We start from the raw sequence: 57,671 nt of genomic DNA, 5'->3' as shown, positions 1-57,671 counted from the left end.
TCGCCAAACAGGCGCAAAGCTTGGAAAACCGCTCAACAAGACCGCAGACGGCCTTGTCTGCCCGCTTAAAGAGTGAAGAACCAAGCCTCTTCGAAAAAAAACGCCTCTAGGGCGTTTTTTGTTGGGCTCGCCTTGCTTAGGCGTACAGAGCCTGGCTCAGACAGCGGGCACACCACTGTGAAAGCGAAACTCAGTGTCAGGAGCTTCGATCAACTCTTGCTCAACCGCCCTCACCTTCTCAATCACACGGTTTACGTCCTTCTCATCACCGTACTGGTACGCGAGCTTGAGGTAGCCTTGGAAATGACGCGCTTCACTTTTCAGTAACCCGAAATAGAACCTGCCCAACTCATCGTCTAGATGGGGTACCAGAGCCTCGAAACGCTCACAGGAACGCGCCTCGATGAAAGCTCCAACAACCAGTGTATCAACCAGCTTTACCGGCTCATGGTTACGGACAACAGCTCTCAGGCCAGACGCATAGCGACCAGCCGAAACAGCTCTTAGCTCAATCTTCCGCCGTTTCATCAGCCGCAGTACTTGCTCATGGTGAACAAGCTCTTCACGAGCCAATCGGGACATGAGGTTGATCAAATCTACGTGAGTGTTGTATTTGGCTATCAGGCTAAGGGCAGTGCTTGCAGCCTTGAACTCACAGTTTTTGTGGTCAATCAGCATGGTTTCCTGATCAACCAATGCAGCTTCAACCCAGCTAGTAGGTGTATGGCAGCCTAGGAACTCGTGGATTTCTGGAAAATTCATACCAGATCGCCCCGTCGTAGCAACGCCGACTGTTTCTCGCAGTTGACGTGATCGATCAGCAGCACATCCTGATTATGCAAAGCCTGGGCAACCCAGGTGTCAGGCGTAGGGCAAAGCAGGAACGAGTCAATTTCGGGGAGCGATTGCATGATCTCACAGGGCGTCATTTCGACGCTGGCAGGCAGGCCTAGGGCGGGCCATTATACGAATGCAGCCGAAGACGACCAGTCGAGTGCTTGATATGAGTCATGAACATCGACCGCAGCCGACAACTATAGTGATGTAAGACCTTAGCAATCACTCGCAGGGAGACGACCATGCAAGCCATTCGCAGCATTCTGGTGATAATCGAGCCCGAGCTACCGGAAGGTCTCGCGCTGAAACGAGCCAAGCTGATCGCTGGAGTGACTCAGTCGCATCTGCACCTGCTGATCTGCGGCAAAAAACATGATCACTCGGCCCTCCTCTCTGACCTCAGCAGCACATTGCAGCAGGAGGGTTACAGCGTTTCCAGCCAACAGGACTGGCACGACAACCTGCATCAGACCATCATCACCGCGCAGCAGGCCGAAGGCTGCGGGCTGGTGATCAAGCAACACCGCCCGGACAATCCACTGAAAAAAGCTCTACTTACCCCGGATGACTGGAAGCTGCTGCGTTACTGCCCGGGACCAGTCTTGATGGTAAAGACCGACACCCCCTGGGCCGGCGGCATCATCCTCGCCGCCGTCGATGTCGGCAACGCTGATGGCGAGCACCGCACGCTACACGCCAGCATCATCAATCACGCCTATGAGATCGCCGGCTTGGCCAAAGCGAGCCTGCACGTGATCAGCGCCCACCCCTCGCCCATGCTCTCAGCCGCCGACCCGGTGTTCCAGCTCAAGGAAACCATTGAGGCGCAATACCGTGAGCAGTGCAAAGCCTTCCAGGCCGAGTACGACTTCAGCGACGAGCAATTGCACATAGAAGAAGGCCCGGCCGATGTGCTGATCCCGTACATGGCCCACAAGCTCAACGCCGCGGTCACGGTGATCGGCACCGTGGCGCGCAGTGGTCTTTCCGGCGCGCTGATCGGCAACACCGCCGAGGTGGTGCTGGACACCCTGGAAAGCGATGTCTTGGTACTCAAACCCGATGCGATCATCGCCCATCTGGAAGAGCTGGTAGCCCAGCGCTGAGCCCGTCAGCGGGTGCCTAGGCGCCCGCCGTGCCATATAACCATTTCCCATACGCTTAGACATAAATCGACTGACTCAGGCGACCAACTGCCTAAGCGTGAAACAGAATAGCCACCATACTCATCCGTTGAGTTGAGTGAGCAAGATCTGTTGCCCCTTGAGCAGAAACGCTCACCGGAGAGCACCTCGATAGATACCCCCAGGATCGGGGCATCCACTTGGGTGTGTCGCTTGAGCGGGCGGATAGGCACATGCAGGCGCGGCATTGAGGGCGGTAGACGCTAGCGCGCTTCCCTTGCCAGCAGCGCAACCCGCACGAAGTGGCGCAGCTCCTCCGGCACCAGGCGCGACGGGGCGTGTTACAGATCGGCCTTCTCGATGTAAATGCAATGGACAACAGCGTCAGCGCTGTTGAGGCAGCTTTCGCAGTTGCATGAGCGATCAGCCGCAGTTCCGTGGTTATTAATGCCAGCTCGATTCAAGCGTCAACAATCGGACTGAGCAGGTAGGATTCGATTTCAGCTGTCGCGTGCATGATGTCGGTGGGTGAGCTTCCGGCTGACGGAAGGGCAAGGGTTGGCCATTAACGCGCACAACCCGCCCGAAGGGACATGAGCCAAGATCGTCCGTGGCCATGAAAGCCGTACTCACGCACAGGGAGACACTCATGCACACCATCCGTAACACCTTGGTGGTGGTGGATTCGCAGCAACCTGAGGATCTGATTCTCAACAGGGCCAAAATGATTGCCAGCGCCACTCAGTCGCACCTGCATCTGCTGGCCTGCGACAAGCGACTCAACCATTCCTCCTACCTGAACGACATGCAAAGCGCCCTGGCACAGGAGGGCTATAGCGTCAGCGCCCAGCAGGCCTGGCATGGGAGTTCGCACAAGACCATCATCGCCGCCCAACAGGCGGAGGGCTGTGGCCTGGTGATCAAGCAGCACCTGCCCGACCACCCGCTGGCGAAGTCCCTCCTCACCCCCGAGGACTGGAAGCTGCTGCGCTATTGCCCCAGCCCGGTGCTGATAGTGAAAACCGCCACGCCCTGGACCGGCGGCACCATTCTCGCGGCCGTCGATGCCGGCAACAGCGACATCGAACACCGCGTCCTGCATTCCGGCATCGTCAGCCACGGCTACGACATCGCCGAACTGGCCGGCGGCACTCTACACATGATGAGCGCCCATCCCTACCCCATGCTCTCGGCGGCCGACCCCGTGCTCCAGCTCAAGGAGAGCATCCAGGCTTTCTATCGCGAACAGTGCAAGACGTTCCAGGCCGAATTCGACATCAGCGACGAACGCCTGCATATCGAGGAAGGTTCCGCCGATGTGCTGATCCCGTACATCGCGCACAAGCTCAAGGCCGCGCTCACGGTGATCGGGAGCGTGGCCCGTACCGGTCTGTCAGGCGCACTGATCGGTAACACCGCCGAGATGATTCTGGACACCCTGGAGAGTGATGTACTAGTGCTCAAACCAGACGACATCATCAACCACCTGGAAGAACTGGCCGCCCCACCACCGAGTCCATCGGCCGACGCCGCGGCATCCTCCTGGCCCTATAACCATCACAACCATCGACCACACACTTAGGCACAAATCGAACGCCCCAGCCAACCAACTGCCTTGGCCAATCGCCACAGGCCTAGCATGCAGATTCACTCAGCGAGCAAGACCTGCTGTCCTTTAAATCAGCCCCAAGAAGTAGGAGAGGTCAGCCCGTAATCACGCTTCCCTGAGTTGGAGGAGATTGCCATGCAACGCATCCGCCGCATTCTGGTAGTGCTCAACCCCGAGCAATCCGATGGCCTGGCGCTTAGACGAGCAAAACACATCGCCAATGCCATCCACGCCGATCTTCACCTGCTGTTCTGCGACCATAGGCATGACCACACCCCCTTCATCCGCAGATTAAGCGAAGCACTCAAGGGAGAAGGCTTCAGGGTTACGACCCAACAGGCCAACTGCGATCACCTCCATCCCACCGACGCCATACTAACCGCCCAGCAGACCAACGCATGCGATCTGGTGATCAAGCAGCATTACCCGGACAACCCGCTGACCAAGAACCTGCTTACCCCCGAGGACTGGAAGCTGCTGCGACACTGTCCGGTCCCGGTATTGATGGCCAAAACCAATCGCCCCTGGAATGGCGGCCTGGTCTTGGCGGCCATGGACGTCGACAACCATGAGGGCGAACACCGTGATCTGCAGGGCAGCATCATCGTCCATGCCGTCGATCTTGCCGCCTTGATCCACGGCTCAGTGCATGTGGTCTGCGCCTACCCGCAAGTGTTTTTTTCCTCTGCCGATCCAAGCCGTCTCATGCCCGCCGGCAACGCCGCCCATTACCTGGAGGCGTGTAGCTGGTTCCAGAATGAGTATGAGCTCCACGACCACCAATTGCATGTTGCCGAGGGTCCAGCCAAAGCCGTGATTCCGCAGATGGCCCATGAACTCGCGGCGGTTATCTGCGTAATTGGCACAGTCGCGCGCAAAGGCCTTCCCAGCATGCTCATCGGCAATACCGCCGAAGCCCTGCTCGATCGAGTGGAGAGCGACGTGCTGGTGTTGAAACCCCACGACAGTGACGTCCACTTGCTAGAACCCTATGAGGAGCACCTGCCCGCGATGGAGAAACCTCAGCGCAACCCCTAACCGACAGCCACGAAAAAGCCGCCAACGCAGGCCGTGTGAAAACGAAGCGAGCGAAAGTTAGACAAGGCGCAGCGGTGCGGAGCGGAGTAACAGCCGCAGGCTGGCCCGAAGGGCGAGCGCCAGCGAGTCAAAACAGGCGAAAAAGCGCAGTTTACGCGGTGTAAATGAGCATTTTGAGCCTGTTTTTAACGCCGTATAACCGAGCGCAGTAGTTTTCACACAGCCTGAACGGGCGGCTTTTTCGTGCTTAGCTCAGCGATCAGACGCGAATATCTCCAGGCCTTCGCGGAGGAATTTCGGCGCGATATAGCGCTCGTAATGCGCCTCGGACAGCAGAAAGAACTCACGATCGATGGCGTCGCGCAGCTCCGGCAACGCCCAACCGCGAAACTCAGGCAACAATGTCATGCCATAAGCGTCCAGCTGGCTGATGACGCGGGCGCCACGGGCAATCAGTTGATATGCCCAGCAATAGGCCGACTGCTCGGGGACGAAGCGAATTTTGCGCCGCTCCAACTGGGTGCGTAGACGAACGGCATCGAAAACATCCAGCTTCGCCGTCATGACCTGTACCAGCAGGATTTCCAGACGTCGCCAAACCGCACGCTTCTCCTCTTCGTTATAGAGATTCCAGTTCACGACCTCGTGATGGAAGCGCTTGCAGCCGCGGCACACCAGATCACCGTAAACAGTGGAACAGAGGCCGACGCAAGGCGTCTTGATACGTTGATTAGACATGGCGTGGAGGTACAAGCAGAGGGGAAACAGTTGGGCATCTTAGCCCTTTGTCTAAGTAGGGTCACCCCAGCGCAGCAGGCTGTGTGAAAACTACTGCGCTCGGTTATACGGCGTTAAAAACAGACTCAAAATGCTCATTTACAACACGTAAACTGCGCATTTTCGCCTGTTTTTGCCTTGTCTAATCTTCGCTCGCTACGTTTTCACACAGCCTGGCATGTGGGGCTTTTGTCTTAACTTCGCGAGTCTTTTCCAGTAGAATCGGCCCGCCATTCTTAGGCGTCATGTCCGTTAGAAGCTGTTTTCAAAGCGTCACGAGCACAGTTAATCCAGCAGGAACGCCGTTGGCTGGGGTACCACGCCCCCTCAGGTGCCCCAGCCAGCCCTCATCTAGTTCGTCCTGCCGGCGTAAAACTTTGAAAGCAGCTTCTGGATGCGTCCCGGACAACCCTATGGGACCACTGATGAGGGTAATAACTGTGCTTGAAGCCTATCGCAAACACATCGCAGAGCGTGCCGCTCAGGGCATCGTGCCCCAGCCGCTAAACGCCGAACAAACCGCAGGCCTGGTTGAGCTGCTGAAGAACCCGCCTGCTGGCGAGGAAGCATTACTCGTTGATCTGATCACCAACCGTGTTCCGCCCGGTGTGGACGAAGCGGCCTACGTCAAGGCCGCCTTCCTCTCGGCGCTGGCCAAAGGCGAAGTCAGCTCGCCACTGCTGGACAAAAAGCGCGCCGTCGAGCTGCTCGGCACCATGCAGGGCGGCTACAACATCGTCACCCTGGTCGATCTGCTGGATAACGCCGAGCTGGCTCCGGTTGCTGCCGACGAGCTCAAACACACCCTGCTGATGTTCGACGCCTTCCACGACGTCGCGGAAAAAGCCAAGAACGGTAACGTTCACGCCAAAGCCGTACTGCAGTCCTGGGCCGATGGCGAGTGGTTCAAGAACCGCCCGACCCTAGCCGACAAGATCAGCCTGACCGTCTTCAAGGTCACCGGCGAAACCAACACCGACGACCTGTCCCCGGCGCCCGACGCCTGGTCCCGTCCGGATATCCCGCTGCACGCCCTGGCCATGCTGAAAATGGCCCGTGACGGCATCGAACCTGATCAGCAAGGCGCCATCGGCCCGCTAAAGCAGATCGAAACCATCCGCGCCAAAGGCTTCCCGATTGCCTACGTCGGTGACGTAGTCGGCACCGGCTCTTCGCGTAAATCCGCGACCAACTCGGTGCTGTGGTTCTTCGGTGACGACGTTCCTTATGTCCCGAACAAGCGCGCTGGCGGCTTCTGCTTCGGCAGCAAAATCGCCCCGATCTTCTACAACACCATGGAAGATGCCGGCGCCCTGCCGATCGAGTTCGACGTCTCCAAGCTGAACATGGGCGACGTGATCGACGTTTACCCCTACGCCGGTAAAGTTACCAAGCACGACAGTGAAGAAGTGCTGGCCACCTTCGAAATGAAGACCCCAGTTCTGCTCGACGAAGTCCGCGCTGGCGGCCGTATCCCGCTGATCATCGGCCGTGGTCTGACTGAAAAAGCGCGTGCCGAGCTGGGTCTGCCGGCGTCCAACCTGTTCAAGCTGCCGGAGCAACCGGCCGCCAGCACCAAGGGTTACACCCTGGCGCAGAAAATGGTTGGCAAGGCATGCGGCGTGACTGGCGTTCGTCCAGGCACCTACTGCGAACCGAAAATGACCACCGTCGGCTCCCAGGACACCACTGGCCCGATGACTCGTGACGAGCTGAAAGACCTGGCTTGCCTGGGCTTCTCCACTGACCTGGTGATGCAGTCGTTCTGCCACACCGCGGCCTATCCGAAGCCGATCGACGTCACCACCCACCACACCCTGCCGGACTTCATCATGACCCGCGGCGGTGTTTCCCTGCGTCCGGGCGACGGCATCATCCACAGCTGGCTGAACCGCATGCTGCTGCCGGATACCGTCGGTACCGGTGGTGACTCGCACACCCGTTTCCCGATCGGCATCTCCTTCCCGGCTGGTTCCGGTCTGGTCGCGTTCGCCGCCGCCACCGGCGTGATGCCGCTGGACATGCCGGAATCGGTGCTGGTGCGCTTCAAAGGCAAACTGCAACCGGGCGTCACCCTGCGCGATCTGGTCCACGCCATTCCTTACTATGCGATCCAGGCTGGCCTGCTGACCGTAGAGAAGAAAGGCAAGAAGAACGCTTTCTCCGGTCGCATCCTCGAGATCGAAGGTCTGGAAGAGCTGACCGTCGAACAAGCCTTCGAGCTGTCCGACGCCTCGGCTGAACGTTCGGCTGCCGGTTGCACCATCAAGCTGTCGAAAGAGTCCATCGCCGAGTACCTGAACTCCAACATCACCCTGCTGCGCTGGATGATCGGTGAAGGTTACGGTGACCCGCGTACTCTGGAACGCCGCGCACAAGCGATGGAAGCCTGGCTGGCCAATCCGGAACTGATGGAAGCGGACAAAGATGCCGAATACGCCGAGATCATCGAGATCGACCTGGCCGACGTGAAAGAGCCGGTGCTCTGCGCGCCGAACGACCCGGACGACGCTCGCCTGCTCTCCAGCGTGGCTGGCGAGAAGATCGACGAAGTGTTCATCGGCTCCTGCATGACCAACATCGGTCACTTCCGCGCCGCCGGCAAGTTGCTGGAAAAAGTCAAAGGCAGCATTCCGACCCGTCTGTGGCTGGCTCCGCCGACCAAGATGGACGCGCACCAGCTGACCGAAGAAGGCTACTACGGTATCTACGGCAAAGCTGGCGCCCGTATGGAAATGCCGGGTTGCTCGCTGTGCATGGGTAACCAGGCGCGTGTAGAAGCCAAATCCACCGTGGTTTCGACCTCTACCCGTAACTTCCCGAACCGCCTGGGCGATGGTGCCAACGTGTACCTGGCTTCGGCTGAGCTGGCGGCTGTTGCCTCCATCCTCGGCAAGCTGCCAACCGTCGAGGAGTACATGGTGTACGCGGCCGACATCGACAGCATGGCTGCCGACGTTTATCGCTACCTGAGCTTCGACCAGATCGCCGAGTTCCGTGAAGCGGCTGCGAACGCCAATATCCCGGTCGTTCAAGCCTAACGAAGCAACGCATCAAAAAGAGCCCCGCCTAGTGCGGGGCTTTTTCTTTTCCGGAACACCTTGCAGCTCCGCCTGCAACAGCTATTTTCTGATTAGGGACCGCCGAATGCGGACCTTTTCAAGTATCAGGAGGGCCCCATGAAGCATTGGATTCTTGCCGTACTCTGCGTACTTGGCCTGACTGGCTGCGCCAACGAATACATCATCGCCACCGTCGATGGCCAGTTGCTCACCACCGACAACAAGCCGGAACTGGACGACGACACCGGGATGCTCGAATTCGAGGACAGCGAAGGCCGCAAGCAGCATATCCCGCAGGCCCAGGTGAAACAGATCATCGAACGTTGAGGTACGCCCCTTCCTCAACCTTTACCCTGCTTCGGCGGGGTTTTCTTTCTGGGGCCAGGTATTGGACTGGGAACGCAGCACAGTCACGCATCTTTTGCTTCTGCCACCCCGGCCACAGAGACATGATCTATCTGCGCTCCTGGATCACCGCCGGGGAAAGCTTCGCTCCCCGACTGGCATATCGCTTGCTTGAGCCTTAGCCACAGCGCTGACGCCTACGTCGAAGTCAGCCATAGACAATCGCTTCGCTACCGGCCACTGCTCTGGCCGTACCTAGAGCGGTGCGCATGATTCAGGGACAGCACAGCAATGACCGATGATAGCCAAGACAACACCCGCACGACTGCCCAGGCCTGGGTCGCCGGCTCGGATGCGCCTGAAAAGAGTGCGCTCAACCTCGGTTTTATGGCCCTGACCGACTCGGCTTCGCTGATCGTCGCAGCCACCCAGGGCTTCGCCCAGCCTTATGGCCTGACGCTAAACCTGCAACGCCAAGCATCCTGGGCCAGCCTGCGCGATAAGCTGCTGACCCGCGAACTGGACGCCGCCCAGGCGCTCTACGGCCAGGTTTATGGCATTCACCTCGGGCTGGGTGGGCCTGCCTGCGAGATGGCCATCCTCATGGGCCTGTGCCAGAACGGCCAGGCGATCAACCTGTCCGAACCGCTCAAACGTGCCGGCATGACCACTCCTGAAGCGCTCGCCAGCTGCGTGCGCCAAAGCGGTGCAAAACTCACCTTCGCCCAGACCTTCCCGACCGGCACCCATGCCATGTGGCTCAACTACTGGCTGGCCAGCCACGGCATTCATCCGCTGCATGATGTGAACACGGTGGTCGTACCGCCCGCGCAAATGCTCGCTCACCTCAAAGCGGCACGGATCGATGGCTTTTGCGCAGGCGGCCCGTGGGGCGCGCTCGCGGTAGAGCAAGGCCAAGGCTTCACCATCGCCACCAGCCAGATGATCTGGGCCGATCACCCGGAGAAAGTGCTCGGCGTCACCCATGAATTCGTCGAGCGCTACCCCAACACCGCGCGCGCTCTGACCATGGCAGTTCTCGAAGCAAGTCGCTTTATCGACGCGAGCACAGAAAACCAACGCAGCACTGCGCAACTGATCAGCGGCAGCGAGTACATCGATGCCCCGCTCTCAGCAATCCTGCCGCGCTTCCTCGGCCAATACCAAGACGGGCTCGGCAACGCCTGGCACGACCGGCATCCGCTGCGCTTCCACGCCGAGGGGGCGGCAAACATGCCCTATCTGTCCGACGGCCTGTGGTTCATGACCCAATTCCGCCGCTGGGGCCTGCTGCGGGATGATCCGGACTACCTCGGCATCGCCCAACAGGTGCAGCAACTCGAGCTCTACCGTGAGGCCGCCAGCGCCCTGGGCATCGCCGTGCCAGCCACGCCCATGCGCAGCGCCACCTTGCTCGATGGCAAAGTCTGGGACGGCTCCGACCCGGCCGGCTATGCGCGCAGCTTTGCCCTGCATGCCCTGGCCGATGCGCCACAGTCGCTAGCCCTTTAAGCCAGAGGATGACCTCCCCAATGCTGCGCATCCTCCTGATCAACGACACCGCGAAGAAGTTCGGCCGCCTCAAGGCTGCACTGACCGAAGCGGGTTTCGAGGTTATCGACGAATCCGGGCTGACCATCGACCTGCCTGCCCGAGTCGAAGCCGTGCGGCCCGACGTGATCCTGATCGACACCGAGTCCCCCGGCCGTGACGTGATGGAGCAAGTGGTGTTGGTCAGCCGCGATCAGCCGCGGCCCATCGTCATGTTCACCGATGAGCACGACCCTGACGTGATGCGCCAAGCCATCCAGTCAGGGGTCAGCGCCTATATCGTCGAGGGCATCCAGGCCCAGCGTCTGCAGCCGATTCTCGACGTTGCCATGGCCCGCTTCGAGAGCGACCAGGCGCTGCGTGCGCAACTGCAGGCACGCGATGCCCAACTGGCCGAGCGCAAGCGCATTGAGCTAGCCAAAGGCATGCTGATGAAAATGAAAAATTGCAACGAGGAAGAGGCCTATACCCTGATGCGCCGCCAGGCCATGAGCCGCCAGCAGAAGTTGATTCAGGTGGCCGAACAGATCATCGCCATGAACGAACTGCTCGGCCCTTGAACCCCAACAGAGTGGAAATTGGCTGGCAATGTAGGGTGGATGGATAGTGCGTCATCCACCCTACAATCCCTTCGAAAGCTCAGAAAACTCGACAACGGCCCCGCCCCCCGCTTATCTTCGCCTCCGGTCACCACAGTGGCCAACGTCGCTCGGACGGTTCCGGGCGCTTACGTCTCCGAGGAAAGCATGGCTGACCAAGCTTCGCGCCGCTTTGCGCGCATCGATCGTCTCCCCCCCTACGTTTTCAACATCACTGCCGAGCTGAAGATGGCTGCCCGCCGCCGCGGCGAGGACATTATCGACCTGAGCATGGGCAACCCCGACGGCGCCACCCCGCCGCACATCGTCGAAAAGCTGGTGCAAGTCGCCCAGCGCGAAGACACCCACGGCTACTCCACCTCCAAAGGCATCCCACGCCTGCGCCGAGCGATCTCGCGCTGGTACGCCGACCGCTATGCCGTGGACATCGACCCTGAGCACGAGGCCATCGTCACCATCGGCTCCAAGGAAGGCCTGGCGCATCTAATGCTCGCCACCCTCGACCACGGTGACACGGTGTTGGTGCCCAACCCGAGCTACCCGATCCATATCTACGGCGCAGTTATCGCCGGCGCCCAGGTGCGCTCCGTACCGCTGGTACCCGGCGTGGACTTCTTCGCCGAGGTGGAACGGGCAATCCGCGAGAGCATCCCAAAGCCAAAGATGCTGATTATCGGCTTCCCCTCCAACCCCACCGCTCAGTGCGTGGAGCTGGATTTCTTCGAGCGGATTGTCGCCCTGGCCAAGCAGTACGACGTACTGGTGGTGCACGACCTGGCCTACGCCGACATCGTCTACGACGGCTGGAAAGCACCGTCGATCATGCAGGTGCCCGGCGCCAAGGACATCGCGGTGGAGTTTTTCACCCTGTCCAAGAGCTACAACATGGCCGGCTGGCGGATCGGTTTCATGGTCGGTAATCCCGAGCTGGTGAATGCCCTGGCGCGAATCAAGAGTTACCACGACTACGGCACCTTCACCCCGCTGCAAGTTGCCGCGATTGCCGCGCTGGAAGGCGATCAACAATGCGTACGCGAGATCACCGCGAACTACCAGCAGCGTCGGGATGTGCTGGTGCGTGGCCTGCACGAGGCCGGCTGGATGGTCGATAACCCGAAAGCCTCGATGTATGTCTGGGCGAAAATCCCCGAGCCGTACGCCCAACTCGGCTCGTTGGAGTTCGCCAAGAAGTTGCTGGCCGAGGCCAAGGTCTGCGTGTCGCCCGGCATCGGTTTCGGTGACTACGGCAACGACCATGTGCGCTTCGCCCTGATCGAGAACCAGGATCGTATCCGTCAGGCCGTACGGGGTATCAAGGCGATGTTCCGTGCCGATGGCTTGCTGCCGTCGACGTCTTCGCCAAAGGCCAAGCCTGAGTCCGTCTAAGCGAGTCAAAAGGCGGCGGAGTGATGGATGGCGGAACAGGCATGCATCACTCCAACGCCTTCACTGCGCATGCCGCCAGCGGATAATCGAGCAGCGGCATACCCGCGAACAGGCCATTGGCCTTGAAAATAGCGGGCTAGTGGCCACTGACGGCTGCAGCTGATTGAAAAGCAGCGCCCCACTCGTCACTTGGTCTGAACTTGTACGGTCCTTGGCTACCGAAAAGGGGCTTCTTTCCCCTCAGCCACAAAAGGACTTAGCAATGCTCGACCTCACGACATGGAACCTCACCATCCCCGCCTACGATTCCGCCACCCTCATCGATACCCAGCGCCTCAACAACGGCTACGAGAGCCAGTACTTCCGCCGTAATGACGACGACAGCATCAGCTTCTGGGTGCCGGTCAACGGCTCGCACACCAAAGACAGTGTCTATCCACGCACCGAACTGCGCGAAACCCAAGCCGATGGCACGCTCAGCTACTGGCCTTACCAAAATGCCGACAACTACCTGAGCGCCGTGCTGACGGTGAATCAGGTACCGAGCAAGAACAAAATCATCATCGGCCAAATCCATAGCAAGGACGAACCCGGCAGCCAGAACGATCCGCTGCTCAAGCTGCAGTACCACTACCTGAACGGCGTCGGCCGATTGGAATTGCTGTTGCGCAAGCGACCAGGCGACACCGAGGTGCAAAACATTTTGCTGGCGGAGAACGTGCAGTTGAATGAACGCTTTAGCTACGACCTGCGCGTGACGCCCAGCGGCAAGCTCGGCGTGAGCGTGCGTAGCAGTGGTGGCGATGCTGGCTCGTACTATCAGCAGTTGAGCGGCTACTGGGGCGATCAGCAGCTGTACTTCAAGGCTGGCGCCTATATTCAGGACAATTACGGCCCAACCAATGAAGGCGGTCGGGTGACCTTCTACTGGTTGAACAGCCTGCATCGGTAGGAAGAACCTGCACGGTTTCGGCCAGCAGGAAGCGCGAAAGCCAGGGAATTCCTCGCACCTGGATTCCGGGGGCCGTACCTCGCTCCGGGCGGAATGACGAGAAAATCACATCGCACTCAGGTCCGGCGAATCACGCAGCGCTGAGCTGGTCATTCGCCTGACAAATAAGCCCAAAGGCCGGAAAAGCCCACGTAAAATCGCCCCTATACGCCCCCTGGGCTCAAATACTCAGCCGAGATCCACCATGGCCCGCTTGAAACTTGCATTCCCCGAAGACCAGTTTTGCTACAGCACCCAGCTCACCGTACGAGTCACTGACATCAACGCGGCCAACCACCTGGGCAACGACTCGATGATCTCGATGATCTCCGAAGCGCGGGCACGCTTTTTGTTCGATTTCGGCATCACTGATGCTCCCACGGACGGTCTAGGCATCATCGTCACCGACCTTGCCACCACCTACAAAGCCGAAGCCCACGCCCGCGACCAACTGCTGTTCGAAGTGGGCGTGATGGACTTCAACAAATACGGCGGCGACATCACCTTCCGAATCAGTCGCCCGGCGGACAACAGCCTGGTGGCGATGGCCAAGTCGGGCTTTGTCTTCTTCGATTACAGCTGCTCCCTGGTCGTCCCGATGCCTGAGAATTTCTCCAGCAAGTTTGCCAAGGTCAATTGGCTGGACTGAAGCCGGCGCAAGCCGCAGCTTTGCGCTATACCTCTCAACGATCTTATGGCTCATAGAGGGGATTAACCATGTCTGCCTTGCGTCACGCTTACGGACGAGCCGCCCTGCTCGCCGGCCTGTTCACCCTCCCAGGGTTTGCCCAGGCCGATGATCCCATCGAACGCGGGCGCTATCTGGTGCAGATCTCCGGCTGTAACGACTGCCACACGGCCGGCTACCTGATGGCTCCGGACAAAGTGCCGGAAAGCGCCTGGCTACAGGGCGACCAACTTGGCTGGAGCGGCCCCTGGGGCACCACCTACCCAAGCAACCTGCGCCTGGTGCTGAACAAACTCAGCGAGGAGCAGTGGCTGCAGTTGGCACGCAACGCCAACTACCGCCCGCCGATGCCCAGCCATGTGCTGCGCATGATGCGCGAAGAGGATCTGCGCGGCATCTACCGCTTCGTCCAGCACCTAGGCCCGGGCGGGCAACCGGCGCCGGCCTATCTGCCGCCAGAGCAAAAACCGCAGGGGCCGGCCGTGGTATTTCCAGCGCCGCCACAGTAGCCCTCCCCTTGAGAGTGAGGTGCCACTTCCAGACCGCCCACGCCTGGAGAGCGCGCCCCGGCGCCTCATCGCAGTGCACGGCCAACCATAACGCCCCGTTACGACTCACGGAGACGCCCCAAGAAAAACGCTCCTCCCTCGATAAATCCAGCCTCCGGCAACCTTGGCTCGGCTCTTGCTAATGCCTAGGCACAGGTAGCCAACGGCGGCTGCCCCTACTAACGACAACGACGTCGCGTCCATCCCCGCTCTCGAGCGCTCAGGTGGCGCGACGTTTTTTCGTTTGGCTCCAGCAGGACGAGCCGCGATCCGGACGTTCCGCTTGCAACTCTCTCAACCCAGCTGTGGCTTCGGCCGCAGGGCGCTGCGCCACAAGCGCAACGTCACTCCCCGGCGGGTCGGTTGGCAGTGCCCACGATCACTGCTCGCCGATCCGCCGGGATCCTTTTTGCAGATGAGGTGTTAGATGAATACAAGCTTCTGGAAAGCCGGCCACGCGCCGACCTTGTTCGCCGCCTTCCTCTACTTCGACCTGAGCTTCATGGTCTGGTACGTCCTCGGTCCATTGGGCGTGCAGATCGCTGCCGACCTCGGCCTGACCACTCAGCAACGCGCCATGATGGTCGCCACGCCTATTCTCGCCGGCGCGGTACTGCGCTTTCTGATGGGCCTGCTGGCCGACCGTACATCGCCCAAAACCGCCGGCCTGCTGGGCCAGGTAATCGTCATCGGCGCACTATTCGTCGCCTGGCAGCTGGGAATTCACAGTTACGAACAGGCGCTGCTGCTAGGCCTGTTCCTCGGCGTTGCCGGTGCCTCCTTCGCCGTGGCACTGCCTTTGGCCTCGCAATGGTATCCACCGCAACACCAAGGCAAGGCCCTCGGCATCGCCGGCGCCGGTAACTCGGGCACAGTTCTGGCTGCGCTGTTTGCACCGGTTCTGGCCAGCGCATTCGGCTGGAGTAATGTGTTCGGTCTGGCGTTGATTCCCTTGGTGCTGACCTTGGCGATTTTCGCCATGGTCGCCCGTAATGCCCCGGAACGTCCGGCGCCCAAGTCCATGGCCGACTATTTAAAGGCTCTGGGTGACCGCGACAGCTGGTGGTTCATGTTCTTCTACAGCGTCACCTTCGGTGGCTTCCTCGGCCTGGCCAGCACCCTGCCCGGCTACTTCCATGACCAGTACGGGTTCGACCCGGTGAAGGCCGGCTACTACACCGCCGCCTGCGTGTTCGCCGGCAGCCTGATGCGCCCGCTCGGTGGAGCCTTGGCCGACCGTTTCGGCGGTATCCGCACCTTGCTGGCGGTTTATACCGCTGCGTCGATTTGCATCGCTGCCGTCGGCTTTAATCTATCCAGTTCGACCGCCGCACTAACCTTGTTCGTGCTCGCCATGCTCAGCCTCGGTGCCGGCAACGGTGCGGTCTTCCAGCTGGTGCCGCAGCGCTTTCGCAAGGAGATCGGCGTGATGACCGGGCTGATCGGCATGGCCGGCGGCATCGGTGGATTCCTGCTGACGGCCGGGCTTGGCGCGATTAAACAATCGACCGGCGAATACCAACTGGGTCTCTGGCTGTTCGCCAGCCTCGGTATGCTTGCCTGGTTCGGTTTGTATGGCGTGAAACTGCGCTGGAGAACCACTTGGGGCTCGGCAGCGCTGACGGCGGCGCGGGTTTGAACCTGCACAAATGAAGAGCACTCCATGAGCCTGCAACTCAACTTCGGCCAAGCCAGCGCTACCGGCCCTCGGGCGGAGAATCAGGACGCCCTGCGGGTGGTCACGCCTGCACCGGTGCTGGCGGCGAGCAAGGGGTATCTGTTCGCCCTCGCCGATGGCGTCAGCCAGTGTGCCGACGGCGGTTTGGCGGCGCGTGCGACCTTGCAGGCGCTGGCCCTCGATTACTACGCCACGCCCGAGACCTGGGCCGTGGCGCAATCGCTGGAACGCTTGCTGCTGGCACACAACCGCTGGCTGCAAGCCAACGGCGGCGGGCAACCGCTGCTCACCACCCTGACCGCGCTGGTACTGCGTGGCCGGCGCTTTACCTTGGCCCATGTCGGCGATTGCCGTGCCTATCGCTGGCTGGATGGCACGCTGGAGCGGTTGACCGAGGATCACGTCTGGGAACAGCCGGGCATGCAGCATGTACTCAAGCGCGCGCTGGGGCTGGATCAACATCTGGTGGTCGACTACCTCGACGGCGAACTGCGCGAAGGCGAGCACTTTCTGCTGGTCAGCGATGGTGTCTGGGCGGTACTGGGCGACAGCCACATTCAACACATTTTGCAGGATGCCCACGACCCCACGGCCGCCGCGCAAGCGCTGGTCAGCGCCGCGCATCTGGCTGGCAGCCAGGACAACGCCAGCGCCCTGCTGGTGCAAGTCGGCACGCTGCCGCAAGGCGACCTCGCTGACACCTTGGCGCAACTGGAACACTGGCCGCTGCCACCGAAGCTACGCGAGGGGCAGAACTTCGAAGGCTGGCAGATCGAGCGACTGATCGCAGAGTCGCGTCAGTCGCTGGTTTACCGCGTGCGCGATGCCCAAGGGCGGCGCTGGCTGCTGAAAACCTTGCCTCCGAGCCGCCACGACGAAGCCCAGGCCGGCCCGGCGCTGCTGCTGGAAGAGTGGTTTCTACGGCGTGTGGCCGGGCGCAACTTCCCGGAAGTACACGCCGTGCCCGAGCGTCAGCATTTGTATTACGTGCAGCGTGAGCACTGCGGACAAACCCTGGCCGAGCACTTGCGCCTGTCCGGCCCGCTGGGCCTGCCCGAATGGTTGGATATCGCGCCACGCCTGCTTCGCGCCCTGGGCATGCTGCACCGGCGCAACATTCTGCATCGCGACCTGAAACCGGAAAACCTCCTATGGGGCGATGACGGTGAGTTGCGCGTACTCGACTTCGGCCTGGCCTATTGCCCAGGCCTGTCCCAGGATGAAGTCCACAGCTTGCCCGGGACCCCCAGCTATATCGCCCCGGAGGCTTTTGCCGGCGTGGCGCCGAGCGCGCAACAGGACCTCTACGCTGCCGGCGTTACCCTCTATCACTTGCTGACCGGGCATTACCCCTATGGCGAGATCGAGGCCTTCCAGCATCCGCGTTTCGGCACCCCAACTCCGGCCAGCCGCTACCGCCCGGACCTGCCCAACTGGCTTGACGAATGCCTCAATCGTGCGCTGAGCGCCGACCCGGCACAGCGTCTCGAAACCGCCGAGCAGTGGCTGCTACTACTGGAACACGGCGAACGCCAGGCTCTCAGCGTGCGCCCACGCCCGCTGCTGGAGCGCGAACCGTTGAAGGTCTGGCGAGGCTTGGCGCTGTTTTCGCTGGTGTTGAATTTACTGTTGATTGTGTTGGCGTTGCAGGGCTAGCCCAGCGCTACCGCCGGCACTGAAAGTGTTCGCGCAATCTCGGCGTGCACAGCCCACTTACCTGGCCTGCAAGCCACCATCGAGTGCACCATAACAGCGCAACTTGCTTTAAACGGGTGCGCAACGACTGCCAAGTCAGAGCGCAAATACCAGGCAAACCCTCGGGAACCCCAGGCTCCAGCAAAGTTGGCACAGCTACTGCAGTATCAACTTCGACAATTTATAAAAAGCGCAGCCCTCAATGGCGAGGGAGGCACTTCCCGCTAGATCGGGACTTGGACAAAGGCGTCCTTGCTGGGTAACCGGCAAGGCGCCTTTTTTGTTTGTGCGGATTTTGTAGAGCCACTTGGAAGCCCCTGCACGGCAGGCTGCCCAAGCTCACGGAGAACAGCATGAAAAAGCTCAAATTAGTCATGATCGGCAATGGCATGGCCGGGGTACGTACACTGGAAGAGCTGCTCAAGCTCGCCCCGGACCTCTATGAGATCACCGTGTTCGGCGCCGAACCGCACCCGAACTACAACCGCATCCTGCTCTCGCCCGTACTGGCCGGTGAGCAGAAGTTCGAAGAGATCGTGCTCAACGACCTGAACTGGTACAGCGAAAACGGCATCCAACTGATGCTCAACCGCAAGGTGGTGCAGATCGACCGGATCAAGCGCCGGGTGATCGCCGATGACGGCAGCGAAGCCGAATACGACCGTCTGTTGATCGCCACCGGCTCCAACCCGTTCGTGCTGCCAATCCCCGGCAACAAGCTCAAGGGCGTGATCGGCTACCGCGACATCGCAGACACCCAGGCAATGATGGACACCGCGCAAACCCACAGCCATGCAGTGGTGATCGGCGGTGGCCTGCTCGGCCTGGAGGCCGCCAACGGCCTCAAACTGCGCGGCATGGATGTGACCGTGGTGCATATCGGCGACTGGCTGATGGAGCGCCAGCTCGACCCCACCGCCGGCAAGTTGCTGCAAACCGCACTGGAAGCCCGCGGCCTGAAGTTCAAGCTGCCTAAACACACCGCAGAACTGATCGGCAATGAAGAAGGTCGCGTCTGCGCCGTGCGCTTCGCCGACGATGAAGTGATACCGGCGGATCTGGTGGTGATGGCGGCCGGGATCCGGCCAAACAGCGAGTTGGCGGAAAAATCCGGCATCCCCTGCAACCGCGGGATTCTGGTCAACGACACGATGCAGACCTTTGACCCGCGCATCTACTCGGTCGGCGAATGCGCCAATCACCGCGGCATCGCTTACGGCCTGGTCGCGCCGCTATTCGAGCAAGCCAAGGTCTGCGCCAACCATCTGGCGCAACTGGGTTTTGCCCGCTATCAGGGCTCGGTGACCTCGACCAAGCTGAAAGTCACCGGCATCGACCTGTTCTCCGCCGGCGAATTCATGGGTGCCGAGGGTACCGAGACGATCACCCTCTCCGACCCCATCGGCGGCGTGTACAAGAAACTGGTGATCAAAGACGACATCCTGGTCGGCGCCTGCCTCTATGGCGATACCGCCGACGGCGGCTGGTACTTCCGCCAAGTGCGCGAGAACCACAACGTCGCGCAAATCCGCGACCACCTGATGTTCGGCGAAAACGCCATTGGCGACGTCGGCCACCAGGGCCAGGACAAAACCGCGAGCATGCCGGACAGCGCGGAAATCTGCGGCTGCAACGGCGTGTGCAAGGGCACCATCGTCAAGGCCATCCAGGAAAACGGCCTGTTCAGCGTCGATGAGGTGAAGAAGCACACCAAGGCCGCCAGCTCCTGCGGCTCCTGTGCCGGACTGGTCGAACAGATTCTGATCAGCACCGTCGGTGGCGCGGCGGACGTGAAGCCGAAAAGCGAGAAAGCCATCTGCGGATGCAGCGACCTCAACCACGGGCAGATCCGCCAGGCGATCCGCGAGCAGCATCTGATCAGCATCGCCGACACTCAGCGCGCGCTGCACTGGAACACCCCGAACGGCTGCGCCACCTGCCGCCCGGCGCTGAACTACTACCTGCTCTCGACCTGGCCAGGCGAAGCTAAGGACGACCCGCAGTCGCGCCTGATCAACGAACGCGCTCACGCCAATATTCAAAAGGACGGCACCTACTCGGTGGTGCCGCGGATGTGGGGCGGCGTGACCAACCCGTCCGAGCTGCGGCGGATCGCTGACGTGGCGGACAAGTACAAGGTGCCCATGGTCAAGGTCACCGGCGGCCAGCGCATTGACCTGCTGGGGATCAAGAAGGAAGACCTGCCGGCAGTCTGGAAGGAACTGGATATGCCCTCCGGTCACGCCTATGGCAAATCCATCCGCACCGTGAAGACCTGCGTCGGCAGCGAGTTCTGCCGCTTCGGTACACAGAACTCGACTCAGCTGGGCATCGATCTGGAGCACGACCTGTTCAACATGTGGTCGCCGCACAAGGTCAAGCTCGCGGTCTCCGGCTGCCCACGTAATTGCGCCGAAGCAGGGATCAAGGACGTCGGCGTGATCGGCGTCGATTCCGGTTGGGAGATGTATATCGGCGGTAACGGCGGGATCAAAACCGAAGTCGCGGAGTTCTTCGTCAAGCTCAAAACCGCCGATGAGGTGCGCGAATACAACGGCGCCTTCCTGCAGCTGTACCGCGAAGAAGCCTTCTACCTGGAACGCACCGTGCATTACCTGCAAAGGGTCGGCATGGACTACATCAAGCGAGCCGTGGTCGAGGACGCCGCGAATCGCCAGGCGCTGAATGCACGCCTGCAGTTCTCGCTGTCCTTCGAGCAGGACCCGTGGAAAGAGCGGATCGAGCAGCCGCAATTGAAGAAAGAGTTCGACCGCATTGCAGTAGTTCAAGTTGAGGAGGCGACCGTATGAACTGGCTAGATATCTGCGCCCTGGAAGAGATCAACGTACTCGGCTCACGCATCGTCGCCGGCCCCAAAGGCGATATCGCCATCTTCCGAGCCGCCGACGATGAAGTCTTCGCCCTCGACGACCGCTGCCCGCACAAGGGCGGCCCGCTGTCCCAAGGCTTGATCTACGGCAAACGCGTGGCCTGCCCGCTGCATAACTGGCAGATCGATCTGGAAAACGGCGAAGCCCTGGCCCCGGATGTCGGTTGCGCCCACAAACATTCGGCCAAGGTCGAGAACGGTCGTGTACTACTCGCGCTGAGGGAAGCCGCTCTGTGTGTCTGAGCTGCTCCATGGGGATAAACAAGGGCACCGCTGCGCGGTGCTTGTTGGGCATCGCTTCGCTCAGCACCAACCTACAGGAGTCAGCACCATGCACCTGACAACCGCCACAACCTGCTGTTACTGCGGCGTCGGCTGCGGTGTACTGATTGAGCACGACGGCGAAAAGGTGCTGGGGGTCAAAGGTGACCCAGCCCACCCCGCCAACTTCGGCAAACTCTGCAGTAAAGGCGCAACTCTGCATCTGACCGGGGACCTGGCTGCACGCGCGCTGCACCCGGAACTGCGCCTTGGCAAAGCCCTGCCGCGTGCACGCACCAACTGGGATTCGGCACTGGATCACGCGGCCAGCGTCTTTGCCGAGACCATCCGCGAACACGGCCCGGACAGTGTGGCCTTCTACATCTCCGGTCAGTTGCTGACCGAGGACTACTACGCCTTCAACAAGCTCGCCCGCGCCTTGGTGGGCACCAACAACATCGATAGCAACTCGCGGCTGTGCATGTCGTCCGCCGTGGTTGGCTACAAACGCAGCCTCGGCGCCGATGCACCACCGTGCAACTACGAAGACCTCGAGCACAGCGATTGCGTGCTGATCGTCGGCAGCAACATGGCCTTCGCGCATCCCGTTCTCTTTCGGCGACTGGAAGAAGCCAAGGCCAAGCGCCCGGACATGAAGATCATAGTGGTCGACCCACGGCGCACCGATACCTGCGAGCTGGCCGACCTGCACCTGGCGATCCAGCCGGGCACCGATGTCGCGCTGTTTCACGGCATCCTGCATATCCTGATGTGGGAAGGCTGGCTCGACCGGCGCTTTATCGAGGCGCACACCGAAGGCTTCGACGCATTGAAAACCCTGGTGCGCGACTACACCCCGCAAATGGTCGCCGAGCTGTGCGGCATTCCGGTCGAGCAGTTGTACAGCTGCGCCCAGTGGATCGGCCAGGCGCCGAGCTTTCTCTCCCTGTGGTGCATGGGCCTGAATCAGTCGACCGCCGGCAGCGCGAAAAACAGCGCACTGATCAACCTGCACCTGGCCACCGGGCAGATTGGCCGAGTGGGGGCCGGCCCCTTCTCGCTCACCGGCCAGCCAAATGCCATGGGCGGCCGCGAAACCGGCAGCCTGTGCAACCTACTGCCGGGCCACCGCGAGGCGGCGAATGCCGAGCACCGAGCCGAAGTGGCCCATTACTGGGGCGTCGACAGCCTGCCGGAGAGCCCCGGATTGACTGCCATCGAACTGTTCGATGCAGTGCATGCCGGCAAGATCAAAGCCCTGTGGATCGCCTGCACCAACCCGGCGCAATCGCTGCCGGATCAGAACAAGATTCATGAAGCGCTGAGCGCCTGCCCGTTCGTGGTGGTGCAGGAAGCCTTCTTCACCACAGAGACGTGCCGCTTCGCCGATCTACTGCTGCCCGCCGCCAGTTGGGGTGAGAAGGAAGGCACGGTGACCAACTCCGAACGGCGTATTTCCCACGTTCGCCGCGCAGTACCCGCGCCCGCAGAGGCACGGCCGGATTGGGCGATCACCGTGGATTTCGCCCGCCGCTTGGAACAACTGCTACGCCCCGGCCTGCCCAGCCTGTTTGACTTCGACCAGCCGCAAGCTTTGTTCGATGAATACAAACAACTGACTGCCCAGCGCGACCTGGACCTTTCCGGTCTCAGCTACGCGATTCTGGATACCCAAGGTCCACAGCAATGGCCCTTCCCCGCTGGCGCCCGTGAAGGCACCGCGCGGCTGTATGGCAATGGCGTGTTCCCCAGTGCATCCGGGCGGGCGAGCTTTATCGCCGAACCCTATCGCGCGCCAAAAGAAAAACGTGATGTGCGCTTCCCGCTGACCCTCAATACCGGCCGCCTGCGCGACCACTGGCACGGCATGAGCCGCACCGGTACGGCAGCGCAACTGTTCGGTCATGTCGAGGAAGCCGTGCTCAGCCTGCACCCAGAGGAACTGCGTCGTCGGCGCCTGCAAGCCGGCGATCTGGTGAAACTGAAAAGCCGGCGCGGCAGCCTGGTTCTGCCGGTGCAAAGCGATGAAGGCGTGCGCTCCGGCCAGGTGTTTTTACCAATGCACTGGGGCAATCGCTTTCTCAAGGGCTTGGGCTGCAACGTGTTGACTCTACCGGCATTCGATCCGCTTTCGAAACAGCCGGAACTCAAGCACGCCGGCGTTGAGGTGCAAAAGGTCGAATTGCCCTGGCAACTGTTCGCCCTGGTCGAAGGCGAGGTTCAAACGCGCTTTGAGGCTTTGCGCCCCCTGTGTGAAAGCTTCGACTACGCCAGCCTCGGCCTGGTCGGCCGCGAGCGCCCAGCCCTGCTGATTCGTGCGGCGGCCACTGAGGCACCCGCCCCCGAACTGCTGGCCCAGATCGATCGCCTACTCGGACTGCATGAAGGCCCTGTGCTCGCCTATGACGATCCGCGTCGGGCAGTCGGCAAGCGCGTACGTATCGAGCAAGGTCGCATCACGGCGATCCGTCTGGCCGGCGAAACTGCGGCGCGCGACTGGCTCAAGGGCCTCTGGCTGAGCGGTGAAACCGACGCCGACCTGCGCCGCTGGCTGCTGGCACCGATCACCACGCCGCCCGGCAGTGCTGGCGCCAGTACACCCGGCAACAAAACCCTGTGCAACTGCATGAATGTCAGCGAAGGCGCGGTCTGCGCCGGAATCGCTCGCGGGCTGGGCTTGCAAGACCTGAAACAAACCCTAGGTTGCGGCACTCAGTGCGGCTCCTGCGTTCCGGAAATCAAACGGCTACTGGCCCAACTGCCGGCGGTGGCAAACGCATAACCGTAGGGTGGGTTAGGCCGCAGGCCGTAACCCACCACCCGGTCCACTGGGCCGGCCAACGCGATGCCCGACGGCATCGATGGTGGGTTACGCCGCTACGCGGCTAACCCACCCTACGACAGAGGAGAGGCATATGAGTGGAAAAGTCTGGCTGGTGGGCGCAGGCCCTGGTGACCCGGAACTACTGACCCTGAAGGCCGTACGGGCGCTACACGAAGCGCACATCGTGATGATCGACGACCTAGTCAATCCCGCCGTGCTTGAACATTGCCCAGGTGCGCGGATAGTCCCAGTGGGTAAACGCGGTGGCTGCCGCTCGACGCCCCAGGAATTCATTCATCGACTGATGCTGCGATATGCCCGTCAGGGCAAATGCGTGGTGCGCCTCAAAGGTGGCGACCCGTGCATCTTCGGCCGTGGCGGCGAAGAGGCCGAGTGGTTGAGCGCCCGTGGCGTAGAGGTTGAGTTGGTGAATGGCATTACCGCGGGCTTGGCCGGTGCGACCAACTGCGGCATTCCGCTGACATTGCGTGGCATCAGCCGCGGCGTGACCCTGATCACCGCTCACACACAGGACGACAGCAGCCTCAACTGGCAGGCGCTGGCCCAAAGCGGCACCACTTTGGTGGTCTACATGGGCGTGGCCAAACTGGGTGAGATCCGTGACAGCCTGCTGGCCAGCGGCATGTCAGCGAACATGCCGATCGCCATGATCGAAAACGCCTCTCTGCCGCAGCAACGCGAATGCCGCAGCTCCCTCGGCGATATGCAGCAGGACGCGCAGGCGTTCCAGCTGAAAAGCCCGGCGATTCTGGTGATCGGTGAGGTGGCCGCCAGCGCCCAGGCTTTGCCTTTGGCTGTCAGCGCCTAGCCCCGGAGCCCGGCGGAGTGACCCTGCTCCGTCTTGATACTGTTTATGCTGTTTTTCAGGCAAAGAAAAACCCGGCCGGAGCCGGGCTTTTCGGTAGAGCCAAACCAATTACTTGGCTTGAGCTTCCACTTCAGCTTCTACGCGACGGTTAACCGCGCGGCCGTCAGCGGTAGCGTTATCCGCAACCGGCTTGGACTCGCCGTAACCAACAGCGTTAACCCGCTCGCCGCCTACACCGTACTGGTTAACCAGAACTTCACGAACAGCGTTTGCACGACGCTCGGACAGCTTCTGGTTGTAAGCGTCAGGACCGACGGAGTCAGAGTGACCTTCAACAGTGGTGGAAGTGGCTGGGTATTGATTCATGAAGTCAGCCAGGTTTTTGATGTCGCCGTAGCTTTCTTCTTTGACTTTCGACTTGTCGAAGTCGAACTTCACGTCCAGCTCAACGCGGACCACTTCGGCAACAGCCGGGCAGCCATCGGCGTCAACGGTAACGTTGGCCGGAGTATCCGGGCATTTGTCGACGTTGTCGCACACGCCATCGTTGTCGCTGTCGGCGCACACTTCAGCAACTGGAGCCGGAGCAGCAGCAGCAGGTTTGGAGCCGCCACCAAAGTTCATGCCGATACCGACGCTTGGAGCCCACTCGGTGTCGCCCTGGTCGATGTTGTACTGAGCTTCAACGCCAGCACGAGCATAGAAGTTTTCGGTGAAGTAGAGCTTGGCACCGCCGCCAACGTTGGCGAAAGTGGAGCCGTTACGACCACTGCGGCCGGTTTGACCGATGCTCTGGTCCGAGAAACCTGCGGAGACGTACGGACGCAGCATGTCGCCTGGGTTGTTGAAGTGGTACAGAGCATCCAGGGCAGTGTTCGAGCCCTTGATGTCACGACCGTCTTCGCCACGAGCGTTGTGCACTTCGTCGTAGCCCAGACGCAATTCAACGTCGTCGGTCAGGAAGTAGCCAATCGAGCCGCCGAACAGATTGCCGTTGTTTTTGAAGTCACGAGCGCTGTCGAACATTTCCTTCTTGGCGAAGCCCTCCACCTCTACCGCGCCTTGGCCTTGAGCCAACGCCTGAAGAGAGGAGGAAGCGATCAGCGAGCCAATGACAACGCCTAAGGTGTTTTTGAATTTCATCCGTAAATCCCTATCTTGGTGGTCAGTAAGTTGTCTGACAAACTCAAGACAACTCAGGCGGGGATTCTAACAGAAGTCACCCGCACGGTTAGAGGTATTTCACCCAACTAAGTTTCGGTAACGCCAGAAAATTTTTCACGCAAGCGGTCAAGAGCACGTTTATAACGCATTTTCGTCGCACTAAGTCCCATGTGCATGATGTCGGCTATCTCTTGGAACTCTAGCTCTGCAACGAATCGCAGCACTAAAATTTCGCGATCAATCGGGTTCACATGCACTAGCCAACGATCCAGTCCCCCCTGTTCAGGGATAGCCGGAGCCTTTTCCTCTGACGCTTCCTCTAATGGATCCAAACTAAGTGCATCCATTAAGCGGCGCTTTCTGCGCTCTTTGCGGTACTGCGTGATGCACTCGTTGTAAGTGATGCTATATAGCCATGTTTTGAACTTTGACTTGCCTTCAAAGTTCTTCAAGCCATATAGAACCTTGAGCATGACCTCTTGACATACATCATCTGCATCGCGTTCGTTACCCAAATAACGAGCACAAACGTTAAACAGGGTGCGCTGATAGCGACGCATGAGTTCTTCATAAGCACGGGTGATATGAAATAACTCGACGTGCGCACGCGCCACCAGCTCTTCGTCAGAGAGCTCGCGGGGGTCGTAACGCGAAGATAGCGATTGGGCTTTGTTCAAAACGAGTCGGGCCAACAGTCCAGGTGAATAGCCGCCACCGCCCAGAACCTCAGGCGTCTTAATATGGCGGCATACATTAGCAGGGATTGGCGCGTTAGCGACTGCTCACCCGTTGTTCGAGAAGAATACGATTGGCCACCGAGACCAGCTCACCCTCGTCTGTCAGCAGCGTAGTCTTGACCGTGCCAATTTCCTCGATCTGCCCTTCGACATCACCAACCTGAACGTGTTGCCCAACCTGATACAACTCGCGCACATAAATACCGGCAAGGATCTGCCCTGCGATATCGCGACTGCCCAGGCCCAAGGCCAAGGCCACAGCCAGGCCAACGGAAATCAGCACGATGGCGATCACATTGTTCAGCAGGTCGGTCTTCACTTCCAGTTGGCCGATGGCTACCGAGATGCTGATGATGATGACCAAGCCTTGGGCGATACGCCCCAGGCCGCTGGCATAGTCCAGCCCCACACCTTCGGCAGCACCGCGCACCAGGCCACTGACCAACTGCGCCAAGAGCACGCCGGCGAGCAGCACTAGAGCGGCGCCAAAGACTTTTGGCAGATATAAGGCGAGCACATCGAGGGTTGCAGAGACCCGTTCCAGGCCCAGCGACTCAGCCGCCGAAACCAGGAAGATCAGCAAGACAAACCAATAGACGATCTTGCCGATCAAGGTCGAGACCGGCACTTGAATGCCTGCCCGGCTTAATAGCTTGGTCAAACCTGTACCAGCCATCAGTCGGTCCAGACCGACCTTACCCAGCAGTTTGGAGAGCAAGGTATCGAGCAATTTGGCTACGACGAAACCCAGCAACACCAAAATCAGCGCGACGAACAGGTTTGGAATGAAGCCAGCGACCTTAGTCCACAGGGCAGTCATCGCACTCACCAGGCTTTGGGTCCAGGGGTCGAGTTCCATTTCAATCAGCCTTATCAAGAGGGCGAGCGGAAGATGTACGGCGAGATACCGGCGCGACATGAGCCGAACCGTTACTCAGGGCGATCATCAGCGCCTCGAGCCAATGGCCCATCAGGCTGAACATATCGCCGGCACCGACTTGGCGGTTGGCAGTCTTCAGTACGCGTCCCAGGCAAGCATCATCGTCATGGTTGGTCGATGAAGACTTGAGCAGGTCACGCAGGGATTCTTCGAATGGATCGTGCATGCGCACCTCACGGGATGTGTGGGCTAGACGAGGTAAAAACACGACAAGTCACATCAAACCCAGCGCAGTCGGCGAAAAAGCAGCCACTGAGCGAGGGCCACGCCAGCCGACATCAGGCAGGCGACCAGAAAGCCATAAGGGCTCTCCGAGCCAGGAATACCGCCAACGTTGATCCCCAGCAAACCGGTCAAGAAAGTCATCGGCAGAAAGACCCCAGTGATAATCCCGAAGCGGTACATGATGCGGTTCATCCGCTCGCTCATCCGCCGATGCTCGGACTCGAGCACCAGGCCTACCCGTTCGCGAATCAACTCCAGCTCCTCCAGATAGCGCGTCAAACGGTTGTTCAACTCGTTCCAGTAGTCACTCTCGTCATCGGCAAACCAGGGCAATTTGTTGCGTGTCAACTGACCGTAGATATCGCGCTGCGGGGCCAGAAAGCGCCGCAAGCCAGCTGCACGACGCCGGACGTGCAACATCTGGCCATGCTCCGGCGTATAACGCTCATCGGCATCCACCTGCTCTTCCTGGGCATCGACTTGCTCGGAGAGTTCGCTGACCAGACCATCGACCTTGCCGGTCAGGTGCTGCGCCAAGTACAGAATCAGCTCGGACGAGGTCTTCGGGCCGCCACCCTCCTCCAGCTCGGCAATCAATTCCTCGGTCGCGCGCAGCGGTCGCAAGCGCAGTGAAATGACTCGCTGAGGAGCGGCGAAAATGCGTACCGAAACCATGTCCTCCGGCTCAGCACCCGGATTGAGATTGACGCCGCGCAGAAACAGTAAGAGCTCGTCATTCGGCAACGGCAATAACCGCGGCCGGGTGTTCTCTTCCAGCAATAGGTCACAACTGAACGCGTTCAGCCCACTGGAGTTGCGCAACCAGGCATGAGTCTGTGGATGGCTGCGATCCCAATGCAGCCAGAGGCTTTGCTCTGGCGTGAGTTCAAGCTCATCCAACTGCTTACGCGCAATCGGCCGCGCGCCACCTTTACCGTCCAGAACGAAGGCATGCACCAGCCCCCACTGCGCGTTGTCTTCCTCGTGCATCCTTACTCCTTCACTGACCGCAGATTGCTGGCGCATATTAGAAAAAATCCGACTTACCAGGTCGTGTGAAAACGTAGCGAGCGAAGGTTAGACAAGACGCAACGCAGCGGAGCGGAGTAACAGCCGCAGGCTGGACCGAAGGGGGAGCGCCAGCGAGTCAAAACAGGCGCAAAAGCGCAGTTTACGTGTTGTAAATGAGCATTTTGAGCCTGTTTTTAACGCCGTATAACCGAGCGCAGTAGTTTTCACACGGCCTGTTATGCCGGGTTTTAAGACCTCAGGCCGGCATCTGCAGCGGCTTGGGCGAGAGGATGATGCCGTTGTTGTCGGCATACACATACTCACCTGGACGGAAAGTCACGCCGCCGAAAGTCACCGGCACGTTCAGATCGCCGATGCCGCGCTTGTCGGTCTTCATCGGATGGCTGGCCAGCGCCTGCACCCCAAGCTCGGTCTGCGCAATGACATCGACGTCACGGATGCAACCATAGACCACCAGACCTTCCCAGCCGTTCTTCGCGGCCTTCTCAGCCAGCATGTCGCCGAGCAATGCGCGACGCAGCGAACCACCACCATCGACGACCAGCACCTTGCCTTTACCATTGAGCTCGACCTGATCCTTGACCAGGGAATTGTCCTCGAAGCACTTGATGGTGACGATCTCGCCGCCAAAGGAGTCGCGCCCGCCGAAATTGCTGAACATCGGCTCAACCACCTGCACCAGTTCCGGGTAGGCATCGCACAGATCGGGAGTGATGTATTGCATGGGAAAACTCCTATGAGTGAGGAAAGCAGAGTCAGAGATCGACGCCAATGCGGTCGCCATCATAGACCAGCGTCAGCCGGGTCAGTCCCGCGCAATGCGCATTCAGCGCCTGCCCGGTAAACAGATCGAATTCGGAGCCATGCCGCGCACAGCGCAGCACCCTACCGAGCACTGTGGCGTTGTGCAAGGGTGCCCCCTGGTGCGGGCAACGATTCTCCAGTAGCACCGGCTGCTGCTCTACCACCATCAATAAAAGACTGCGCCCGGCGACCTGAAAGGTCCGTCGGTAGCCTTCTTCTAGATTCAACAGTCGTTCGAGAGCAACGAACATGGCACCTCCCACGGCACCAAAAATGACCATATACCATCTTAAAGTTTAATTTTAGCTTCCTCCCGGCAACGACGGAACGCCCCATCCGCCGCGGGCCTGCACTCTTTTGAAAATAACAGCCGAGGCTTAGCGGCCTATAACCGTTATCCCGCGCGCCCCTCGCAGACAAACCGTTGATCATTAGCTAATGCGCCGAGCTGAACTGAGCTCGGCAAGAGCCTGTGACAGACATCCTGGTCAACAACTTGGGGCGTTCGAGACCAAAGGCTTTTCGAGACTCCAGCCGACTGGCTGCATTTCTTCGAAGTCAATGTGTTGAGCGGCGTGCGCCTAGCCCGAAACTAGGCCACCCAATCTACTTGTTAGCTCTGCTTTAGCCCTACAGGCAGCTGCAACTGTCGCAGCCAATGCCCGACCAGCGGCCAAACTTCGCGCTGGGCGTGCTTGCTGACCAGCATCTCGACATGCCCGTAATCGTCGGCAAAACCGTTTTTCTTGCCAAGGCAGACGAACTCGCGGGTTTGCGAGCCGAACTGCTCCAGCAATTTGCGGCAGGCCCAAGCGGGATCCTGTTGATCCCCCACGGCGCCGACGGCCAACAACGGTACCCCCACCTCCACCAGCCCGGCCCACCAATCGCGCTCGCTATCGCCAAAACGACCGAAAAGGCCATGCCAGCGCAGACTTTCCAGCGCCAACCCAATGGGTTCGTCTTCCGGGCCACGTTTTAGTCTTGACCCCGAGAGCGCGGCAAACCGCTTGAGCAACAAGCGCCCGCCCCACTCTACTGGCGGCACTTTCAACGGCCAGTAGACGCGACTGATCTGGCTACCGAACAAGGCTGCCGAGGCGACCTCATTTTCACCCAGATAATGCCCACCGAGCGCTGCTGCCAAGGTGATGCCGCCGAGGGAGTGACCAAGCCAGTGCGGGATCTGCGCTGTCTGCTCGCAGACGAACGCCGCGATAGCCGGCAGGTCATAGCGCCCATAATCCGCCACACGATTCTGCCGATAGTTCAGGTTACGCGGCGACAAACCGTGGCCACGCATCTCTGCAATCCACACATCAAAACCGGCCCGCGCAAGATATGGGCCAAGGCCAATGCCCTTCGGCGAGTACCAGAAACGTCGATTGGAGAAACTGCCATGCAGCAGAATCACCGGCACACCACGCTTCGCCTCCTGCCCCGACCGACCCAGGCGGGTGAGCGCTAATTCGACGCTGGGATCCGTGCTGTTGCCCGGCTTCAGGCGATAAACGTCTTCGCTCAGATCGCCACGCAGCTCTGCGCTCATCAGCGCGACGGGGAAAAGTTCACTGCTACTTTGCATGCGACTACTTGCACAAAAAAAGGGCGGGATTATGTCCGCCCTTTTTATAGGTGGTTGAAGAAGCGCTGGTTTAGACAGCACCGGTGCGGAGCAGCTCAGAACGAGCTGTTCCGCCCTAAACTAAAGTCATCAGCCCCGTTGGCCTTCCGCCAGGAAGAACCAGGTCTCCAGCACGGAGTCGGGGTTCAACGACACGCTCTCGATGCCCTGCTCCATCAGCCACCTGGCCAGATCCGGATGATCCGACGGGCCCTGACCACAGATGCCAATGTATTTCCCAGCTTTGTTACAGGCTTGGATGGCATTGGAGAGAAGCTTCTTGACCGCCGGATTACGCTCATCAAACAGGTGAGCAACGATCCCCGAGTCACGATCCAGGCCCAAGGTCAGCTGGGTCAGGTCGTTAGAACCGATGGAGAAGCCATCGAAGAACTCGAGGAACTCTTCGGCCAGAATCGCGTTGGACGGCAGCTCGCACATCATGATGACCTTCAGGCCATTCTGCCCACGTGCCAGGCCGTTTTGGGCCAGCAGATCAACGACCTGGCTCGCTTCGCCGAGTGTCCGCACGAACGGCACCATGATCTCGACGTTGGTCAGGCCCATCTCGTTGCGGACTTTCTTCAGCGCGCGACACTCTAGCTCGAAGCAATCGCGGAAGGATTCGCTGATGTAACGCGAAGCGCCGCGAAAGCCCAGCATCGGATTCTCTTCTTCCGGCTCGTAGAGCTTGCCGCCGATCAAGTTGGCATATTCGTTGGACTTGAAGTCCGACAGACGCACGATGACTTTCTTCGGCCAGAAGGCCGCGGCCAAGGTGCTGATACCCTCAACCAGCTTCTCGACGTAAAAGCCAACCGGATCGTCGTAACCAGCAATGCGCTTCTCGACGCTGTCCTTGATCTCCGCCGGCAGACTGGCGAAGTTCAACAGCGCTTTCGGATGCACGCCAATCATGCGGTTGATGATGAACTCCAAGCGCGCCAGGCCCACGCCGGCGTTCGGCAGCTGGGCGAAGTCGAAAGCGCGATCCGGGTTGCCGACGTTCATCATGATCTTGAACGGCAGTTCGGGCATCGCATCCACGGAGTTCTTGCGGATATCGAAGCCCAACTCGCCTTCGAAGATAAAGCCGGTGTCACCTTCGGCGCAGGAAACGGTAACGCCCTGGCCATCTTTCAGGACTTGGGTCGCATTACCGCAACCGACTACGGCCGGAATCCCCAATTCACGGGCGATGATCGCCGCGTGACAGGTACGCCCGCCACGGTTGGTGACGATAGCGCTGGCGCGTTTCATGATCGGCTCCCAATCAGGGTCGGTCATGTCGGAAACCAGTACGTCGCCCGGTTGGACCTTGTCCATCTCGGCGATATCGTTGATCACCCGCACCTTGCCGGCGCCGATTTTCTGGCCGATGGCACGCCCTTCAACCAACACAGTGCCGGTTTCTTTAAGCAGATAACGCTCCATCACATTGGCGCTGGTGCGACTCTTCACGGTCTCAGGGCGGGCCTGGACGATGTACAGCTTGCCGTCGTCACCGTCCTTAGCCCACTCGATGTCCATCGGCCGCTGGTAGTGCTTCTCGATGATCAGCGCCTGCTTGGCCAGCTCTGTAACCTCGGCATCGCTCAAGCAGAAGCGCGAGCGCTCGGCACGATCGACATCCACCACTTTGACCGACTTGCCGGCTTTGGCTTCGTCGCCGTAGATCATCTTGATCGCTTTGCTGCCCAGGTTGCGGCGCAGGATCGCAGGGCGGCCAGCCTCCAAGGTTTGCTTGTGGACGTAGAACTCGTCCGGGTTGACCGCGCCTTGCACCACGGTTTCACCCAGACCATAGGCACCGGTGATGAACACCACGTCGCGAAAACCCGATTCGGTGTCCAGGGTGAACAGCACGCCAGCGGTACCAGTCTCAGAACGAACCATGCGCTGCACGCCCGCGGAAAGAGCGACCAGCTTGTGATCGAAACCCTGATGCACGCGGTAAGCAATGGCGCGGTCGTTAAATAGAGAAGCGAACACTTCCTTCGCCGCACGGATTACGTTGTCCACTCCGCGGATGTTCAGGAAAGTTTCTTGCTGGCCGGCGAAAGAAGCATCCGGCAAATCTTCTGCGGTCGCCGAAGAGCGTACGGCCACGGCCATATTCGGGTTGCCGGCCGACATCTCGGCGAAAGCCGCACGGATTTCGGCATTCAAGCGCTCGGGGAACTCGGCCTCCATCACCCACTGACGAATTTGCGCGCCGGTTTTCACCAGGGCGTTGACGTCATCCACATCCAGTGCGTCGAGGGCGGCATGGATACGCTCGTTCAGACCGCTCTGCTCGAGGAAGTCACGGTAGGCCTGAGCGGTAGTAGCGAAACCACCGGGAACCGATACACCGGCGCCCGCGAGGTTGCTGATCATCTCGCCCAGGGATGCGTTCTTGCCCCCCACATGCTCCACATCATGGACGCCGAGCTTATCGAGGGAAACTACGTACTCTACCAAGGTGATCTCTCCACTAACGGTGTTGGATAAGCTCAGGCGCTGGAAAGCTCAGGCGGAGTAGCTCCGCGTGATTGTGGCCTGGCCCTGGAAAATAAGTAACAATGCCAACCGGCATGGGCCCAATCAAAGGGGGCCTATGATAGCCAAGAATCGTCCTCAGCTTAAGGCCTTCGGTGCAAATGAAACGAACCGCTTTTTTCATCTCCGATGGTACCGGCATTACAGCGGAAACCCTCGGCCAAAGCCTGTTGGCGCAGTTCGAAAACATCACCTTCCACAAGCTCACGCGCCCCTACATCGACAACGTTGAAAAAGCGCGCGCCATGGTACAACAAATCAATGTTGCTGCCGAGGCAGATGGGGCTCGCCCGATCATCTTCGACACCATCGTAAACCAGGAAATTCGCGACATTTTGGCGAAGTCAGATGGTTTTATGATCGATATCTTCTCCACTTTCCTTGCCCCGCTGGAGCAGGAACTGACCTCGCATTCGTCCTACTCGGTCGGTAAATCACACTCCATCAATTCCAACTCCCACTACATGGAGCGGATCGAGGCGGTGAACTTCGCCCTGGACAATGACGACGGCGCCCGCACCCACTACTACGACAAGGCCGACCTGATCCTCGTCGGCGTCTCGCGCTGCGGGAAAACCCCGACCTGCCTGTACATGGCCTTGCAGTACGGCATCCGCGCGGCCAACTACCCGCTGACCGAAGAAGATATGGAGCGCCTGCAGCTACCTGCCGCACTCAAATCCTACAAGGACAAGCTGTTCGGCCTGACCATCGACCCCGATCGCCTGACGGCAATCCGTAACGAACGCAAACCGAATAGCCGTTACGCTAGCTACGCGCAGTGCGAGTTCGAAGTTCGCGAGGTCGAGCAACTGCTACGCCGCGAAAACATCCCTTTTATCAATTCCACGCACTTTTCGGTGGAAGAGATTTCCGCCAAGATTCTGGTGGAAAAAGGCGTGGAACGTCGCCTCAAGTAAACCGGCCGCATGACGGCTGCCATGCGTTGCATGGAGCCGTCGACGCTCGCGCAATTACAGACAAAAACGCCCCTCCCCTTTACCCAGCGCCGTGGCCAGGGCATCAAAACCTTCGCGCAGGAGCTGATCATCACCCGATGTATTGCAGATACTCGCCCGAATGAACTGCGGCACCGCGGCATGCCCCACCGCGAAGGCTTCGGCCGTCGCGACCAGGTAATTGCTTTGCTTGAGTTCAGCTTCAATTTCCGAAGCCCGCCATGGCTCTGGGACTTCGATCCAGAAGTGCGGACTGTTCAGATGAGTCTTGTATGCAAGCCCCGCCAGCAGATCCTCCACCAACGCCTTGCGACGACCCACTTCGTAGATTTGCTGCTGCAACAGGTAGGCTGCCGTTCCGTTTTCGATCCAGGTCGTTGCCAGCTCAAGCGTCAGAGGCGTCGCCATCCAACAGGTGGATCTCAAGGCAGCAGCCAGCCGACTCATCAGCGCCTGCGGTGCATGCAGGTAACCCACGCGCAAGCCTGCCGATACTGCCTTGCTCAAGCTACTGATGAGGATCGTCCGTTCTGGCGCGAAGTAACTGAGGGGCGGTAAGCGATCCTCAACAAGCACGCCGTGGGCCTCGTCCTCCAGGATCAGCAGGTTGTGCTCGCGGCAGACCTTGGCCACCGCCTCTCGACGCGCAATGGAAAGCACCGCGGTCGTTGGGTTCTGAATCGTTGGCGTGCAGTAGAGCGCTGAAACCCGGTGGGTGCGGCACACCTCTTCCAGTGCCGAGGGCAGCACCCCTTCGTCATCCATATCCAGACCAATCAATCTGATACCCAGCATGCGGGCAGCAGTGATCAACCCCGGATAGGTCAATTGTTCAGTGACCACCGTATCCCCTGGCCGCAGCAATCCCATCAACGCACACAGCAAGCCGTGCTGGCCACCGTTGACGCAGATCACCTGATCGGGGCTCGGAGCAAATTCGCGCTGCTTCAACCAGCGGGCGCCAGCGGCGCGATAACGCGGCAATCCCGCGTCTGGGGTATAGAGACTGATGTCTTGAAGCACCTTGGGGTTATTGGCCAGGGTTTGAAAACTCTGCGCCAAAAAGGCGGTTTCCTGCCCAGGAATGTGCGTATTGCGGCTCATATCGAAATACTGCCGAGGCTCATCGCTGAAGTTGCGAAAACCCTCATCGCGCTTGCGCTCCAATCCGCGTTTGCGAACAAAGGTGCCATCACCCACCCGCGCCACCACCAGCCCCAGCTTCTCCAGCTCTCCGTAGGCACGACTGATGGTGCCAATGGTCACGCCGAGATTGTCCGCCAGCATCCTGTGCGGCGGCAGCTTGCAGCCGGGCTCGATCACGCCGTCAAGGATCCCCGCTTCTATCGCGTCGGAGAGGCGTTTGTACTTCACGCCCTGACCGCTCGAAAGCCCCTCTCGCACAATTGACACCATGTCAATATTTGTTTTGACAGCCATCATTCGCCCTAATAGTGTGATTTGACAGGTTCAATTATCGGATGAAGCCTTTCAATATAGAGGTCAATTCCACCTCATGGAAGAAATGTCGCCATGCCAATGTCTGCCGTCATCGAAAATAATGAAAAGACTCAAAAACAGTGGCTGGCGGGTGCCATCACCAGCGTCATGTTCCTGATCGTGTGCCTCAGCTGGGGAACGACCTGGCTGGGCATCAAGATCGCCGTCGAAAGCGTGCCTCCACTGACATCCGCGGGGCTGCGCTTTCTGATCGCCTTTCCATTGTTTCTTTGCTTCGCCAAGGTGCGCCGTGAACCCGTGCTATTCCCCAGGGAAAGCGGCTGGTTCTTTGTCTTTGTCACGCTGACCTACTTCAGCGCTCCCTACTACTTGCTCAACTACGGCGAGATGCATGTTTCTTCGGGGCTGACGGCGCTGCTGTTCAGTTGCATGCCAGTGTTCATCCTTATTTTTTCCGCCTTGTTTCTGCGCGAGAAAATTTACTTTTCGCAAGTCGTTGGCATCGCAATCGGTTTTGGCAGCCTGTACATGATTATCCGCAGCCAGGGGTTACACCTGGACCACGCGGAATTTTTCGGGGTCGTTGCGATCCTAGCCGCCGCTGTAATGCACGCCCTCTGCTACGTCATCACCAAGCAGAAAGGCAGCGCGATCGGCGTGATCACCTACAACACCCTGCCCATCGGCATCGCCGGCCTGATGCTGTTCGTTGCCGGGTTGTGCTTCGAAACTCCGTCCTTCAGTGACATTACGCTGCGCTCCTGGAGCGCCTTGCTGTACCTCGGGCTGGTCGCTTCGGTCGGCGGCTTCGTCGTCTATTTCATGCTGCTCAAGCGACTGAGCCCGATCATCCTTTCCTTCGTGTTCATTATTTTTCCGGTTTTCGCCGTGATCGTCGGCTCCTGGTACGAAGGCCAACCCATCTCCAAAGACCTGATGATCTATTCGGCGATTCTGTTGGCGGGGTTTGCGATCACCAAACTCCCGGTCGAAAAACTGTTGACCAAAAAGAACTGACCAACCTGACTTCGCGAGAGAAACATGGACGTCCTCTGCACCAAAGCACTTGAGCAAATCTATCGACACGCAAGCAGCACCTACCCAGAAGAATGCTGCGGCTTTGTCTTTAAAGATGGCAGCGTCTACTTCGGTGAGAACATTCAAAACGAGCTGCATCGACGCAACCCCGAGGTCTATCAGCGCAGCGCCGCTGAGGGCTACACCTTCTCGGTGGCAGATACTTTGAAGATGAACAAAAGCTTTCGCAGCGATAACCCCGTACTGGTCATCTATCACTCGCACCCCGATGTCGGTGCCTATTTCAGCCGCGAGGACCAGGACAAGGCCCTGTTCATGGGCGAGCCCATTTATCCGGTCGGCTACCTGGTCATCGATGTGCGTGAAGGCAAGGCATCCGGTTCAAAACTTTTCGAATGGAATGGCCAGAGCTTTCTCTGCAGCCAGGCGCTTTCTTGAAAACTACCAACGACCTACAAACGGAGTTGCGCATGAACGCTGTCTCTTTCCCTGACATCCTGGCTCGCGTCGCCAAACTGCCCGATTCGCAACTTAAAGGCAGCGGGACGACATTGCGCGAAGTAATCGAAAGTATCTGTACTGACCACCCACAACTGCGCGCGCATCTGCAGTATGAGAACAATCAGTTCAAGGAGCACTTTCTGTTTGCCTCGGACGGCGAGTTGATCGAACCCGATGATGCCTTCCCCGCTGGAGGTAACATCGACGTCATGCTTGCCACGTCCGGCGGTTTCGACCAGGACCGCTTGAGCAACGAGGAAGTTCAGCGCTATGTGCGACACATCACCCTGCCGGGAGTCGGCCGCGAAGGTCAGCTGAATCTGAAAAAAGCCAAGGTACTGGTCATCGGCACCGGAGGTCTGGGCTCACCGGTGTGTATGTACCTGGCCGCGGCCGGCATCGGCACACTGGGACTGGTCGACTTCGACGTGGTGGAAAGCAGCAACCTGCAACGGCAAATCGTGCACGGCAAAAGTACCTTGGGCCTGCCGAAAGTCGAATCGGCAAAAAGACGCCTGCAAGACCTCAATGAACACATTCAGATCAACCCTCATAACACATCGCTGAACACTGACAACGCCCTGGAACTGATCGGGCAATACGACCTGGTCGTCGACGGCACCGATAACTTCTCGACTCGCTACCTGGTCAACGATGCCTGCGTCCAACTGGGCAAGCCGCTGGTCTATGGGTCGATTTACCGTTTCGACGGGCAGATAAGTGTCCTCAACTATCGCGGCGGCCCCTGCTATCGCTGCCTTTTCCCCAAAAGCCCGCCTCCAGAACTGGCCCCCAATTGCAGCGCGGGCGGTGTGATCGGCGTACTGCCCGGCGTTGTCGGAATGATCCAGGCCACCGAAGCGATCAAGTTGATCATCGGTATCGGCGAACCGTTGGTCGGGCGCCTGATGTGCTTCGATGCGCTGGCGATGAAGTTCTCAGAAATACGCTTCAAACGTCGGGCCGACTGCCCCTGCTGCTCGACCCAACGCACCGGTCAGCTTCCCGAGCAAACCGCCGTCACCTGCGCCAGCGCTGTGCCGACAACGCCTGCTCTGGCGCAGGAACGCTACATAAAACCGCGGTTGCTCAAGCAATTGCTGGAACACAAAGGCAAGGCCGACATTCTGCTGGATGTTCGGGATGCAACCGAGCTGGAAGTCTGCCAACTGCCCGGCGTGCTGCACATCCCACTCGAGGATCTGGAAACCCGACTCGACACGCTTGATCGTGACCATAACCACTACGTCATCTGCTACGCCGGTTTACGCGCCGAACGTGCCGCGAGCACCCTGCTCGCCGCGGGCTTCGCCAATACCCGGGTCCTTGAAGGCGGCATGAAAAACTGGGTCCGTGACGTCGAACCCGACATGCCTTTGTATTGATGGTCGGCCATGAGCTCTTATCTGATGCTGCATAACTCGATACTCGACGCCATTGGCCAAACGCCGATCGTGCGCCTGGAAAAGCTCTCCGCCGACCTTGGCGTGGAGGTTTTCGTGAAGCTCGAATCCCTGAACCCGGGGGGTAGCCACAAAGCGCGTATCGCACTGGGCATGATCCTGGATGCCGAGCGCAAAGGCATTCTGGTGCGCGGCAAACAACAGACCATCATCGAGCCCAGCGGTGGCAACACCGGCATCGGCCTGGTGATGGCGGGTAACGTACTGGGCTACAAAGTGGTGCTGGTGATCCCGGACAACTACAGCCCGGAAAAACAAAAGTTGCTGCGTCTGTATGGCGCCGAAGTGGTGCTATCCGACAGTCGTCTGGGCAACAACTCCCACGGCCAGAAAGCCATGGAACTGCAATTGGAAAACCCTCATTACGTGATGCTCAATCAGCAGCGTAACGGGGCCAATCCCGAAACCCATCGCCAGACCACGGCCAGGGAAATTGTCCGGGCGTTTGCCGGCCGCCGGGTGGACTATTTCGTTGGCGGAATCGGTACCGGCGGCCACATCACCGGCATCGGCGAAACACTCAAGGCCACCTGGCCTGCCATCCGTGTATTGGGCGTCGAACCTGAAGAATGTGATCTGCTCAATGACCAGCACGCTCCGCACCAGATCCAGGGGCTGTCGATCGGCATCGTGCCGAGCATCCTCAACCTCTCGGTACTGGACGGCATGCTTAAGGTTTCCAAGGACCAATGCCTGGAGATGATGCAACGGGTCATGCGCACCGACGCCATCAGCCTGGGGCTTTCATCGGCAGCCAACCTGGTCGCTATTTCGGCCCTGGCCAAAGAAATGCCCGAGCACTCCACTGTCCTGACCATGGTCTACGACAGCGCGGACGCTTACCTGCCCTTATTCGAGTAATCCAAATGCTGGGGGTGCCTCCATGGGAGGCTTCATTGATATGCAACAGCTGCACGATGAGTTGCTTGTGCACCTCATCAACACCCTCGAACCGGCTGACTTGCTGCAGCTGGACGGTCATCTGCAAGCACTGATTCCGTGCGTGGCCAAGTTCGTCGCCGAGGATCTGATGGCCTTTGCTTCCCGCGACCCTGCATCCCAAGGTCGCGGCAACCTGATCCTGGAGTCGTACGCCTCCTTCAAGGCCGTTCTCTACTATCGCCTGGCTCATCAGGTTTTGAAGCTTGCCGGCGCAGCTGACCGGCGCTTCTCCTCTATCGCGCAAAAACTGAGTAACCAGGGCAAGCTTCTGTCAGGAACCGAGATCCACCCGGCGGCTCAGATCGGTCGGCGGTTTGTCCTCGATCACGGCTATGGCACCGTGATTGGTGAAACCTGCGAGATTGGCAACGACTGCTACATCCTCTGCGGGGTGACGCTGGGGGCTCGCGGCATTGCCAACAATCCCAATGGCAAACGTCACCCACGCCTGGGCAACAACGTGGAGATTGGCGCGGGAGCCAGAATCCTCGGCTGCGTGACGATTGGCGACAACGTCTTCATCTGCCCGGCGTGCGTCATTACCCATGACGTGCCGGCCGATACGAAAGTGAAGATCGTCAACCAGATCCAGCTTCAGAAAACCTCACAGTCCGATCATGGTGGCTTCCTCGGTGCCTTTGCGCTCAACGAGCGTTTGCACCTGGTCGGAGAGGTCAGCAACAGCCAGCACATCACGCTGCTGGATGCTGACTTTCACCCACTGACCGGCCTGGCACTGGAAGCCACTGTCAAGGAGCGCAGCCACTTACAGTTTCGGATTCATCACACCGAAGATGACGGCTACCCGCCGCGACTGCCGCTGAACCTGCACGTCTCAGGGCCCAATCTGGACATTACCTTGATCGCACCACCGGGCTTGAGCGCGATGGTCCGGCGCCTGATGCAAACCCGCCCTCAATCTGTCGGAGGTTGAACATGTCTGTACACACGATGGAAACCCTGGCGCTTTACGATAACGCGCCCTACCAGAATGCCTTCAGCGCCAGGGTCGTTGCTGTCAGCGATCAGGGTATCGCCCTTGAACACACGCTGTTTTACCCCACTGGTGGCGGCCAACCCGGGGACACCGGCCACATCACATTAGCCGACGGAACCTGTATCAAGGTGATTGGCACGGTGCGCGACCCGCTCTTGCGTTCGATCATCTGGCATCAGCTGGAAGCTTATCCGCCGCAGCTGCGAACGGGTCTGGAGATCGACGCCAGCCTGGACTGGGAGCGACGTTACCAGCACATGAAAATGCATACGTGCCTGCACCTGCTGTGCTCGATCATCGATGCCCCGGTCACCGGGTGCAGCATCAGCCATGACAAAGGCCGGCTGGATTTTGACCTGCCGGAGATGACCCTCGACAAAGAGCTCATCACCGAACAACTGAACGCCCTCGTTGCTCAAGCCCTGGAGGTGAAATACCTGTCCATGCCGGCGTCCGAGTACGCGACACTGCTCAAGATAACCCGCACTCAAGCCGTCGCACCGCCGGTCATACAAGGCGCGGTGCGAATCATCGAAGTAGCCGGTGTCGACATCCAACCTTGCGGCGGTACACACGTCATCAACACCGAAGAGATTGGTCGAGTCTACTGCGAGAAAATCGAGAAGAAGAGCAAGCACAACCGTCGAGTGATTTTGCGTTTCGAGTAAACCGCCACCTCCCCCATCCACAGACAAAAGCCCGCTTTCCAGGCCGTGTGAAAACTATTTGAGCGCCAAGTCCTGATCAATTAATGATCAAGTTTGGCGCTCCCTTGCTCTTTCTGAGCAAGTCGGCTCGGAAAACTTCTGAGGATTTCGCGTAGCAACACGAACCTCAGGATTGAGCTGGAGTTTTCACACGGTCTGTTTCGCAGGCTTTTGTGTTGGGCAGCAAACGCCGCTTAGATCACAAACAAATCGACAAAGCGGTTAACCGGCGTTGCCTCAAGCTTTGCCTGGTCCTTGCACAGGGCAAAGATTTCAGCCGAGCGCTGAGCAGTGAATCGGGTCGCCAGATTGGCCTTGAACTTGTCTTCCAGCAACGGGATACCATCGGCGCGACGACGGCGATGGCCGATCGGGTATTCGACCACCACCTGCTCGGTGCTCGAACCGTCCTTGAAGAACACCTGGATGGCGTTGGCGATAGAGCGCTTGTCCGCTTCCAGATATTCGCGGGTGTAACGCTCGTCTTCGACGATCACCATCTTCTCGCGCAGCTCGTCGATGATCGGGTTGGCCGCATGGAAGTCGTCTTCGTACTGCTCGGCTACCAGGTTGCCGAAGGCCAGTGGCACGGCAGTCATGTACTGAATGCAGTGATCGCGATCCGCGGCGTTAGCCAGTTGACCGATTTTGGAGATGATGCGAATCGCCGACTCGTGGGTGGTGATGATGATTTTCTCGATCTCGTGCAGGCGATCCTTGACCTGCGGGTGCAGCGTTACCGCTGCTTCACAAGCGGTCTGCGAGTGGAACTCGGCCGGGAAGCTGATTTTGAACAGCACGTTTTCCATCACATAAGTGCCGAACTTCTGCGAGAAGCTGAACTGGCGCTTATCTTCAGGCTTGAGCGCCAGGTCTTTGTTGGTGTGGCTGAACAGTACGTCGTAGAAGCCCCACTGCGGCGCGGTCAGTACGCCCGGAATGCCCATCTCGCCGCGCATGGCGATGTCCGCAAGACGTACGCCACGGCTGGACGCGTCGCCCGCCGCCCAGGATTTGCGCGAACCGGCATTCGGCGCATGGCGATAGGTCCGCAGTGCCTGACCATCGACGAAGGCATGGGACAACGCGGCCAGCAGCTGCTCGCGGTTGGCACCCATCAGCTTGGCGGTAACGGCGGTCGAGGCCACTTTCACCAGGATCACGTGATCCAGACCGACGCGGTTGAAGGAGTTTTCCAGGGCGATCACACCCTGGATCTCATGGGCCATGATCATCGCTTCCAGCACGGCGCGAACGGTCAGCGGCGCATCGCCATTGGCTACGCGCTTCTGCGACAGGTGGTCGGCTACCGCGAGAATGCCACCAAGGTTGTCGGATGGATGGCCCCACTCGGCTGCGAGCCAGGTGTCGTTGTAGTCCAGCCAGCGCACGATGCAGCCGATGTCCCAGGCGGCTTTCACCGGGTCCAGACGGAAGCTGGTGCCCGGTACGCGTGCGCCGAAAGGTACGACGGTGCCTTCAACGACCGGCCCCAGGTGCTTGGTGCACTCCGGGAAACGCAGGGCCAGCAGACCGCAGCCAAGGGTATCCATCAGGCAGTTGCGGGCCGTGTCCAGCGCCTCTTTGGACTTGATCTTGAAGTTCAGGACGTAGTCGGCGATGTCCTGCAGCACCTTGTCGTAATCGGGGCGGGTGTTCAGATCAACGTTGGCACTCATCATCGATTCACTCTGCTAGCGGGTCGAAGGGATGGCGCTGTTGCGCCTCCCTCACCCTAGCCCTCTCCCAGAGGGAGAGGGCATAGTTTTCTCAGAATGCATCGCCAGGCACGCGCACCCAGCCTTCCATCAGCACCCGGGCGCTGCGGCTCATGATGGCCTTGGTCACCGTCCATTCGCCGTTGGCCTGGCTGGCTTCGGCGCCCACGCGCAGGGTGCCCGAGGGGTGGCCGAAGCGCACCGCACTGCGCGCACTGCCGCCAGCAGCGAGGTTCACCAGCGTGCCCGGAATCGCTGCGGCAGTGCCGATGGCAACGGCGGCCGTGCCCATCATGGCGTGGTGCAGCTTGCCCATGGACAGCGCACGCACGAGCAGATCCACGTCTCTGGCGGCCACCGGTTTGCCGCTGGAGGCGAGGTAATCGGCGGGCCCTGCGACAAAAGCGACCTTGGGCGTGTGCTGGCGTTTGGCGGCTTCATCGAGGTGCTGGATGAGGCCCATGCGCAGTGCGCCGTGTGCACGAATCGTCTCGAACATGGCCAGCGCCTTGGGGTCGCCGTTGATATCGCCCTGCAACTCGGTGCCCGCGTAGCCGATGGCCTGAGCGTTGACGAAGATAGTCGGGATGCCGGCATTGATCATCGTCACTTTGAGCGTGCCAACGCCCGGCACTTCCAGATCATCGACCAGGTTGCCAGTAGGGAACATCGAGCCGCCCGCCCCCTCTTCCTCGGCGGCCGGATCCATGAATTCGAGCTGGACTTCAGCGGCAGGGAAAGTTACGCCGTCGAGCTCGAAGTCACCGGTTTCCTGCACGGCGCCATCGGTGACGGGCACGTGGGCGATGATGGTCTTGCCGATGTTGGCCTGCCAGATGCGCACGATGGCCACGCCGTTTTGCGGGATGCGGCTGGCATCCACCAGACCGCTGCTGATGGCGAACGAGCCGACCGCAGCGGAGAGGTTGCCGCAGTTGCCGCTCCAGTCGACGAAGGGCTTGTCGATGGAGACCTGACCGAACAGGTAGTCGACGTCATGGTCGGCCTTTGTGCTTTTGGACAGGATGACCGTCTTGCTGGTGCTCGAGGTCGCCGCGCCCATGCCGTCGATCTGCTTGTCGTAAGGATCGGGACTGCCGATCACCCGCAGCAGCAGTGCATCGCGGGCCGCGCCTGGGACCTGTGCGGATTCGGGAAGGTCTTGCAGGCTGAAAAACACGCCTTTGCTGGTGCCGCCGCGCATGTAGGTGGCGGGAATCTTGATTTGCGGTACGAAAGCCATCGAATTCTTGTCCTGATAAGGCTGAGGCGCAACGTCACCGTTACGCCTCAGCGCGTTACTTAGCCAGCCGTAGCCGATTCGAGGAAGTCCTGGGCGAAACGCTGCAGTACACCGCCAGCCTCGTAGATCGATACCTCTTCGGCGGTATCGAGACGACAAGTGACCGGCACTTCGACACGCTCGCCGTTCTTGCGGTTGATCACCAGGGTCAGCGTGGTACGCGGGGTACGCTCGCCGATCACGTCGAAGGTTTCGCTGCCGTCGATGCCCAGCGTCGTGCGATTCACGCCCGGCTTGAACTCCAGCGGCAGCACGCCCATGCCGACCAGGTTGGTACGGTGGATGCGCTCGAAGCCTTCGGCCACAATGGCTTCTACACCGGCCAGACGCACGCCCTTGGCGGCCCAGTCACGGGACGAACCCTGACCGTAGTCGGCACCGGCAATGATGATCAGTGGCTGCTTGCGTTCCATATAGGTTTCGATGGCTTCCCACATGCGGACAACCTGGCCTTCCGGCTCGATGCGCGTCAGCGAACCCTTCTTGACCTTGCCATCGACCACCGCCATCTCGTTCACCAGCTGCGGATTCGCGAAGGTCGCACGCTGGGCCGTCAGGTGGTCGCCACGGTGGGTGGCGTAGGAGTTGAAGTCCTCCTCCGGCAGGCCCATCTTGGCCAGGTATTCACCTGCCGCACTGTCCAGCATGATGGCGTTCGACGGCGACAAGTGGTCGGTGGTGATGTTGTCGGGCAGCACCGCCAGCGGGCGCATGCCTTTCAGGCTGCGCTCACCGGCCAAGGCGCCTTCCCAGTATGGCGGACGGCGGATATAGGTGCTCTGCGGGCGCCAGTCGTACAGCGGCTCGACCTTCGGACCGGTGTCTTCATCGATGGCGAACATCGGGATGTAGACCTTGTTGAACTGCTCCGGCTTGACGCTGGCGGCGACAACGGCGTCGATTTCTTCGTCAGATGGCCAGATGTCTTTCAGGCGGATTTCCTTGCCGTTGGCATCCAGACCGAGCACATCCTTTTCGATATCGAAACGAATGGTTCCGGCAATGGCATAGGCCACCACCAGCGGCGGCGAGGCGAGGAAAGCCTGCTTGGCGTAGGGGTGAATGCGGCCATCGAAGTTGCGGTTACCCGACAGCACGGCGGTGGCATACAGGTCGCGGTCGATGACTTCCTGCTGGATCATCGGGTCCAGCGCGCCGCTCATGCCGTTGCAGGTGGTGCAGGCGAAGCCGACGATGCCGAAGCCCAGTTGCTCCAGCTCCGGCAGCAGATTGGCTTCTTCCAGATAAAGCTGTACGGCCTTGGAGCCGGGAGCTAGCGAGGACTTCACCCAGGGCTTGCGGGTGAGGCCAAGCTTGTTGGCGTTGCGCGCCAGCAGGCCGGCTGCGATCACGTTGCGCGGGTTGCTGGTGTTGGTGCAGCTGGTGATGGCGGCGATGATCACGGCACCGTCCGGCATTTTGCCCGGCTCGTTTTCCACCACACCGCTGATACCGCGGGCGGCCAGTTCGGAAACCGGCAGGCGCTTGTGCGGGTTGGAGGGCCCGGCCATATTGCGAACCACGGAGGACAGGTCGAACGTCAGTACACGCTCGTATTCGGCGTTCGTGAGGGTGTCCGCCCACAGGCCGGTTGCCCTGGCATAGAGCTCAACCAACTTGACCTGATCAGCCTCACGACCGGTGAGCGTCAGATAGTCGATGGTCTGCTGGTCGATGTAGAACATCGCAGCCGTGGCGCCAAACTCCGGCGTCATATTGGAAATGGTCGCGCGGTCGCCCAGCGTCAGCGCGGACGCGCCTTCGCCATAAAATTCAACGTAGGCACCAACCACCTTCTGGGCGCGCAGGAACTCGGTCAGAGCCAGCACAACGTCCGTCGCGGTGATGCCCGGTTGCGGCTTGCCGGTGAGCTCGACACCAATGATGTCCGGCAGGCGCATCCAGGAGGCACGACCCAGCATCACGCTTTCCGCTTCCAGACCACCGACGCCGATGGCGATCACGCCCAGCGCATCGACATGAGGGGTATGGCTGTCAGTGCCGACCAGTGTATCCGGGAAGGCGACGCCGTCACGCGCATGTACCACCGGCGACATCCGCTCCAGATTGATCTGGTGCATGATGCCGTTGCCCGGTGGGATCACGTCGACGTTCTTGAACGCCTTCTTGGTCCAGTTGATGAAGTGAAAGCGGTCTTCGTTGCGACGGTCTTCAATGGCGCGGTTCTTCTCGAACGCATCCTTGTCGAAGCCACCATGCTCGACGGCCAGTGAGTGATCGACGATGAGCTGGGTCGGCACCACCGGGTTAACCTTCGAGGGGTCTCCGCCCATGTCAGCGATAGCATCACGCAAGCCGGCGAGGTCGACCAGCGCGGTCTGGCCGAGAATGTCATGACACACCACGCGGGCCGGGAACCACGGGAAGTCCAGGTCGCGCTTGCGCTCGATGAGCTGGCTCAGCGATGCATTCAACGTGGCCGGGTCGCAACGGCGCACCAGGTTTTCGGCCAGCACGCGGGATGTGTAAGGCAGTTTGTCGTAGGCGCCGGGCTGGATCGCATCGACCGCGGCACGGGTGTCGAAAAAATCCAGCTGGGTGCCTGGCAGAGGTTTGCGGTTTGCAGTGTTCATGGCGTAGGGACTCAATCGAGTAATGTTCAGAAGGGCGAGGTCGGGGAGAGCCAAGGGTCACGGCCTACTCCCCTTTTCCCAATCAGCGCTTGTCCAGCGGCGGATAGTCAGAACGATTGTTCAGATCGATGTTGGCGCTCATGGTGCTCACTCGATGCTGGGGTGAAATTTGTACCTCTCCCTTCAGGGAGAGGGCTGAGGACGGGGCGCCTTTCCGAGACGATTACCCTTCCCTAACCCGCTCCCTGAAGGGAGAGAGAATTCACTACTGCCCGCCACCAGACGAGGGCGTGTAAGAGCCTGCTCATGATCTGCTGCGCGTCGGCCATGCTGCGTTGAAATCGGGCTCAAAATGCTCATTTACTACCCGTAAACTGCGCTTTTTCGCCCGATTTCGCCTTGCCTGACCTTAGCTCGCGAGATCGTGAACAGACTCCAATTTGCACCACCCCTCTCCCGGCCCTGCGGGCCACCCTCTCCCGCAAGCGGGAGAGGGAAATCAGCGGCTATCGCTCGGAGATAGGCTTGAACGGACGCTGCTCAACGCCGACATACTCAGCACTGGGCCGAATGATGCGGTTGTTGGCACGCTGTTCGAACACATGGGCGGCCCAGCCGGTGACCCGCGAGCAGACGAAGATCGGGGTAAACAGCTTGGTTGGAATGCCCATGAAGTGGTACGCCGAGGCGTGGTAGAAGTCGGCATTGGGGAAGAGTTTTTTCTGTTCCCACATAGTCTTGTCGATCGCTTCCGAGACGGGGTAAAGCACCTTGTCACCGACTTCGTCAGCGAGCTTTTTCGACCAGCCTTTGATCACCTCGTTACGCGGGTCGGAGTCTTTGTAGATCGCGTGGCCGAAGCCCATGATCTTGTCCTTGCGCTCGAGCATGCCAAGGGTGCCTTTGACCGCCTCCTCCGGCGAATTGAAGCGCGCGATCATCTCCATCGCCGCCTCGTTGGCACCGCCGTGCAGCGGGCCGCGCAGCGAACCGATAGCCGCGGTGACGCAGGAGTACATATCACTCAGGGTCGAGGCGCAGACACGCGCGGTAAAGGTCGAGGCGTTGAACTCGTGCTCGGCGTAGAGGATCAGCGACACATGCATGACCTTGACGTGCAACTCACTCGGCTTCTTGCCATGCAGCAGGTGCAGGAAGTGGCCGCCGATGGACTCTTCATCGGTGACGCAATTGATGCGCAGACCTTCATGACTGAAGCGGTACCAGTAGCACATGATCGCCGGAAAGACTGCCAGCAGCCGGTCAGTCACATCATGCTGCTGCTCGAAGCTGTGTTCTTGCTCCAGGGTCCCGAGGACCGACGAACCGGTGCGCATCACATCCATCGGATGGGCGTTGGCCGGAATGCGCTCGAGCACCTCTTTCAACGCCTGCGGCAGATCGCGCAGACCTTGCAGCTTCTTCATATATGCCGCGAGTTGTGCCTTGTTCGGCAGCTCGCCGTACAGCAGCAGGTAGGCGACTTCCTCGAAGATCGCCCCGGCGGCGAGCTCCCGCACGTCATAGCCACGATAGGTCAAACCAGCGCCGGGCAGGGCCACGGTGCACAGAGCGGTCTGCCCGGCAACCTGGCCACGCAGGCCTGCGCCACTCAATACTTTTGCTTCAGCCATTGCTCTCTCCCGCTTTGAATTTGTTGTCGGATACTGCAATTTCGATGTGAGAAATCGGTTCGTTCAATCAGTTTTTCTTTTGCGCAAACAACGCGTCGAGGCTTTGCTCGAAAGCGTGATAATTGATGCGCTCGTACAACTCCATGCGGGTCTGCATGGTGTCGATCACGTTCTTCTGGGTGCCGTCACGACGAATCGCGGTGTAGACATTTTCCGCCGCCTTGTTCATGGCGCGGAACGCCGACAGCGGATAGAGCACCAAGGAAACATTGGCCGAGGCCAACTCTTCAGTGGTAAACAGCGGCGTGGCACCGAACTCGGTGATGTTGGCCAGAATCGGTGCCTTCACTTTGTCGGCAAACAGCTTGTACATCTCCAGTTCGGTGATGGCCTCCGGGAAGACCATGTCGGCGCCCGCCTCGATGCAGGCCGCCGCACGGTCGAGCGCCGATTGCAGCCCCTCCACCGCCAGCGCATCGGTACGCGCCATGATCACGAAACTGTCATCGGTGCGCGCATCGACTGCCGCCTTGATCCGATCGACCATTTCCTGCTGCGAGACAATCTCTTTATTCGGCCGGTGGCCACAGCGCTTGGCACCCACCTGATCCTCGATATGGATCGCCGCGGCGCCGAACTTGATCATCGACTTGACGGTTCGCGCGACGTTGAATGCCGAAGAACCAAAACCCGTGTCGACATCCACCAGCAACGGCAGGTCGCACACGTCAGTGATCCGGCGTACATCGGTGAGCACATCATCCAGCCCAGTGATGCCCAAATCCGGCAGCCCCAGGGAGCCGGCCGCAACGCCGCCGCCGGACAGGTAGATCGCCTTGAAGCCGGCACGCTTGGCCAGCAGCGCATGGTTGGCATTGATTGCGCCGACCACTTGCAATGGCTGTTCGCTGGCTACCGCATCGCGGAAACGCTGACCTGGAGTGCTCTGAATGGAAGAACTCTGACTCATGACTCACCTCGTGGAGTGGCTGTCTTGACCGGCACGCCTTGTCTGGCGGATGCCTCTTGATAGTGGCGTTCGATATTGCGCTTGGAGGCACCGATGTGACGGCGCATCAGCAGCTCGGCCATCTCGCCGTCACGTTCGGCGATGGCATCGAGAATTCGGTGATGTTCGGCAAAGGCCTGACGTGGCCGATTCGGCACGGCGGAGAACTGGATGCGGTACATCCGCACCAACTGGTACAGCTCACCGCAGAGCATCTGCGACAGGGTGCGATTACCGCTGCCCTGGATGATTCGGTAGTGGAAGTCGAAATCGCCTTCCTGCTGGTAGTAGCCGACTCCTGCCTGGAAAGCCGCGTCGCGCTCATGGGTGTCCAGCACCCGGCGCAGCTCATCGATTTCGGCCTGACTCATGCGTTCGGCAGCCAAACGACAGGCCATACCTTCCAACGACTCGCGAATTTCGTAGAGTTCGATCAGCTCGGCATGGCTGAGCGAGACCACTCGCGCGCCGACATGCGGCACCCGCACCAGTAGCTTCTGCCCTTCCAGGCGATGAATCGCTTCCCGTAGCGGGCCGCGACTGATGCCGTAAGTGCGCGCCAGCTCAGGCTCGGAGATCTTGCTGCCGGGAGCAATCTCACCCTTGACGATGGCCGCCTGGATACGGCGAAAGACATGCTCAGAAAGCGTCTCGGATTCGTCTTGAGCGATCAGGGGGGACTCGATAACACCCTGCATATTGTCGACACACCGTTAAAGATTTTGGCAAAAACTACCTAAACAGAGGTGATCTGTCAAACGAACCAAAGCTATTGTCGACAATCTTTTAATAAGCAAAAGATTAAAATTCACCGAACCTCCTTGCAGAAACACACATAAGCGCCTGTCGCCGCAGAAAATCCCCATGTTAGAATGCCGCCCCGTATGCGCCTGGCGAGGCGCCTGTGTACTGCCTGCTAAACTTCCACGCCTGGCGCGCCGGACTGACTCTGCTACGCCGCCGATACCCTGGCCCGATAATCGCGATACACCTTTAGGACTTATGAGACTCAAGCCCTTAGCCCTGCTGTTTTGCCTGATTCTATTGCCCGGCATGAGTCTCGCCGCCGACAAGACCATCTATGGTCTGAACGAATACGCTCAACTGACCGATATCAACCAGCAAGTGGCCGCCAAACTGGATACCGGCGCTAAAACGGCTTCCCTGAGCGCACGTGACATCAAGCGCTTCAAGCGTAATGGCGAGACCTGGGTGCGTTTTTATTTAGCCGTCGACGATGCCCACGCCCATCCCATCGAGCGCCCGCTGGCACGTATCAGCAAGATCAAACGACGCGCTGGCGACTACGATCCCGAGGAAGAAAAAACCTACACTGCGCGCCCGGTGATCGAGCTGGATATCTGTATGGGCAAAGCCTTACGCAGCATCGAAGTGAACTTGACTGACCGCAGCGCCTTCCAATACCCGCTTTTGATTGGTTCCGAAGCACTCAAACGCTTCGATGCACTGGTCGATCCGAGCCTTAAATACGCAGCAGGGAAACCCGGCTGCGCCACCGACGCAAACTCTGCCGAGTAATTCACATGCGCTCTCTTAACCTACATCTGAAAGTCCTGATCACCATTCTGGTGACCTTGGGCATTCTGATTACGGCATACCAGATTTTTATTGTTGGCATCCCGATCACCGAGGATGAAACCGATGATCTGTGGAATATCGATGCCAAAGTCGAGTTCCAGGCCAGCCCGAAAAATCCGGTCAAAGTGCAGATGTTCGTGCCGCCGCTGAGCCAGGACTACGTCAGCCTTAACGAGAGTTTCATCTCGAACAACTATGGCGTGAGCATTAACCGCATCGACGGCAACCGTAAGGTCACCTGGTCGGCCCGCCGGGCCAGCGGTAAACAAACACTCTACTACCGCCTGGTGCTGACCAAACGCTACAGTGGCGAGAAGCCCAAGGCCAAGGGCCCGATCTTCCGTGACAGCATTGCCGTAGAAGGCCCGGAGAAGATTGCCGCAGAAGCCCTACTGGCCCCGATTCGGCAGCATTCGGCGGACGTGGAAACCTTCATCAGCGAGACCATCAAGCGGGTCAACAACGTCAACGACGACAACGTCAAACTGCTGCTCGCTGGCGATGCGTCAACACCGAACAAAGCCAAAACCATCGAGCTGCTGCTGTCCATCGCCCATGTGCCAATGGAGCGTGTCCACACAATTCGCCTGGTTGCCGATCAACCGCAGAGCCCAGAACTCTGGCTGCGCAGCTTCGACGGTGAAAACTGGCTGTACTTCAGCCCGGAAACCGGCGAACAGGGCCTGCCGGTCGACCGCCTGGTCTGGTGGACTGGCGATGACAACCTGGTCAACATCGAAGGTGGCAAGAAAGTCCAAGTCAGCTTCAGTCTGAACAACAGCGAGATGAATGCCATCCGCCTGGCCAAGTTGACCGACGAGAGCACCGACGCCGACTTCCTCGAATACTCGCTGTACGGCCTGCCGCTGCAAACTCAGCAAACTTTCATGATCATGGTCATGATCCCGCTCGGCGTGCTGGTGATTCTGGTCCTGCGCAACCTGATCGGCCTGCAGACCCTCGGCACCTTCACTCCGGTGCTGATCGCCCTGGCCTTCCGCGAAACCCAATTGGGCTTCGGCATCGTGCTGTTCACCATCATCACCGCGCTCGGCTTGTCGCTGCGCTCCTACCTTGAGCACCTCAAGCTGCAGATGTTGCCCAGACTCTCCGTGGTGCTGACCTTCGTCGTGGTACTGATCGCTGCCATTAGCCTGTTCAGTCACAAACTCGGCCTGGAGCGCGGCCTGTCGGTTGCCCTGTTCCCGATGGTCATTCTGACCATGACCATCGAACGCCTGTCGATCACCTGGGAAGAGCGTGGCGGTGGTCATGCGATGAAAGTGGGGGTCGGCACGCTGTTCGCCGCGGCCCTGGCGCACCTGTTGATGAGCGTGCCTGAGCTGAATTACTTCGTCTTCACCTTCCCGGCCGTACTGCTGATGCTGGTGGGCTTCATGCTCGCGATGGGCCGTTATCGCGGCTACCGCCTGACCGAGCTGTTCCGCTTCAAAGCCTTCCTGAAGGATTGAGCCATGATCGGTCTCTGGAAGACGTGGAAGGCCCTTGAAGCCAAAGGCATCATGGGCATCAACCGGCGCAATGCGGACTATGTGCTGAAGTACAACAAACGGCACCTCTACCCGATTGTCGATGACAAGATCATCACCAAGCAGCGCGCCATCGAGGCCGGTATCCATGTGCCCGAGATGTACGGGGTCATCGAAACCGAGAAGCAGATCGACAAGCTCAACGAGATCATCGGCGAGCGTAGCGACTTCGTGATCAAGCCGGCGCAAGGTGCTGGCGGTGACGGCATCACGGTGATCGCCGACCGCTTCGAGGATCGCTACCGCACCGTCTCCGGCAAGATAGTCAGCCATGAAGAGCTCGAGCATCAGATCTCCAGCATCCTCACCGGGCTCTATTCACTGGGTGGGCATCGCGACCGCGCGCTGATCGAATACCGCGTAACACCGGATCAAATCTTCAAAAGCATCAGCTACGAAGGCGTACCCGACATCCGCATCATCGTGCTGATGGGCTACCCGGTAATGGCCATGCTGCGCCTGCCAACTCGACAGTCCGGCGGCAAAGCCAACCTGCACCAGGGCGCCATCGGCGTCGGTGTCGACCTGGCGACTGGGGTGACGTTGCGCGGTACCTGGCTGAACAACAAGATCAGCAAACACCCGGACACCACCAATGCGGTGGACGGCGTACAGCTACCGAACTGGGATGGCTTTATGAAGCTGGCTTCCGGCTGCTATGAGCTATGTGGCCTGGGTTATATCGGCGTGGACATGGTGCTGGATCAGGACAAAGGCCCGTTGATTCTCGAACTCAACGCCCGCCCCGGCCTGAATATCCAGATCGCTAACGACTGCGGCTTGGTACATCGCGCCCATGCTGTCGAGGCGCGTCTGGCGGAACTGAAAGCCCAAGGCATCCAGGAAACCCCGGAAGAGCGCATGCGCTTCGCACAGCAGTTGTTCGGCCATGTGCATCAAGCGGAGATCTGATCCAGGAGCAGGCTGACCCACCACCACCAAAAGCCCGGCCTAGCGCCGGGCTTTTGGCTTTTCGCAGTTAGCTGGCCAGCGTTGAGGTTAACGCACGATCGCCAACTCAAAACCACCCTGATCGGCATGCTCATGGGTTTGCATTCCTGCGTCATTCACTGCCAGGTCCTGTAACGGCCGCTTGAACAGCTTGTTGTCTAGGGTCTGTAGATGACGATCCTCGTCGGTGGTGAGCAGCAACACGTAGCGTTCACCTTCCGCAGCCTTGACCGGCACAGTGCCTTCGATAAAGGCATAGCGATACCAGGTCTCGCCATGCAGTTGATAGACCGCATCGCTGACTAGCCGCGTTGGGCGTTTGGCCTCATCGAGAAACAGTAGCGAGGGATAGACCACCTGCTTATTCGCAAAGCTGCGTACGCGCAACCCATACGTACGCTGTGAGCGCGGCAGCTTCAGCGCCGCGTAGTAACTGCGGCCCATGGGGAAATCAAAGCTCGGCGAGAAGCGATTGAGCTCCTCGTAACGAGGTTCTTGCACCGACAGTTCAGTAAACGCATCGTCAGGCAGCTGCCCACAGCACTGGTCCAGCAGGCTTTGATAGAGCCCATCCCCCGCGCTTCCCTGGGCTCCAGCCAATAATGCTTGCATCGCCGCCGTGGGCTGGCCATCCAGGGATGGCAATACCGCTGTCTTGTTGGCAAATTCGACCTGGCGACCCTCGGTGTACTTGACCGGCAGCCCGTCACCAGTCGCCCTCTGCACTGACCCGCGACCTTGCTCCGGCACCGCTGAGTTGTGCATTCGCCCTTGCTCATCGACCCAGGTGTAGTACGGGCTGCCGTGCTCAGGGCGAACAAAGTTGCGCCCCTCCAGCACATCGGCATCGATGTACTCACCGGAACGCTCGCCATTGGGCAGCAGCACATCGCTCTTCCCTGCCGTTTGTTGGGTGCCGGCATAGAAGCTGTTCTGCAAATTGCCGCTGGCATCCACCCAGGTGTAATAGCGGCGTTTGCTTTCGCCATTGTTTTTGCTGCCGGGCCAGCGCGTTGCCGAATCATCGTTCATCCGCGCCTGATCGCTTTGGCTGATTCGCCGCGCGGCCTGGTGCTGCTGTTTAGCGAAATTGCCATCGACAAAGGTGTTGTGCACCCGCCCCTGATCATCGACCCAGGTCAAGTACTTGCCGTTGCTGGCCTGCACCGAGGCCAGACCAACGAGAGTTAGGAGCAGCAGTAGGCTACGCATATCAGAAGGTGGTCCGATAAGTCAGCGCCAGCACATAAGCCTTGACGCTGGTTTCGACATCGAGATCGGCATAGGGGTTGTAGACCATGCTGTCGATATCCGAGCAGTTGATGTTGCAACTGGAGCGTGCCGGAATGCTCTGCTTGCTGACCAGATAGTTGAAGCCGATATCGATCACCGTGTCCTTGTCCCAACGATAACCAGCGCCGAGCCCGTACAGCTGAGCATCGCCCAACGGCGCAAGAATATCCGCCTTATTGCCTGGAACGGCCGAAGGCCGCGGCTCATAGCCGACACGCAGGCTCAGGCGCTCATTGAGCTCATATTCGACACCAACTGCCCAGCTCCACACCGACTCGTAGTCACGATCGAGGGTGATGGTGGTCGCCGTGGCATTGTCCGGTGAGAACAGACTGGCGATCTTAAGCACATCCAGGGGCTGGTCGAACTCCAACTCGAACTTCTCCCAAGCCTTGTAGTCGGTCCACTTCAGGTCGAAGTTGATCTGCCATTGCGGATGCGGCTTGAGCTTGATCCCACTGGCGAAATGCGCCGGATAGGTCAGATCCATGGAGACGTTGCCCCTCTCCTCGTCGAACACCCCATCCGGGGTGATGCTGTTGAAGATCGCGCCGATCAGCGAGCTGTCTAGGCCCTGCCAAAAGCCCTGCCAGTCCTGCGAGTAGTCGACCCGGTACTGGCCCTGCAGATGCATCTTGGCCTCGCTCTGATACACCGCGCCGAGGGCGAACCAGTCGCTCGGCTCCCAGAGAAAACCGACGTTCCAGGTCGGCGACAAGGACTGTTGCATGTCCACATCGATGTTGGCGATATCGGTAAAGGGCCCCAGATCACCGCCACAAATGTTCAGCAGCACCTCGAACGGGTTGCCATCGACGGTGCACAGCGCATCCTGGGCCACGCCGGTGAAACCAGTGAGCACACCGGGGGCGCGGAAATCCTGGTTGAGCGCTACCGCCTGATGGGAAAAGCCGATCGACAACCCGAGTGACAGTTCGTCATTCATCTGGTAACCCAGCGAGGGCGAAAAGTAGGTCAAGCGCTGCAGCACCACTTCCTTACCCTGGTAGCGCGCCGGATCGTTGTCATCGCGAGAATAACCCAGCGCCTGCGGGGTGTAGACGTTGGTGGCGAAGGTGAACTTCGAGCCCGGCGGATTGATCGACAAGCCCGCCAGCGGCGCGAACAACAGCGGCACCTCGGTCGCGCCGCCCAACCCCGGCAAATACATGGCCGACGTCGTGGTGCGGCTGGAACTGTTGGCGACTGGATCGTCGTTCAGACCGAGAAAGTTGCTGCCGTAACCGGGCGGTGCGTTGAAGTCGGCACGAATGTCCATCACCCCGGCGATGAACTTGACGGTGGTCTGCCGGCCTTTCAGTTTAGTCAGGGCCGCGGGGTTGTAATGCACCGCGTCGATACCGCTGAAATCCGCGGTAATCGCGTTGCCCATGGCCATCGCCTTGGGGTTGCCGATGGTCAGGTTCTGCGCCAGTTGCGCCTGCGCGACCCCCATCCAGAGCATGCCGATCCCGGCAATCGCCCGCGCCAGCGGCGAAATACGCATAGTCATGACGTGCTCGCTCGCGGGTTATTGGGCCTTCAGGCCTTTGATATCCAGTGGCATCGACACCCCCAACAACACGTCGGGCGAGTCCTCCGTCATGCCAAAGCCGGCATTGATGTTGACGATGTAGTCTGGCGAGGTCCTCAGCCCCAGCGAGAAGTTCATGATCGAACTGGTCTGCTCGGTACCCTCGAAGCTGGTGTCGGCGAAGGTGTAAGTCGGCTTGAAGGTCTGCGCCATCTGGTAGGAAGTGGAGAGCGAAACGTCATAGGACAGCGCATAGGCAAAGCCCATGCTGAACGACAGGGTCGAGCCCGGATCGACTTTCTCCAGCTTGCGCCCGCCACGCGCCTGATTGATGTCGGTCACCGGCACGTTGTAGGTGTAACCCAGCGAGCCGAAGAGCACCACTGGGTCGATCACATAAGATAGGTTGGCACCACCGCCGATGCTGTAATAACCGCTGCCAGTCGACAGGTCTTTGTCGCTGTTGATGTCGTAGGGGCTGGTGCCAGTGGGCAAACCCAGGGTGGCATACAGGGTCGTCACCGGCTTGCCACGCACCGAGGCCCAAGGCTGCCAGCGCAGGCTGGCAGAGAGATCGCCCAAGCTGTAGGCGTTCAAATCGCGTTCGGTGTCGTACTTG

The 57,671-nt window shown here is 59.7% G+C and carries 47 protein-coding genes and 1 pseudogene; 26 read left to right on the top strand and 22 right to left on the bottom strand.

The features are described from left to right. Positions 1-156: 156 nt before the first annotated feature. Both D3879_RS22145 and miaE read right to left on the bottom strand, forming a co-directional pair. Positions 157-762, bottom strand: a complete 606-nt coding sequence (locus D3879_RS22145) for a MiaE family protein (RefSeq protein WP_119956422.1) — start codon at positions 760-762, stop codon at positions 157-159. Beyond that, entirely contained in the window at positions 759-911 is a 153-nt protein-coding gene (gene miaE, locus D3879_RS22140; RefSeq protein ID WP_119957060.1) for a tRNA isopentenyl-2-thiomethyl-A-37 hydroxylase MiaE, read from the bottom strand. Before miaE ends, D3879_RS22145 begins: the two co-directional genes overlap by 4 nt. A 168-nt stretch (positions 912-1,079) precedes the next feature. Here miaE and D3879_RS22135 point away from each other — a divergent pair, with 168 nt between their 5' ends. From D3879_RS22135 to D3879_RS22125, 3 genes are all read left to right on the top strand, one after another. Beyond that, complete coding sequence (locus D3879_RS22135) at positions 1,080-1,943, top strand: universal stress protein (protein ID WP_119956421.1); 864 nt, start codon at positions 1,080-1,082, stop codon at positions 1,941-1,943. Positions 1,944-2,610: 667 nt separating this feature from the next. Continuing rightward, positions 2,611-3,543: a universal stress protein gene (locus D3879_RS22130; RefSeq protein WP_119956420.1), complete on the top strand. Its 933-nt coding sequence runs from the start codon at positions 2,611-2,613 to the stop codon at positions 3,541-3,543. 162 nt (positions 3,544-3,705) lie between these two features. Next, positions 3,706-4,608, top strand: coding sequence for a universal stress protein (locus D3879_RS22125; RefSeq protein ID WP_119956419.1), 903 nt, complete (start codon positions 3,706-3,708; stop codon positions 4,606-4,608). A 252-nt stretch (positions 4,609-4,860) separates the two neighbouring features. On the opposite strand, the gene D3879_RS22120 is transcribed toward D3879_RS22125, so the two are convergent. After that, positions 4,861-5,346 (bottom strand): DUF1289 domain-containing protein, encoded by a 486-nt coding sequence (locus tag D3879_RS22120; protein ID WP_119956418.1) that lies wholly within the window; start codon positions 5,344-5,346, stop codon positions 4,861-4,863. A 479-nt stretch (positions 5,347-5,825) separates the two neighbouring features. On the opposite strand from D3879_RS22120, the gene acnB reads away from it, so the two are divergent. From acnB to cobA, 14 genes are all read left to right on the top strand, one after another. Beyond that, positions 5,826-8,426 carry a bifunctional aconitate hydratase 2/2-methylisocitrate dehydratase gene (gene acnB / locus D3879_RS22115; protein WP_119956417.1) on the top strand — a complete coding sequence of 867 codons (2,601 nt, stop codon included), beginning with the start codon at positions 5,826-5,828 and terminating at the stop codon, positions 8,424-8,426. Positions 8,427-8,564: 138 nt separating this feature from the next. Then, complete coding sequence (locus D3879_RS22110; RefSeq protein ID WP_119956416.1) at positions 8,565-8,774, top strand: YgdI/YgdR family lipoprotein; 210 nt, start codon at positions 8,565-8,567, stop codon at positions 8,772-8,774. A 309-nt stretch (positions 8,775-9,083) separates the two neighbouring features. Next, a complete protein-coding gene (locus tag D3879_RS22105; protein ID WP_119956415.1) occupies positions 9,084-10,304 on the top strand; it encodes a CmpA/NrtA family ABC transporter substrate-binding protein in 1,221 nt (406 codons plus the stop codon). Positions 10,305-10,324: 20 nt separating this feature from the next. After that, positions 10,325-10,903 carry an ANTAR domain-containing response regulator gene (locus tag D3879_RS22100; RefSeq protein WP_119956414.1) on the top strand — a complete coding sequence of 193 codons (579 nt, stop codon included), beginning with the start codon at positions 10,325-10,327 and terminating at the stop codon, positions 10,901-10,903. A gap of 186 nt (positions 10,904-11,089) precedes the next feature. Next, positions 11,090-12,328: an alanine transaminase gene (gene alaC / locus D3879_RS22095; RefSeq protein ID WP_119956413.1), complete on the top strand. Its 1,239-nt coding sequence runs from the start codon at positions 11,090-11,092 to the stop codon at positions 12,326-12,328. A gap of 262 nt (positions 12,329-12,590) precedes the next feature. Continuing rightward, positions 12,591-13,280: a polysaccharide lyase family 7 protein gene (locus tag D3879_RS22090; RefSeq protein ID WP_119956412.1), complete on the top strand. Its 690-nt coding sequence runs from the start codon at positions 12,591-12,593 to the stop codon at positions 13,278-13,280. 244 nt (positions 13,281-13,524) lie between these two features. Beyond that, positions 13,525-13,968 carry a thioesterase family protein gene (locus tag D3879_RS22085; protein WP_119956411.1) on the top strand — a complete coding sequence of 148 codons (444 nt, stop codon included), beginning with the start codon at positions 13,525-13,527 and terminating at the stop codon, positions 13,966-13,968. A gap of 68 nt (positions 13,969-14,036) precedes the next feature. Continuing rightward, a complete protein-coding gene (locus D3879_RS22080) occupies positions 14,037-14,516 on the top strand; it encodes a cytochrome C (RefSeq protein ID WP_238474299.1) in 480 nt (159 codons plus the stop codon). A gap of 466 nt (positions 14,517-14,982) precedes the next feature. Further along, complete coding sequence (locus D3879_RS22075) at positions 14,983-16,194, top strand: MFS transporter (protein ID WP_119956410.1); 1,212 nt, start codon at positions 14,983-14,985, stop codon at positions 16,192-16,194. Between the two features lie 24 nt (positions 16,195-16,218). Further along, a complete protein-coding gene (locus tag D3879_RS22070) occupies positions 16,219-17,889 on the top strand; it encodes a bifunctional protein-serine/threonine kinase/phosphatase (protein ID WP_119956409.1) in 1,671 nt (556 codons plus the stop codon). Positions 17,890-18,281: 392 nt separating this feature from the next. Beyond that, positions 18,282-20,738, top strand: coding sequence for a nitrite reductase large subunit NirB (gene nirB, locus D3879_RS22065; protein ID WP_119956408.1), 2,457 nt, complete (start codon positions 18,282-18,284; stop codon positions 20,736-20,738). Next, positions 20,735-21,061, top strand: a complete 327-nt coding sequence (nirD, locus tag D3879_RS22060) for a nitrite reductase small subunit NirD (protein WP_119956407.1) — start codon at positions 20,735-20,737, stop codon at positions 21,059-21,061. Before nirB ends, nirD begins: the two co-directional genes overlap by 4 nt. Before the next feature lie 88 nt (positions 21,062-21,149). Next, entirely contained in the window at positions 21,150-23,861 is a 2,712-nt protein-coding gene (locus D3879_RS22055; protein WP_119956406.1) for a nitrate reductase, read from the top strand. Positions 23,862-23,994: 133 nt separating this feature from the next. Continuing rightward, positions 23,995-24,732 (top strand): uroporphyrinogen-III C-methyltransferase, encoded by a 738-nt coding sequence (gene cobA / locus D3879_RS22050; protein ID WP_119956405.1) that lies wholly within the window; start codon positions 23,995-23,997, stop codon positions 24,730-24,732. A gap of 108 nt (positions 24,733-24,840) precedes the next feature. On the opposite strand, the gene D3879_RS22045 is transcribed toward cobA, so the two are convergent. The 9 genes from D3879_RS22045 to ppsA form a co-directional block, all read right to left on the bottom strand. Next, positions 24,841-25,875: an OmpA family protein gene (locus D3879_RS22045; RefSeq protein ID WP_119956404.1), complete on the bottom strand. Its 1,035-nt coding sequence runs from the start codon at positions 25,873-25,875 to the stop codon at positions 24,841-24,843. A gap of 107 nt (positions 25,876-25,982) precedes the next feature. Then, complete coding sequence (sigX, locus tag D3879_RS22040; RefSeq protein ID WP_119957058.1) at positions 25,983-26,573, bottom strand: RNA polymerase sigma factor SigX; 591 nt, start codon at positions 26,571-26,573, stop codon at positions 25,983-25,985. Between the two features lie 94 nt (positions 26,574-26,667). Next, positions 26,668-27,492, bottom strand: a complete 825-nt coding sequence (locus D3879_RS22035) for a mechanosensitive ion channel family protein (protein ID WP_119956403.1) — start codon at positions 27,490-27,492, stop codon at positions 26,668-26,670. A gap of 1 nt (position 27,493) precedes the next feature. Then, positions 27,494-27,739, bottom strand: coding sequence for a CrfX protein (locus tag D3879_RS22030; RefSeq protein ID WP_119956402.1), 246 nt, complete (start codon positions 27,737-27,739; stop codon positions 27,494-27,496). Positions 27,740-27,792: 53 nt separating this feature from the next. Further along, positions 27,793-28,788 carry a zinc transporter ZntB gene (locus D3879_RS22025; RefSeq protein ID WP_119956401.1) on the bottom strand — a complete coding sequence of 332 codons (996 nt, stop codon included), beginning with the start codon at positions 28,786-28,788 and terminating at the stop codon, positions 27,793-27,795. Positions 28,789-29,065: 277 nt separating this feature from the next. Continuing rightward, positions 29,066-29,554 (bottom strand): ribonuclease E activity regulator RraA, encoded by a 489-nt coding sequence (rraA, locus tag D3879_RS22020; RefSeq protein ID WP_119956400.1) that lies wholly within the window; start codon positions 29,552-29,554, stop codon positions 29,066-29,068. A 31-nt stretch (positions 29,555-29,585) separates the two neighbouring features. Next, the gene (locus tag D3879_RS22015; RefSeq protein ID WP_119957057.1) at positions 29,586-29,885 is read right to left on the bottom strand and encodes a Rieske (2Fe-2S) protein; all 300 of its coding nucleotides are present in this window, start codon (positions 29,883-29,885) and stop codon (positions 29,586-29,588) included. A 362-nt stretch (positions 29,886-30,247) separates the two neighbouring features. Beyond that, entirely contained in the window at positions 30,248-31,219 is a 972-nt protein-coding gene (locus D3879_RS22005; RefSeq protein ID WP_119956399.1) for an alpha/beta fold hydrolase, read from the bottom strand. A gap of 129 nt (positions 31,220-31,348) precedes the next feature. Next, positions 31,349-33,721, bottom strand: a complete 2,373-nt coding sequence (ppsA, locus tag D3879_RS22000; RefSeq protein WP_119956398.1) for a phosphoenolpyruvate synthase — start codon at positions 33,719-33,721, stop codon at positions 31,349-31,351. 179 nt (positions 33,722-33,900) lie between these two features. Between ppsA and ppsR the strand changes: the two genes are divergently transcribed. Beyond that, positions 33,901-34,719, top strand: coding sequence for a posphoenolpyruvate synthetase regulatory kinase/phosphorylase PpsR (gene ppsR / locus D3879_RS21995; protein WP_119956397.1), 819 nt, complete (start codon positions 33,901-33,903; stop codon positions 34,717-34,719). A gap of 54 nt (positions 34,720-34,773) precedes the next feature. Here the strand turns inward: ppsR and D3879_RS21990 are convergent, their stop codons facing one another. Beyond that, entirely contained in the window at positions 34,774-36,198 is a 1,425-nt protein-coding gene (locus D3879_RS21990; protein WP_119957056.1) for an aminotransferase-like domain-containing protein, read from the bottom strand. Between the two features lie 99 nt (positions 36,199-36,297). On the opposite strand from D3879_RS21990, the gene D3879_RS21985 reads away from it, so the two are divergent. The 5 genes and pseudogenes from D3879_RS21985 (at position 36,298) to D3879_RS21965 (ending at position 41,828) form a co-directional block, all read left to right on the top strand. Then, a complete protein-coding gene (locus D3879_RS21985; protein WP_119957055.1) occupies positions 36,298-37,236 on the top strand; it encodes a DMT family transporter in 939 nt (312 codons plus the stop codon). Between the two features lie 24 nt (positions 37,237-37,260). Further along, positions 37,261-39,143, top strand: a pseudogene (moeB, locus tag D3879_RS21980) (molybdopterin-synthase adenylyltransferase MoeB). A 24-nt stretch (positions 39,144-39,167) separates the two neighbouring features. Further along, complete coding sequence (locus D3879_RS21975; RefSeq protein WP_119957054.1) at positions 39,168-40,082, top strand: PLP-dependent cysteine synthase family protein; 915 nt, start codon at positions 39,168-39,170, stop codon at positions 40,080-40,082. A 22-nt stretch (positions 40,083-40,104) separates the two neighbouring features. Continuing rightward, complete coding sequence (locus D3879_RS21970) at positions 40,105-41,097, top strand: serine O-acetyltransferase (RefSeq protein ID WP_119956396.1); 993 nt, start codon at positions 40,105-40,107, stop codon at positions 41,095-41,097. A gap of 2 nt (positions 41,098-41,099) precedes the next feature. After that, positions 41,100-41,828, top strand: coding sequence for an alanyl-tRNA editing protein (locus D3879_RS21965; protein WP_119956395.1), 729 nt, complete (start codon positions 41,100-41,102; stop codon positions 41,826-41,828). Positions 41,829-42,061: 233 nt separating this feature from the next. Here the strand turns inward: D3879_RS21965 and prpD are convergent, their stop codons facing one another. From prpD to D3879_RS21935, 6 genes are all read right to left on the bottom strand, one after another. Next, on the bottom strand, positions 42,062-43,546 hold the full coding sequence (gene prpD, locus D3879_RS21960; RefSeq protein ID WP_119957053.1) for a 2-methylcitrate dehydratase: 1,485 nt from the start codon (positions 43,544-43,546) through the stop codon (positions 42,062-42,064). Positions 43,547-43,637: 91 nt separating this feature from the next. Further along, positions 43,638-44,828, bottom strand: a complete 1,191-nt coding sequence (gene prpF, locus D3879_RS21955) for a 2-methylaconitate cis-trans isomerase PrpF (protein WP_119956394.1) — start codon at positions 44,826-44,828, stop codon at positions 43,638-43,640. Between the two features lie 59 nt (positions 44,829-44,887). Further along, entirely contained in the window at positions 44,888-47,482 is a 2,595-nt protein-coding gene (acnD, locus tag D3879_RS21950) for a Fe/S-dependent 2-methylisocitrate dehydratase AcnD (protein ID WP_119956393.1), read from the bottom strand. Positions 47,483-47,988: 506 nt separating this feature from the next. Further along, positions 47,989-49,116 carry a bifunctional 2-methylcitrate synthase/citrate synthase gene (prpC, locus tag D3879_RS21945; protein WP_119956392.1) on the bottom strand — a complete coding sequence of 376 codons (1,128 nt, stop codon included), beginning with the start codon at positions 49,114-49,116 and terminating at the stop codon, positions 47,989-47,991. Positions 49,117-49,183: 67 nt separating this feature from the next. After that, on the bottom strand, positions 49,184-50,086 hold the full coding sequence (gene prpB, locus D3879_RS21940; protein ID WP_119956391.1) for a methylisocitrate lyase: 903 nt from the start codon (positions 50,084-50,086) through the stop codon (positions 49,184-49,186). Continuing rightward, the gene (locus tag D3879_RS21935; RefSeq protein WP_119956390.1) at positions 50,083-50,823 is read right to left on the bottom strand and encodes a GntR family transcriptional regulator; all 741 of its coding nucleotides are present in this window, start codon (positions 50,821-50,823) and stop codon (positions 50,083-50,085) included. The genes prpB and D3879_RS21935 overlap by 4 nt, the downstream gene beginning before the upstream one ends. 304 nt (positions 50,824-51,127) lie before the next feature. On the opposite strand from D3879_RS21935, the gene rloA reads away from it, so the two are divergent. Genes rloA through D3879_RS21920 form a run of 3 tightly spaced genes read left to right on the top strand, consistent with a single transcriptional unit; the run spans position 51,128 to position 54,186 of the window. Beyond that, positions 51,128-51,664, top strand: coding sequence for a retropepsin-like aspartic peptidase RloA (gene rloA, locus D3879_RS21930; RefSeq protein WP_119956389.1), 537 nt, complete (start codon positions 51,128-51,130; stop codon positions 51,662-51,664). A 5-nt stretch (positions 51,665-51,669) separates the two neighbouring features. Then, positions 51,670-53,196 carry an osmotic stress tolerance membrane protein RloB gene (gene rloB, locus D3879_RS21925; protein ID WP_119956388.1) on the top strand — a complete coding sequence of 509 codons (1,527 nt, stop codon included), beginning with the start codon at positions 51,670-51,672 and terminating at the stop codon, positions 53,194-53,196. A 6-nt stretch (positions 53,197-53,202) separates the two neighbouring features. After that, the gene (locus D3879_RS21920; protein ID WP_177412492.1) at positions 53,203-54,186 is read left to right on the top strand and encodes an alpha-L-glutamate ligase-like protein; all 984 of its coding nucleotides are present in this window, start codon (positions 53,203-53,205) and stop codon (positions 54,184-54,186) included. Positions 54,187-54,273: 87 nt separating this feature from the next. On the opposite strand, the gene D3879_RS21915 is transcribed toward D3879_RS21920, so the two are convergent. The 3 genes from D3879_RS21915 to D3879_RS21905 all read right to left on the bottom strand — a co-directional run. Further along, positions 54,274-55,437 (bottom strand): MalM family protein, encoded by a 1,164-nt coding sequence (locus D3879_RS21915; protein WP_119955295.1) that lies wholly within the window; start codon positions 55,435-55,437, stop codon positions 54,274-54,276. Position 55,438: 1 nt separating this feature from the next. Beyond that, entirely contained in the window at positions 55,439-57,031 is a 1,593-nt protein-coding gene (locus D3879_RS21910) for an outer membrane protein transport protein (RefSeq protein ID WP_119955296.1), read from the bottom strand. Positions 57,032-57,049: 18 nt separating this feature from the next. Then, a partial coding sequence (locus tag D3879_RS21905; protein ID WP_119956386.1) for a transporter occupies positions 57,050-57,671 on the bottom strand: 622 nt, incomplete at its 5' end.

It is taken from the genome of Pseudomonas cavernicola, assembly GCF_003596405.1.
In the GTDB taxonomy this organism is placed as follows: Bacteria; Pseudomonadota; Gammaproteobacteria; order Pseudomonadales; family Pseudomonadaceae; genus Aquipseudomonas; species Aquipseudomonas cavernicola.
This window is presented reverse-complemented; position numbering and strand designations above follow the sequence as displayed.

Coding starts and splice junctions, on each gene's coding strand:
- D3879_RS22145 (WP_119956422.1), bottom strand. CDS start 762: ATGAATTTTCCAGAAATCCACGAGTTCCTAGGCTGCCATACACCTACT.
- miaE (WP_119957060.1), bottom strand. CDS start 911: ATGCAATCGCTCCCCGAAATTGACTCGTTCCTGCTTTGCCCTACGCCT.
- D3879_RS22135 (WP_119956421.1), top strand. CDS start 1,080: ATGCAAGCCATTCGCAGCATTCTGGTGATAATCGAGCCCGAGCTACCG.
- D3879_RS22130 (WP_119956420.1), top strand. CDS start 2,611: ATGCACACCATCCGTAACACCTTGGTGGTGGTGGATTCGCAGCAACCT.
- D3879_RS22125 (WP_119956419.1), top strand. CDS start 3,706: ATGCAACGCATCCGCCGCATTCTGGTAGTGCTCAACCCCGAGCAATCC.
- D3879_RS22120 (WP_119956418.1), bottom strand. CDS start 5,346: ATGTCTAATCAACGTATCAAGACGCCTTGCGTCGGCCTCTGTTCCACT.
- D3879_RS22110 (WP_119956416.1), top strand. CDS start 8,565: ATGAAGCATTGGATTCTTGCCGTACTCTGCGTACTTGGCCTGACTGGC.
- D3879_RS22105 (WP_119956415.1), top strand. CDS start 9,084: ATGACCGATGATAGCCAAGACAACACCCGCACGACTGCCCAGGCCTGG.
- D3879_RS22100 (WP_119956414.1), top strand. CDS start 10,325: ATGCTGCGCATCCTCCTGATCAACGACACCGCGAAGAAGTTCGGCCGC.
- alaC (WP_119956413.1), top strand. CDS start 11,090: ATGGCTGACCAAGCTTCGCGCCGCTTTGCGCGCATCGATCGTCTCCCC.
- D3879_RS22090 (WP_119956412.1), top strand. CDS start 12,591: ATGCTCGACCTCACGACATGGAACCTCACCATCCCCGCCTACGATTCC.
- D3879_RS22085 (WP_119956411.1), top strand. CDS start 13,525: ATGGCCCGCTTGAAACTTGCATTCCCCGAAGACCAGTTTTGCTACAGC.
- D3879_RS22080 (WP_238474299.1), top strand. CDS start 14,037: ATGTCTGCCTTGCGTCACGCTTACGGACGAGCCGCCCTGCTCGCCGGC.
- D3879_RS22075 (WP_119956410.1), top strand. CDS start 14,983: ATGAATACAAGCTTCTGGAAAGCCGGCCACGCGCCGACCTTGTTCGCC.
- D3879_RS22070 (WP_119956409.1), top strand. CDS start 16,219: ATGAGCCTGCAACTCAACTTCGGCCAAGCCAGCGCTACCGGCCCTCGG.
- nirB (WP_119956408.1), top strand. CDS start 18,282: ATGAAAAAGCTCAAATTAGTCATGATCGGCAATGGCATGGCCGGGGTA.
- nirD (WP_119956407.1), top strand. CDS start 20,735: ATGAACTGGCTAGATATCTGCGCCCTGGAAGAGATCAACGTACTCGGC.
- D3879_RS22055 (WP_119956406.1), top strand. CDS start 21,150: ATGCACCTGACAACCGCCACAACCTGCTGTTACTGCGGCGTCGGCTGC.
- cobA (WP_119956405.1), top strand. CDS start 23,995: ATGAGTGGAAAAGTCTGGCTGGTGGGCGCAGGCCCTGGTGACCCGGAA.
- D3879_RS22045 (WP_119956404.1), bottom strand. CDS start 25,875: ATGAAATTCAAAAACACCTTAGGCGTTGTCATTGGCTCGCTGATCGCT.
- D3879_RS22035 (WP_119956403.1), bottom strand. CDS start 27,492: ATGGAACTCGACCCCTGGACCCAAAGCCTGGTGAGTGCGATGACTGCC.
- D3879_RS22030 (WP_119956402.1), bottom strand. CDS start 27,739: ATGCACGATCCATTCGAAGAATCCCTGCGTGACCTGCTCAAGTCTTCA.
- D3879_RS22025 (WP_119956401.1), bottom strand. CDS start 28,788: ATGCACGAGGAAGACAACGCGCAGTGGGGGCTGGTGCATGCCTTCGTT.
- rraA (WP_119956400.1), bottom strand. CDS start 29,554: ATGCAATACATCACTCCCGATCTGTGCGATGCCTACCCGGAACTGGTG.
- D3879_RS22015 (WP_119957057.1), bottom strand. CDS start 29,885: ATGTTCGTTGCTCTCGAACGACTGTTGAATCTAGAAGAAGGCTACCGA.
- D3879_RS22005 (WP_119956399.1), bottom strand. CDS start 31,219: ATGCAAAGTAGCAGTGAACTTTTCCCCGTCGCGCTGATGAGCGCAGAG.
- ppsR (WP_119956397.1), top strand. CDS start 33,901: ATGAAACGAACCGCTTTTTTCATCTCCGATGGTACCGGCATTACAGCG.
- D3879_RS21990 (WP_119957056.1), bottom strand. CDS start 36,198: ATGGCTGTCAAAACAAATATTGACATGGTGTCAATTGTGCGAGAGGGG.
- D3879_RS21985 (WP_119957055.1), top strand. CDS start 36,298: ATGTCTGCCGTCATCGAAAATAATGAAAAGACTCAAAAACAGTGGCTG.
- D3879_RS21975 (WP_119957054.1), top strand. CDS start 39,168: ATGCTGCATAACTCGATACTCGACGCCATTGGCCAAACGCCGATCGTG.
- D3879_RS21970 (WP_119956396.1), top strand. CDS start 40,105: ATGGGAGGCTTCATTGATATGCAACAGCTGCACGATGAGTTGCTTGTG.
- D3879_RS21965 (WP_119956395.1), top strand. CDS start 41,100: ATGTCTGTACACACGATGGAAACCCTGGCGCTTTACGATAACGCGCCC.
- prpD (WP_119957053.1), bottom strand. CDS start 43,546: ATGAGTGCCAACGTTGATCTGAACACCCGCCCCGATTACGACAAGGTG.
- prpF (WP_119956394.1), bottom strand. CDS start 44,828: ATGGCTTTCGTACCGCAAATCAAGATTCCCGCCACCTACATGCGCGGC.
- acnD (WP_119956393.1), bottom strand. CDS start 47,482: ATGAACACTGCAAACCGCAAACCTCTGCCAGGCACCCAGCTGGATTTT.
- prpC (WP_119956392.1), bottom strand. CDS start 49,116: ATGGCTGAAGCAAAAGTATTGAGTGGCGCAGGCCTGCGTGGCCAGGTT.
- prpB (WP_119956391.1), bottom strand. CDS start 50,086: ATGAGTCAGAGTTCTTCCATTCAGAGCACTCCAGGTCAGCGTTTCCGC.
- D3879_RS21935 (WP_119956390.1), bottom strand. CDS start 50,823: ATGCAGGGTGTTATCGAGTCCCCCCTGATCGCTCAAGACGAATCCGAG.
- rloA (WP_119956389.1), top strand. CDS start 51,128: ATGAGACTCAAGCCCTTAGCCCTGCTGTTTTGCCTGATTCTATTGCCC.
- rloB (WP_119956388.1), top strand. CDS start 51,670: ATGCGCTCTCTTAACCTACATCTGAAAGTCCTGATCACCATTCTGGTG.
- D3879_RS21915 (WP_119955295.1), bottom strand. CDS start 55,437: ATGCGTAGCCTACTGCTGCTCCTAACTCTCGTTGGTCTGGCCTCGGTG.
- D3879_RS21910 (WP_119955296.1), bottom strand. CDS start 57,031: ATGACTATGCGTATTTCGCCGCTGGCGCGGGCGATTGCCGGGATCGGC.